Source organism: Anabaena sphaerica FACHB-251 (assembly GCF_014696825.1).
Lineage (GTDB): Bacteria > Cyanobacteriota > Cyanobacteriia > Cyanobacteriales > Nostocaceae > RDYJ01.
The window spans coordinates 57,672-105,157 of record NZ_JACJQU010000020.1; the positions used below are offsets into that span (position 1 = coordinate 57,672).

A 47,486-nucleotide genomic window follows, 5' to 3' on the forward strand; every position below is an offset into this window, starting at 1 on the left:
CTGGCTCAAAGATGTTGAAAAGACAATTTTGGGCGACTACATCTACAGAGGCATCGGCAACGGGTAAGTTAAAGGCATCCCCTGAACGAATTTCCACAAAACTAGTATCAAACCAAGGATTTTCTTGAGCAGCAATTTCTAAGTTACGTCTAGCGGCTTCGCGCATGGCTTCCACTGGTTCAACAGCAATTACCGCACCGGGACGACGGGAAAAATAAGCAAATTGTAGTGCTTCTAAACCACCGCCAACACCAACATACAGGACTGTGGGTTGATTTGCTAGTTCAGTGGTGTGAACAGTAGTACCACAACCATAATTCATTTCCTGCATGACTAAAGGTATTTTTAATCCTGGTAGTTGCAGGGGTGTACTTTGGACACAACACAGTCCTACTTCTGGTGTTTGGGCAACTTCGCTGTAAAATTGTGCTGCGGTTTCTAAATAAGTCATTGGTGTTGTCTGAAGTTAACTTTGTATATATTTAGGACTTACGCAAGATTGAACTCAAAACCTGATTCTTGCGTAGGGGTAATTCATGAATTACCCCTACTTCCGTTCTGTTTTGCGTAAGTCCTGATATTAATTCTGAATGTTAATATATCAGAGATTGAATTTAATGAGTTTTTGCTGAGATTTCATTAATTCAATCGCGTAATACGTAGCCGACACCACGCACAGTTTGCAGCAGTCGCTTTTCGTTGTTGGCTTCGAGTTTGAGGCGTAAGTAGCGAATGTAAACTTCAATGATGTTAGAATCACCCATGAAGTCATAACCCCAGACTTCTTCTAAAATGCGATCGCGTGTAATTACCTGTCGCGGATGGGTGAGTAAATAATCTAGTAAATCAAATTCTTTAGCAGTTAACTCTATTAATCGCTGGCCTCGGTAAACTTCCCTGGTAAGGCGATTTAAACTCAGGTCTTCAAATGTTAAGATATCTGCGCTGTCTGTTTCTTTACTTCTACGGAGATGGGCGCGGACTCTGGCTAATAATTCTTCGACACTGAATGGTTTGACTACGTAATCATCAGCACCAGCATCTAAACCAGCCACGCGATCGCTGACTTCATCTTTAGCGGTTAATAAAATTATCGGCACTTTATCACCGGTACTCCGCAAGCGACGGCAAATTTCTAACCCTGACACACCAGGTAGCATCCAATCTAAAATGATTAAATCTAGATTTAACTCCCGTGCTGCTGTCAGTGCTGTTAATCCATCATAGGCCACGCTGACTTGATAGCCTTCATAATTCAATTCTAATTCTATAAATCGAGCCAGTTTGACCTCATCTTCTACCAGTAAGATGTGCGTCATAAGAATATTTGGGATTTTCGCAGAGGACAGTTAATATTATTACGTAGTATACCAAGTAATAGACATCTAAAATTAGATGTACGTTAGCTTAGTATAAAGCCAAATAAATAACAAGCGTAAACCCAAATTTGCTTTTAATTCCTTAATTATGGAGTCAGCTGTTAATCTGTAAGCACAGAGAAACTTAATTTACACCTTGATAGGTAATGGTGCGGCAGGTAAACTAATTGTAAAGATACTTCCTTCACCCAAACGTGAGCGCACACTCACCTTACCACCCATACTTTCTACAAAAGTCTTAACAATCGACAATCCCAAACCAGAACCCCCGGTAGTAGAAGTACGCGCTTCATCTACACGGTAAAATCGTTCAAAAATCCGTGATTGATGTTGTAAAGGAATACCAAAACCGTGATCACAAACTTGAATAATTACCTCTTCACTTTGTAAATTGAGCTTAATAATTACAGGTGTATCTGCTGCCGAATACTTAACAGCATTGTCAATCAAATTGATTAAGACTTGTTTTAAGCGATTATAGTCTATAATTGCCTCAATTTCCCGATTAATTGACTCAATTTTGATAACCCTGCCGCTATACTTCTCTGCCATACTCACAACTTCTGCAACTAAATCATTGAGTAAACAGAGTTCCTTTCTTAAATGCAAATAACCACTATCAGCCCTAGCTAAATCCAGTAAATCTTGTAAAAGTCTAATAGTGCGTTCCGTTTCTAGGGATGCGGTTTCTAAAGCTTCTAGTTGGTGAGGATTTAAATTATTTTGTCGTCTTAAAACACTTTGTAAATAACCATTAACAATAGTTAATGGCGTGCGTAACTCATGGGAAACATTACTTACAAATTGTCGTTCTTGCTCCCAAGATTGGGCAAGACGAGATAACATCATGTTAAAAGTATTTGCTAATTCTTTAACTTCAGTGGGGGCATTTTTTAGATATAATTGTGCTTGCCCTAAATCTGATAGAGAAATCACAGCAGTCATTTGATTTAACTGCCGTAAAGGTTGGAGAGAATGCTGAATATAAAAGGCGATCACCACACAAATTACTATAATCACTAAAATACTAGCAATAGCCAAACTTCTCACCATTGCCATAAACATAATCTGTTCGCTAGTCACATCCTGCACCACAAATAACTTACCTAAAACCTTACCGTTTCCTGGCAAAGTACCACTACACAAAATAAAATAACGTTGACTAACTTTTCCTAATTCTGGTTTAACCAACATCTCAGTTAAAGACATTAGCTGAGAGGCTGTTTCATCTGATAACAGATGCCAATTATTAGATTTAGCAATAATTTTATGATCAGCACCTTTCACCCATAAAAACGTATCTTTAGATGTCAAATTATTAATTGCCTTTTGTAAACTAGTTTCTATAGGCATCATTTCATTATAAAGCAGCACATCACGCGGTAAGCGATCGGCAATTTTGGCAATATTATATTTATGACTATTAATTAAAATTTGCTGCATTTTCCAACTTGTCCAACTAGCAAGTCCACCTAATCCCAAAGCAGAAACTAAAGCAATCCCTAAAATTAGGCGTAACCGTAGCGAAAAAATATCAAACTTCTGCCAAATTTTACTATTTTGTTTCACTTTAATATTAATTGAAAAATCAAAATTCAAAATATCCTCTTAGCCCCCCCTTGTTAAGGGGGGTTGGGGGGATATAATATGTTTCTTACGTTAAAATTAATTGGTTTTAGGCAAACTAGCATAACCAAAAGTAACATTAAACTTGCGACACCAGATAGCCACAGAGTTAAAATCAGCTAAATTCACATTTTTAGGTAAAGCATAACGTTGAGAACCTTTGATGTTTTGTAACTTTGCAACACTCACATATTCTTGTTCTTTGAGAGATTTAGAAGGTACATTACCACGATGGAGAATTACAACTAAATCTGGACCACTATCAGTTTTAAAACTTTGATTAAATTGTAAATAGCTAATTCCATTGTCACTAATAACGCTCACTTTTCCCTGAGTGCTATGTTCCAGAGTCTTAAAGTTTCCAGACTCTACTACTGAAGTAGTGACATTTCTCACAGACTCAGGCTTATTATCTATGGGAGTTGAAGTTACTTCCTTCCCACAGCTTACAGTGAGAAGGGTAAAGAGGGTAAAAATCGCTAAGTGTGGAAACTTCATAGTTTAACATCCTCAAATTTGTCTGTAAGGACAATTTAAAGCCTAATTTCTAGATTTAAATGAATTTAAGCTGAGAATTTATTTAATTTTTATTGAGAAAAAGCCAAGAAAATCACAAGTTATATCATGTCAGGTTGTGAGCAGAATCATTGATAATTTCCTTAAGGTATTTTCAGGAATTTCACGTATTATGTGAGTGATAATATCGTAATTTACCTGATTTTGGTTAGATAATTTTACAATTGTTAATTTAGGCATATTTTTTTGATATTTTTATTTATCAGAATCAGGATATCCAGGATTTGAGGATGTACAGAATGGGTTGATTTTTTGGGATTTGATGATTTTGTGGATTGGGGTTAGTGTTTGATATTTTTATTTGTCAGAATCAGGATATCCAGGATTTGAGGATGTACAGGATGGTTTATTTGTGAGTATCAGGATTTTTGGAATTTGAGGATGTACAAGATAATTTTTTCAACATTAGCAATCTATCAGATTTAGGAATAATTGATAACCTATTAAAAACAATCCAGAAAATCCTTAAATCCTGTACATCCTGATTCTGACAATTACCGCAAACCCTGACACACAAACCCACCCCAAAAATAAGGGGATGCAAAAAATATCAATAATCTGAGTCACATCTGCCGAATGTGGGTTATATATTTGTTTTATGAAATTTTGTATAATCTAATAATCAAACTCCACCCAATCCCCACTCCCCACTCCCCAATCCCCAATATTAGAGATAATTAAAAAATCAATAGTTTGAAAATGTCTATCAATAGCTGGCAGACTACAAATTTTAGCCCCAATACTCAAATAAGCTTGTAAAATTTTGGGAATTTCCACATCATATATATCTGGGCAATTTTGATGAATTTCTAGAGAATATTCAACATTAGGAGTTACTAAAATATTCGGATGTAGCCAATGATTACACAGAAAATAATTATAGGCACAAACTGCTTGCTGAGTACATTGTGTTAACAAAGATGCACAACCGAAAAAATATTGATTACCAGTAGAAATCAGATAATTAGCTAATCCTTGCCAAAGTAATAAAAGAGTATAACTATTGCGATATTCTTTAGCTATACAAGCACGTCCAATTTCTACAGATGACTGAAGTACAAAATCGGGAATTTGAGACAGATTAAATATATCAGCAGCATCAAACCCTAAACCTTTAGCAGCCATTGTATAGGTTTGCATTCGATATGTACCAATTGTTGCACCCGTATCTTTAGCAATGAGAAGTAAATGATGGCAAACATCATCAAATTTATCTCGATCCATCCCGGCAAAATTAGAACTCGAAAATCCCAAACCCAGTTCTAGATTAAAAACCTGAAAACGTAAGCGGAAAACAGATTCTAACTCTTCCTCAGTTGTAGCAAGTCGCAGGATATACTTTTCACTTTGCAAGACCGGAAATTCAGAAAGATATAATGGGGAATTGATGCGATTGTGATACATTTACATCAGGTTTCCTACCTAAATTTGGGAAAAATCTTACTCAGATTTAGAGCAGACAAAATAGATAGATAATACAGCAGATTGCAGATCAATGAGGCTTCCGTGAGCGTCAGCGGATAGCTTGCGTGGCGTAGCCCTACGGTACAGAATCTAAATTGAAACCTATACACAAAGCCACTTTTACTCCTGACTCCTGACTTCTGCTGTATGTCTTTGCTCAATAATTGGGGGGCGGACTACCATATCGCTAACGATTTTACGCCATTTGAGGGTCGGCACTAACCTAGTTACCCCAGATTATTTAGCCATTACGATCATATATATAGGGCTTGCTGAATAAATTGGAAAACTTTACAGGTAAAAGGTTTGAGGCATTTTGACTTTCAAAAAGTGCAAGATTTTATGGCGTGGGAACTTGAAAACCTTGCATTTCAGTTTGATTCCCAGTAAAAATTGCTCCCATCCAACTCTTGAAACTGTTCCCTGTTCCCTGTTAAGAGTTCCCTGTCTCCACGACAAGACTTTTTCAGCAAACCCTATATACATGAATGATTATTAGGCTTAGATTGCTTTTATTATGAACATTAGTAGAAATAAAATCTGGCAATAAGATACAAATTTATCTAATTCACAATTTAAATTTTCTGTCAATAGAAATTAGTTGATAAAGTCAAGATAATTTCAGAAAACCTCTTGCAAAAGGTTAAAGGTTCCAGGGTAAGAGTGTTCCAAGAAATAAAATGCCCCGTCATGCTGTAGCTTGCTTCCCGCAGAGTACCGAGTGAAGTATATTGGAGATTTTCCACTACACTACGTTTCGCTCAAAAGGACAATTCTGGCTCATTTTTTATTTGGAATACTCCAAAGGAAAATTCTCCTCCTTACCCCTGACCCTTTCCCTGAGTTCTGCAAGAAGTTTAATTACGGTGATTATTGGTGTAGCGAACCCTTGTACCAGCCCAAAGTAACTTCTCTCGCAGCGTCTGATAATATGAATTATTTGCCCGCAGAATAATGAATTTAGCGCGACAATCAGCCATCCGCACATCAACACGGTGTCCAGGCCAAATTGAGGTAGATAATACCCCATCCATCCATAATTTAGTGCTTAAATCGTAATCCCCCAAAGGCCAAATACTGACCACCGAACCAGGGGGTAAAACCAGGGGACGACTAGAAAGACTCATCGGACAAATAGGAGTGATAGTAATAGCCTCCATGCCATCGTGCATGATAGGACCATTAGCCGAAACAGTATAACCAGTAGAACCTGTAGGCGTGGAAACAATCAACCCATCCCCCACATACTGATCAACTACCTCACCGTCGATTTCCATTTCTAGAATAGAGGTAATCATGCGGTCAGCAGAAGCGGGTTTAACACAAAACTCGTTTAAAGCGAGGTAATGTTCAGTCACAGGTTCTAAATTTGTCCGATGACCTTCATATACAGCCGCTTGCAACATCATCCGTCGTTGGAGAGCATAGCGATCTTCAAATAGCCTATCCCAAACTCGTTCTGGCTCTTGAAACTCATCCATTGACTCAGTTAAAAACCCCAAATGACCTCCCACATTCACCCCCAGAATGGGGATGCCAGATGAAGCTAAATGTCTGGCACCGGTTAAAACAGTACCATCACCACCAAGTACCAAAGCTAGATCAATAGGTTGGCTTGCGGATGCCAAAAACACTGGATAGGGGTTGTCTTTAGGTCCGCTAGGTCCAACCAAAACTTGGCACTGACGGTCTTCTAGTTGTTTAGCACAGAGTTCAGCCCAGCGTTTACTCTGGGAGTCTCGCGCTTTATAAGCAATGATTACCTGCTTGAGTTGCACGCACTGTTACCACTTCAGGAGATTAAACTGCTCCATATCGACGGTATCACGGTTGCGATAAATAGCAAGTACAATCGCTAAACCCACCGCCGCTTCAGCAGCTGCCACGGTAATCACAAAAACAGTGAAAACCTGACCTTTAATTAATGTTGAGTCAAGAAAGTTGGAAAATGCCATTAAATTCAGATTAACAGCATTCAGCAATAACTCAATTGACATTAGCACCCGCACCGCGTTACGGCTGGTAATTAGGCCATAGATGCCGATGCAAAACAAAGCTGCTGCTAGTAATAAAAAGTATTGAAGTTGCATAATTTGGTAGTTGGTAATTGGTGATTGGTGATTGGTGATTAGTGATTGGCTTATTTACCTCCCCATCTCCTCTGCTCCCCATCTCCCCTGCTCCCCTGCCTCTACCTATTCCTCAGTTTCAGTACCGCTACCAGTTGATACCAGTTCTCTGGGGCGTTCTGGCAAGGTTAAGATCGTTTGTTGCAAGTCAGAAGGGGTGAGTTGGTCTGGTAAATATTCCCGACGTGCCAAAATAATTGCTCCTACCATTGCCATCAGCAACAACACGGAAGCTAATTCAAAGGGCAGTAAAAAGTCAGTGAAGAAATGTTCACCAATTAAAACTATAGAATTTTGACCAGCTACAGGTGCAGAAGAATAAGCCCAAGGTGTTGCCAGTACCATCGTACTTAAGAGGGCAAACAGTCCTATGCTCACCACACCTGTAATTATTTTCCGCACCCCAGCACTAGGTAAAGGTGAAAAATCCTGACGTTTGTTTACCAACATAATGGCGAACAGAATCAAGACGTTAATTGCACCCACATAAATCAGAATTTGTGCTGATGCTACAAAATCACCATTTAGCAATAGGTACAGTCCGGCCATGCTGATGAATACACCACCGAGCAAAAAGGCAGAATAGACAATGTTAGAAAACAGCACTACACCGAGTGCTGCCCCAATCATCATCACACCCAATATGCCAAATGAAACAACTTGTACTCCTTCCGCTAGATTCACTTTATTTTGTCCTTTGTCAGTTGTTAGTTGTCAGTGGAAGAAGGCAAAAGGCAAAAGGCAAAAGGCAAGAGTGTTTTAATTGATATTTCCTCTGTTCCCTGTTTCCTGTTCCCTGTTCCCCGTTCCTAATGACTAATTTACTTTTCTGTTTCTACAAGGTCTTCGGGACGGGAACCAGCACGAGGCGCATCTGCGGGGACTCCGTGGGGTTCCATAACGCCTTTGGGTAGGTAAACCAGTTCTCGCAGTGGTGTCACCATTGGATCGTCTGTAACTTTGTAAGGCAGTCGTCCTAATGCTACGCTGTCGTAGTTCAATTCATGGCGATCGTAAGTAGAAAGTTCGTATTCTTCTGTCATGGATAAACAGTTAGTTGGGCAGTATTCCACACAGTTACCGCAGAAGATACAAACTCCAAAGTCAATACTGTAGTGTTTGAGTTTTTTCTTCTTGGTGGCTTTGTCCATTTCCCAATCAACTACAGGGAGGTTGATGGGACAAACACGAACGCAAACTTCACAAGCAATACACTTGTCAAATTCGTAGTGAATCCTACCGCGAAACCGTTCACCAGGAATTAATTTCTCGTAAGGGTATTGTACGGTAATGGGGCGGCGCTGCATATGGTCAAAGGTGACAGACAGCCCCTGTCCAATGTAACGCGCTGATTGTACTGCTTCTTTGGCGTAATCACCAACTTGTTTGAGGAACTTTAGCATTGTTTGTGTTTCTACTCTTTTCAGGTGATAGCTAACAGGTGATTGGTGATTAGTCATTAGTCATTAGTCATTAGTTTTTTAAGTTTGACTTTTGACTTTTGACTTTTGACTTGAATATCCCCAGTCCCCTATTAGCCACCGAAGGCGACGGGAAAAGCTAATTTCAGGGCTGCGGTTAATAGGAGATTAACCAAGCCAACGGGTAGTAAGAATTTCCATCCTAAATCTAACAGTTGGTCAATCCGTACTCGTGGCAATGTCCAACGGATAAGGATGGCAAGAAATACTAGAAAATAGGCTTTAAGTACAGTCATGGTGATACCTAAAGCGGCTGTCACCACTTGAAGTATAGGGTTGGTATCACTTACTCCCACCCACTCACCTATCAGGCTGACGGGGATGGGAAAATGCCAACCACCCAAGTATAAAATTGCTACAAGCAGGGAAGAAAGGATCAGGTTAATGTAAGAACCTAAGTAAAACAAACCAAATTTCATCCCTGAGTATTCGGTCTGATACCCTGCTACTAGTTCTTCTTCCGCTTCTGGTAAGTCAAAGGGTAAGCGTTCGCATTCTGCTAAAGCAGCAATCCAAAAGATGATGAAACCCAGTGGTTGTCTCCAAATATTCCAACCCAAGATCCCAAAGTGAGATTGTTGGTTCACAATATCAACGGTGCTGAGGCTATTAGATATCATGGCGATCGCTAACACACTCAGCGCCAAAGGTATTTCATAACTAATTGACTGAGCTGCTGCCCGTAAACCCCCTAACAAGGAGTATTTATTGTTAGATGCGTAGCCTGCCATCAATAAGCCTATGGGCTGAATGCTGGACAAAGCAATCCACAAGAAGACCCCCATTCCTACGTTGGTAATGACGATATTCTCCCCAAAGGGAACAATCAGAAATGATAAAAATACCGGAATTACCACAATGACTGGTCCGAGGGTAAACAGCCAGCGGTCTGCTTTGGCTGGGACTATATCTTCCTTAAAGATTAGCTTTAGACCATCCGCTACAGGCACTAGCAACCCAAATGGACCTTGGTATTCTGGACCAATCCGTTGCTGTGCGGCAGCGGAAATTTTCCGTTCTAGCCAGGTAGCAACCAGTACACCTACTGTTGCCCCAATCAGCATCAGGATCATTGGCAATGGCATCCAAATCGCTTTGGCTGCCCCTGCTGGTATTCCTAAATCCTTGACGGATTCAATAAAAGTTCCTTGGAGGTCAATTCCTGCATTCATGTTTGCTACTCTTTAAGTCGTCGAGTCACGGTGAATTACAAATATTACTGGTTTATCTGTAATTTCACAGGTTGAGAATCTCTGTTGAGATGTTGCCTGATTGTAGATTTGTTGCCAATCCATGAGTTTAGTATATCCTTGGATGGTTTTAGCCTCCTGAACCAAGATGACAACTTCTACTTATGGTTAGGATTAGGGATTGGTGATTGGTGATTGGGGACTGGGGACTGGGGATTGGGGATTGGGGATTGGGAAAAAACCTCTTTCCCCCTCCTCTTCCTGTTCTCTTCTTACTGTCACCTGTCACCTATCACCTATCACCTCTTCTTCAGACAAGACAAAGTAGCCGTTTCCAGATTGGTAACGGTTTTCTATTGTATGCAAATTGTCTGATTTTCCAGCACTGGGGGCTGTGATGACAATGCCAATTTTAAGATTATAGATTTGAGACATTTGCCTGCACGCCTAATTAAGCTGACAGATGACAGTTATCAATCTGTCTACTTGAGAGCATGAGTCCAAAATCTAAAATCTAAAATTGGTTCCTTGTCAGCTAATTACGGAAAAATTCCTCTTAACTTCCACCTGTCACCTATCTAGCTAGTTAACGTTGGTCGATGGGAATGTAAGGAACTTCGTGACGACCGTTGTAAATTTGGGTAGGACGGAAAATTCTGTTTTCTGCGAGTTGTTCTTTCCAGTGTGCCAACCAACCAGCCACACGAGCGATCGCAAAAACAGGTGTAAACAAGTCTGTAGGAATTCCCATTTTCCTATACACCAAACCAGAGTAAAAGTCAACATTGGGATAAATTCCTTTGCTGCCAACTTTTTCGGCCATTACCCGTTCCACTTCTTGGGCAACTTCATAATACTTGTCGTAGCCGAATTTCTCGAACAATTGCTCTGCCAAGCGTTGTAAGATTGTGGCTCGTGGATCTTTTACTTTGTATACACGGTGTCCAAAACCCATAATTTTCGCCTTTTTTTGCAGACGATCTTCTATGTAAGGGCGAACATTATCCACAGAGCCAATTTCTTCTAACATCTGAATCACTTCTTCGTTAGCACCACCATGTAAGGGACCGCCTAAAGTACCTACCGCACTGGCAACTACAGCATAGGGGTCTGTTAAGGTGGAAGCTGTCACTCTGGCACTAAAGGTAGAAGCATTCATTGTATGCTCAACGTGCAGGATCAAGCAGATGTCAAAAATTCGCGCTGCCAACGGATCGGGTTCTTTCTCGTTGAGCATATACAAGAAGTTGGCAGAGTAATCTAAATCATCTCTGGGCTTCACAGGGTCATTACCTTGCCGCATCAACTGAAACGCTGCTACCATCGTGGGAATAGTTGCCATGAGGCGTACTACTGCATCCCGAATATAGACAGGGTTATGTAAGTCACGGCGTGAGTAAAACAAACCCAATGCAGCAGCCGAAGCTTGGAGCGCATCCATTGGATGACCGCTTTCGGGAAAACACTTCATCATGTCCCGAATGCGATATTTTATCCGTCTGTGGTAGCGAATTTCATGCTCAAACGCTGCCAATTCTTCCTCACTAGGCAATTCTCCCCAGATTAAGAGATAAGCAGTTTCTAGAAATGTGCTTTTTTCTGCTAATTCCTCAATCTGGATGCCACGATATTCTAGTATTCCCTTTTGCCCGTCTACATGACTAATACTCGACTGGGCTGCGGGAATGCCTTCTAAACCAGGCTTGTATTCGCACACCGTCATGGCTACACCACTTGCTTTGTGAAATATCTGAACACGCTAACTTACCAGAGATCATTTTCACCATAACAGTTGTCGATTTAACAACTAATTTATGCGAAAGCTCGAAAAACTGTTATAGCAGGTACTTGGGTGGTGTCAACCAGAACATTTGACTACGACCCAAAGGAGAAGCATCATCTGGTAGTTTTATTCCAATCATACCTGCTTTTTTGAGGAGAAGGCGGTCTTTTGCTTCCCCCCAGAGGAGAATTTCTGCCCAACTGCTTAAACAGGGTTCATGTCCTACCAATGCTATTTGGTTTTTTTGAGTATATTTTCTCGGTTCTAACCAGTCTTTTAGCCAGCTGTTAATATCACCTTCAAAGCTGAGATGATCTGAGGTTTCTAATTGAGAACTGAGTCCGGCTGCAATGAGTATTTCTGCTGTTTGCTGGGCGCGGACTAGTGGACTGGTGAGAATTAAATCAAATTTTAAACCTAGTTTTACTAATCTTTGGGCTACTTTCTCGGTTTTTTGTCTTCCTTCTGTGGTGAGCGATCGCTCTTCATCTTTTAGCCCTGGTTGATGTTCTTCGGCAATGCCATGACGAATTAAGTATAGTTCCATGTATATAGCAGATTGCAGATCAATGAGGCTTCGCCGTGAGCGTCAGCCGATAGCGTAGCTCGACGTTAGCCATACGGTACAAAATCTAAATTGAAACCTATACACCAAGCCAGTTTTACACCTGACACCTGACACCTGACTCCTGAATTCTGCTGTAGTTTTTTTATCTTAACTTGCATCAGGTTCGTTCACTTGCAAATCTCGACAAATTTTACGAGCTAAAAAATCGTTAATTTCTCGATGACGCGGAATGGCAGATGATTTTCCTGCAGATCTGTTGACGTAAATAGTATGTTTTCCCCCCTCACGCAGTAATTCACAACCGCAAGCCTCTAAATGGCGAATTAGGTCTATGCGCTTCATGCAGCCGACAAAAAAATATGTTCACGAATAACATCTTGCCCTTGAAGTTGCTCTTCTGCAAGCAAGCGATTAGATTCTAAAATTAATTCAATAGCTTCTTCTAAGTTTTCCCGTGCTTCTTCAAGTGTCTGTGCTTGAGTATTTGCTCCGGGTAGTTCTTCCACAAATCCTATATATCCTTCTGGTACTTTTTTAAATACTTTAGTTAGTTGAAGACGCATAATATCCTCATATTAATAATATTATTATAGTCTAGCATAATAAAAAGAGATAATGGGAATTTTACCACTCATTAACCAACCTACGGCAATGAGTGAGACATACAGCAGTTTCCGCTGTTATGAGGTACACACATAGCGGGCAAGATGCGCGCACCACAAGGGTTTTATTATTCCAATTTGTACCTCATTTGAACGAAATATGCTGTATCTCTATAAAGATTCAAAAATCAGCTTGATCTGGTTCAACGGAGTTTTGTTGGAGAAGGTATGTAAAATATCGCCACGTATGGAAGCCCGACGCAATTCAATTTCACCACTGTTGTGGTTATAAGAAAAAGCGTAGCGAGTATTATTAATTTTGACCCAAAGTACATTCTTAGTTTCACCGTCACGAACCATAACCTCTATTGGGTCCACGTCTTTTTTCCAGACAATAGCACCCGCAAGAGCTAGAGAAATTTCGTTTACGTCTCCAGCATGATGGTCAGCTCGTGACATCACTCCATTGATATAGCTCTTTAAAGTCTCAATATCTGTTACTTGTTGTGGCATTATTAACTCCTGCTTAACCAAGATATAGATAATTATTATACAAGAAGTAATTAAGTAAAGCAATAATACTTAAATAATTGTTAAAATGTATAATTATGGCTGGCAAGATGCCCAAAATACAACAATTTCATCAATTCAGAATAAAGCAAATTAAATAGTTTTCCAATTTTCTTTAATCTATACCACTAAAATATCATAATATCTATTATTAGCAATCACCCATCACTAATCATTAATTCATGTCTTTCATTATTGCTGGAGAACGTAGCGGAGTGGGCAAAACTACGGTAACGCTCACACTTTTAGCCTCTTTGTGCCGTCGTGGTGCAAAAGTACAATCTTTTAAAGTGGGTCCAGATTATATTGATCCGATGTTTCATCAATATGTGACTGGCCGCCCTTGTCGAAATTTAGATGCGGTTCTGACTTCAGAAAGTTATGTTCAGCAATGTTTTAACCGTCATTCCCAAGGATGTGAATATGCGCTAGTTGAGGGAGTGATGGGTTTATTTGATGGTGTTGGTAATTCTTTCAATACTACTGAAAATATCACGGCTCAAATGGACTTTGCCAGTACAGCCCATGTTGCGAGATTATTAGATATACCTGTAGTATTGGTGATTGATTGTGGTCGTTTATCTGGTTCAGTGGCGGCGATCGCTCACGGTTATTGTAGTTTTGATAGTAGAATAAAAATTGCTGGATTAGTATTGAATCGGGTGGGGAGCGATCGCCATTTATCATTATTAAAAAATTCCCTAAAACGCTTAAAATTACCTATTCTGGGTGTACTCAGAAGACAAGATAATATTACCATTCCTGACCGTCATCTTGGTTTAGTACCCACAGGAGAATTACCAGAATTAGACAATGTAATTAATCGTCTTGCAGATTTAGGCGATACTTGTTTTGATTGGGATCAAATACTACCTCTTCTTAAATCTCCCCATCTCCCCACCGCCCCATCTCCCCATCTCCCCATCTCCCCATCTTCCCCAAAGATTGCCGTTGCAAGGGATAAAGCTTTTAATTTCTATTATCAGGACAACTTAGATGTATTAGAAGAATTAGGAGCAGAGTTAATATTTTGGAGTCCTTTAGAAGATATTGAATTGCCAAAAGATATTCAAGGAATGTATTTTTGTGGTGGTTTTCCTGAAGTATTTGCACAAGAATTAGCCGCCAATATTCGTATTATTAAAGAAGTAAAATCAGCTATTGCAGCCGGAATACCAACAATTGCTGAATGTGGGGGATTAATGTATTTATGTGAAAATATAATTGACTTTGAAGGTAAATCTTGGCCAATGGTGGGAATATTACCTACATCTGCACAAATGGATAAAAGGTTAACTTTAGGATATCGTCGTGCAGTAGCTTTACACAATAGTTTCTTATTCGATGCAGGAACAAATATTTATGGACATGAGTTTCATCGTTCTCATTTAATTACTAATCCGAAACAACCATTATTTGATACTCATCGTTATGATTGTGAGGAAAATACAGGATTTGAAGGTTGGCATTTACCTAATGTTCATGCTTCATACATTCATCAACACTGGGGAGAAAGTGTTGAAATTCCCCAAAAATTTTTGCAACAATGTCTAAAATTTGGGGAAAAATTTTTCTTTCGGGAGAATTTAAAAATTACTTGTAATTAGCTAAAATTTCTATATGACTTAATGCTGCTGATATCGTTACAGGTGTCTGATATCCACCACCATGTGTAGAAATAACAGGACAGGGTATTTTTTTAGCTAAATCTAAAACATATTTAGTTAATTCTTGAAAGTCTCTATTTGTCCAATTTGTAATTCCTTTACCACAATCATCTCGATGGGAGTCATACCCGGAAAAGATGAAAATTAAGTCAGGATGCCAGGGTAAATTTTCTAAAGCGTTGCGAAATTTTGATAAACTTTCATGACCTCGGTAAAATTTACCATCTAATCCTATTTGTGTAATAATATCTGGTGTAATTGACTCAGAAATAAGAGGAATATTGCAATGTCCAACTTTTTCTGCCATTGTTGTTGTACCATAGTTTAAATCAGAAGCTTTAGCCATATATATATCAACGGCACTATGGATACTTATACAATAAACACTATGATCATAACTAAAAATTGATTGTGTACCATCTCCATGATGAATATCCCAATCTATAATTAGTATTTTATGAAAACCTTGAGACTGAGCATATTTTGTTGCTGCTGCTAAAGGGTTAAGTAAACAATATCCATGTCCCCAGTCTTTATGTGCATGATGTCCTACTAAAGAAAAACAGTAGGCACGTTCTAAACTTACTTTTTTCATTTCATCTATAGCTGCAAATATTCCTCCCAAACCATATACATAACCGGGTAGGCAATATTCTAAACCTTCACATTCAATACTCAAAGGTGGTAAGGAACGCATTGATTCATTTAGTTCTTTTCCTAATGCTTTAAAAACTAACTTTTGTAGATATTCATGACTATGAACTCGGAGATATTCACTATATTTGACTTTCTTAACAGGTAAAGATGGATAAATAGTGATTTTTTTAGCAATTTCTTGTCTGATGTGATTGTAATGAGGAAATGAATAACCTACAAAAGAAATCAAATTAATTGCCTTGGAAGTTTGGCAAGTATGTGGGTGAAAATAGGTTGCAAACATCTAGATTAAAGCATTTACTAATGACTAACATTTTCATTGAGTGTGCGAATGATGCGAGATAGTTCACCAATAATATTCACCGCTATTTCTGGAGTTTCTTCAATAGCATCATAGAGTTGCTCTTGGGTGAGTTCTAAACATTCACAAGGTTCTAAAGTGGTGACAGAAGCGGAACGAGGCTGAGTATCAAATACTGCCATTTCCCCGAAGTATTTTCCTGTATCTACTTCAGCTAATTTTGTATCTCCAATATGGACTTTCACCCTACCTGATACAATAATGTAAAGCGATCGCCCTTCTTCTCCTTGTTTAAAAATACTGTGATTAGCAGGATATGATAGCTCATTCATCACTGAAGCGAGTCGGACTACAAAATCATCTCGCAACTCTTTAAAAATGGGTACGCGGCGGACAAATAACAAACGATCAACACTATTAAGCATAATTACTAGCTATAAATAGAACATTACACAAGTATCAAACCTGAATAAACAAGGTTCTGGCAGAGTGGAATTATAACCCCTAGAAGCCAATAATACCTTACCCTTAGTTACCCTGTGAAGGTAAGGTGTATTGATGCTGATTATTAACGTGCAGTACAGATCATCTTTTCATTTATTTAATAGCTGTAAATGATACATAATGTGGTAGAGTGTGATGCTCATAAACGATTCCGTCTTTGCCTTCAAGATGTTGATTTTTAAGTCTTAACCATAAAATTAAAACAGTCACTCAGAACATCACAGATAAGTAAAATTATTTTGACCCAAGTTCAAAAATTACTACGACTATTGATATAATAACTACCACTGTGAGGTATAAATAATTTTTCATCTTGGCGTACAGACTATTGATATCGCCGCTTAACAGTTCTTGATTTACAGCATCTTCACTCAAGGGTATAATTATGTACTTTATAGGAAGTAATTCTCCCGTAGAAATTTACAATCATATACACAGCAAAATTAGTTATGACAATCAATTTACGCCTAGTCAGTTCTCAAAGCCAAACCCTGATTATGACTCTTTCCCTATTGAACTGAGCCAAGAACATGGAAATCAAATCACACCAACAGCAATAGAGGCCCCTGGGAATTTTTTAAGTCAAGTACCTGAAACAGATACAGATCATATTACTTTAGGTCGTAAAAATACCTTACAAACAGAGCCGACATATCCGGAACAAAAGCCGTTTAAACCACAAAAATTGCCCTTGATTTTAGAAAATAAAAAAGCGCGGCCGCCTTCATCTCCTGGTATTACTATGCTCACGCCATCAGCTTATGGTAAATCCTGGGGGAGAGCTTCTTTTGGTGCGGGATTACAATCTCGCGCTCGCTTTACTGACACAGCAGATGGAGCTTTAGGGGTTGGTATTGGTTTTGGTGATGCCAAAAAATCAGTTGGTTTAGATGTCAATATAGGTGTTGTTGACATAAGTTCTTTTGAAGACGGCAACATAAGTTTTAAATTACATCGTCAACTTCCAGCGGATTTTGCTGTGGCTGTTGGTGTGAAAAATTTCGTGACTTTTGGGGACACTGATGGCGGTACATCTGGTTACGGTGTAATTACTAAAATGTTTCGGCTGCAAGATAGTAACAGCAAACCTTTTAGTAGGCTTTATGTCTCTGCTGGCGTTGGTGGGGGACAGTTTCGTTCAGAATCAGATATTAGCAACAAAATTGATTCTGTTGGGATTTTTGGTAGTGTAGCTTTGAAAATTGCTCAACCTGTAAATGCAATTGTCGAATGGTCTGGACAAGATTTAGCTTTGGGTTTATCTGTAGCTCCATTTAAGAAAATTCCTCTAGTCATCACCCCAGGCATTAGTGACATTACTGGTAATGCAGGTGATGGTACACGCTTTATATTAGGAATTGGTTATAGCATTTCTTTTTAAGTTCTTTTGAACCGAATTAAACATCAAGATTTAGGATGAAATAATGAAGTTTACTCGTTCCTTTTTTGCCATTTTCTTATCAGTTATTTTAATTCTATTTTTCTTTAAATCTGTTCAAGCTCAAGTAGGAAATCAGTCAGATATTACTAATAGTGATCCTCAAGAAATTGTCAATGCTAATGATCTGACTGCTACCCCTATCATTGATCGTGAAGTCTTTGATAATAATTTTGGAACAGCACCAACCGACGAAGCCGTAGAAGAGGCTGAAGAATTTCAAGCAGTTGAATATGGAACATATCTTGGGACTAACTTATTTGGCGAGATTAGTTCAGCAGAAGAGATTGCTGATGATCTCAGTCAGTTGGCGAAATTGACTGGTAAAAATTCCGCAGTTCTTTATGTAACTTCCTTAAAAGATCAACTCAGCTTAATTCTCATCCCACCAAAGCCACAAGAAAAAGATTTGTTAAATAATACCAAAGGCTTGAAAGATAAGTCTTTGCTTCTATCACAAGAAACTCCAGTAAAAGTTGGTGAAATTGTTCGTAAATTTGTCGTAGATGCTAATAATAGCAATATCCAAAAAATTGCTCAAGAGTTTCGCTCTAAAGTTACTAATGTACGAGACAAAAATTACTTTAGTTCTGCCCAAAAACTCTATGAATGGATAATTAAACCCATAGAGCCAGCCCTACAAGCTAATAAAATTGATTCTGTCATATTTTCGCTGGATAGCGGTTTACGAGCTATTCCCGTAGCCGCTTTATATGATGGAAATCAGTTTTTGATTGAAAAATATAGTGTTGGGATTATCCCCAGTTTTAGTCTTACAGATACCCGTTATATTCCTATAGTTAAATCTGATATCTTGGCAATGGGGATATCAAAAAGCACAGAAGGACAAGACCCTTTACCATCTGTACCTCTAGAAATAAACACGGTGAGTAAAGAACTTTGGCGCAGTCAAGGTCAGACATTATTAGACCAAGAATCTACACTAGAGAATCTTAAATCTCTCAGTCGCAAAAAGCACTTTGGAATTCTGCACTTAGCCACTCATGGGGATTTTAGATCTGGAAAAATTAGTAACTCTTACATTCAATTTTGGAATAGAAAAATTCACATAGATCAGTTGAGAAATTTATCTCAGGAATTAGGTTGGAGTAAAGAACCTAAAGTAGAAATGTTAGTTTTGAGTGCTTGTAAAACTGCTGTGGGCAGCCAGGAGGCAGAATTAGGATTTTCTGGTTTAGCAGTGCAAGCAGGGGTGAAATCAGTTTTAGGTAGTCTGTGGTATGTGAGTGATCAAGGTACTCTGGCACTGATGACAAAATTTTACGATCAATTAAAAATTAACTCCTTGCGATCTGAATCTCTCAGACAGGCTCAGTTAGCAATGCTGAAAGGACAAGTACGTGTAACAGATAAAGAATTATATCTATCGCCAGAAAAGTCTATTGCTCTACCTCCAGAACTGGTTAATTTAGGTAAGATCAACTTAACCCATCCATACTATTGGTCTGCTTTTACAATGATTGGTAACTGGAATTAACAGTTGTGAGTTGAAGAAGGCAAAAGGCAAAAGATTAATTTCCCTATTCCCTGTAAAATGAATGTCTTGGAAATGGTGCTTGAGAATTATTATCGTGTTCCTGGGGCTGTTGCTAATCTTCGATCTAGCTTCCCATCTAGGGGCAGAGATTTTTTGGTTTCAGGAAGTTGGCTACTTACAACCATTTTTGCTACGGTTAATCACTCAAGGTTTTTTATGGGTGGGTGTTGTCAGCGTCAGTCTTACCTATTTCCTGGTAAATATAGGTTTAGCAAAACGTTGGAAATATCCTCAGTCTCTGATCAGTGAACTAGCAAGAACTGAAAAAACAACCCTGAGTAGGGAACTAACAAGTTTTCTTAATCCCCAGTATGGCCACGTCTATAAACCTCCTCTAATTGAGACAGAAAACAGACAAATTAAATTATTCTGGTTGTTACCGCTAACATTAGGCTTAAGTTTGTTGGTGGGATTAATATTAACGCATTATGGACAAGTTGCTGTAAGTTACTGGAATGGAGAAGTTAATCAGGTTAGTTCACCCTTTAGCATCTTATTTAGACCACAGATAGTTTGGAACTTGAGTATCAGGATGATTTCTCAAGTATGGGATTTTGGCGTGGCTATTGTAGTGGCGATACCTTTGGTCAGCTTCGCTATCGCTCTTCTAATATATTCTCAATTTTTCCTAAGAGCGATCGCACTTGTTTTTAGTCTCGGTTTTGGGTGGATACTATCTCAACAATGGCAGAAGATATTGTTATATTTGCACTCCACCCCCTTCAACACTACAGAACCTTTATTTGGCAAAGATATCAGTTTTTATATTTTTTCCCTCCCTGTTTGGGAACTGTTGGCTTTTTGGCTGGTTGGATTATGTTTATATGGCTTTATTGCCGTCACTCTCACCTATCTTTTATCAGGAGATAGCCTGAGTCAAGGCATTTTTCCGGGTTTTTCTCCAGCACAGAAACGTCATTTATTCGGCTTAGGTGGCTGTTTGATGTTGGTCGTAGCCTTCAGTTTTTGGTTAAGTCGTTATGAACTTGTTTATTCTGCTCGTGGCGTAAGTTTTGGCGCTAGTTTCACTGATGTCAAGGTACAGATGCCAGCTGATACCATGTTATGTGTTTTAGGTGTAGCGATCGCATTTTACTTATTATGGCAAACTTTATTTTGGAAACCTAAATCTCAACATCATCGCTGGGCAATCTATAGTTTATATATTTATATAAGTTTAATAATTGCAGGCGATTTTCTTGTACCTGCTGTTGTCCAATCTTTAATAGTTCAACCCAATGAATTGCAGCGAGAGCAACCTTACATCCAGCGTACTATTGCCTTAACTCGGCAAGCATTTGATTTAGAAGCAATTGATTCTCAAACCTTTAATCCCCAGGGAAAATTAACCCAAGCTGATCTTAAAGCCAATGATCTGACAATTAGAAATATTCGTCTTTGGGATCAAGAACCACTATTAAAAACTAACCGCCAATTACAACAAATTCGTCCTTATTATCAGTTTCCTGATGCCGATATTGATCGCTACACAATCAAAACTGAACCAAACCAACAAACAACTGCATCAACCGAAAAACGTCAGGTACTAATTGCAGCCAGGGAATTAGACTACAATTCTGTTCCCCAACAAGCTAAAACATGGGTAAACCGCAATTTAGTTTACACCCACGGTTATGGCTTTACCATGAGTCCTGTAAATACTGTTGCTCCTGGTGGTTTACCAGAATATTTTGTTAAAGATATTAGTGGTAATGATAGTGCGCTAACTACCTCTAGTGAAGCTATTCGTGAAAGTATTCCTATTGGTAAACCGCGAATTTATTATGGAGAAATTAGCAATACTCATGTCATGACTGGCACGAAAGTTAGAGAATTAGATTATCCCAGTGGTAGCGATAATGTTTACACCAGTTATGAAGGCGTGGGTGGAATTAGAATTGGTTCTCTGGGAAAAAGATGGCTATTTGCTACATATTTAAAAGACTGGCAAATGATATTTACAAGAAATTTTAAGCCAGAGACAAAAGTATTATTCCGGCGAAATATCAACCAACGGATTCGTGCGATCGCACCTTTTTTGAAATTTGATAGCGAGCCTTATTTAGTAGCCGCTGATGCCAATCCTGACAACAAAAATCAACAATTCCCAGGAACAAAGAATTATCTTTACTGGATTATAGATGCTTATACAACAAGCGATCGCTATCCCTATTCTGATCAAAATGGCGATGGTATCAACTATATCCGTAATTCCGTTAAAGTCGTCATTGATGCTTACAACGGCACAGTCAGATTTTACATTTCTGAACCCAAAGATCCTCTAATTATTGCCTGGTCAAAAATCTTCCCGCAAATGTTCCAACCGTTGGCAAATATGCCTGTTAATCTCCGCAGTCATATCCGCTATCCGGTGGACTTTTTCAAAATTCAATCAGAACGGTTAATGATTTATCATATCACTAACCCCCAAGTATTTTACAACCGGGAAGACCAATGGCAAATTCCCAATGAAATCTATGGAACTCAAACCCGTCCTATTGAACCTTACTATTTAACTACTAGTCTTCCTAATGTAGATTTTGAAGAATTTATTTTACTGCTTCCCTACACACCAAAAGAAAGAACAAATTTAATTGCTTGGTTAGCAGCACGTTCAGATGGGGAAAACTACGGTAAATTGCTACTTTATAATTTTCCTAAAGAACGGTTGATTTATGGACCAGAACAAATCGAAGCGAGAATTAACCAAGATCCGGTAATTTCTCAACAAATTTCTTTATGGAATCGTCAAGGTTCGAGAGCAATTCAAGGTAATCTTTTAATTGTTCCTATTGAACAATCTTTGTTATATGTTGAGCCAATTTATTTAGAAGCAACTCAGAATAGTTTACCAACTTTGGTCAGGGTGGTTGTTGCTTATGAAAATCGCATTGTGATGGCGCAGACTTTAGAACAAGCCTTGCAGGCAATTTTTCAACCAGAAGAAACACCAGCACCGCCAATTATTCGTCCTGTGGAAGAAGAAGGAATACCACCGGGTTAAAATTACTCCCTTCTCACTAGAATAATACCGATTGAATGAACCACGAAGACACGAAGGACACGAAGGAAGGAAGAAGAGGAGAAGATAGGTAATCTTAGACCGGGAAGGGAGTAGTCGTAATTTGTAATTCATTCTGTCCTGGAAATAAGTTAGTATATAACGTATATGAGAAATAGTCTCTCAATTACAGCTATAAACAAAATCAGTAAATATGTTGTTAAGTGAACACCTTAATTCTAGTAATTTAAAGTCGTTTTCTATCAACGGCTTATTCGGCTATAAGAATCTGAAAATACCTTTTGATAAAGAAGCTGTTATTCTCATTGCTGAGAATGGCTCTGGTAAAACCACTATTTTGAATGCTCTTTACTATGCAATTTCTTGTAAATTTAGCAGATTAATAACTATAGATTTTGAATCAATAGTTCTTGAATTTGTATCTGGAGTCAGTGTTGAAATTAAAAAAAGTGATTTAATTTCTGAAAGAAGTAACAAAGCTTCAAGTAAAAAGCTTAAATATCAACCAGCAAAGGGGACAATAAATATCATAAATAATATTACTGAGCATACTCTGGATATTTATGTTAATAAACAACTAGAATCATATAGTATTATCAAAGGTCTAATTGATTTAGACGCAGAAATAATTAAACAAGAAATCATAACCCCTATTCATAAAAACTTGACTGAATCAATATTGTATTTTCCTACTTACAGAAGGATTGAAGAAGAACTAAAAAATTTAGGTCATGAAGAATTAGATTTTGGTAAAGAGGATGATCGATTAATTCAATTTGGAATGAATGATGTCATTACCAAATTTGATGAGATTGAAAAAAATATCAAAGATGCAACTTTAGAGTTATTACCAAAAGTAAATGGTGAAATGTTAACTCAGTTTGTTGAAGTTACTACACCAACTCAAGAAATGAGGGATAGTATCCAACCTGAAACTTTAAATATAGTATTAAGTAGAATAGGAGATAACATACCTGAAAATGATAAAAACAAAATAGAAGAACTGGTTAATTCAGGAAAAATAAAATCTCCTCAATATGATCAACTCGTTTATTATCTATCTAAACTGCTTGGCTTATATGAACCACAAAAAGAAAAAGATAATTCTATCAAAAAGTTTGCTGAAGTCTGTAATAAATATTTACACAAAAAGCGAATTATCTATGATGAAACAAGTGTAAAAATTTCTATAGTGCAAGAAAGAAATAATCAACCAATAGATATTAGGAATTTATCTTCTGGCGAAAAACAGATTATCTCCTTGTTTTCTAAAATTTATCTTGACTCAGATGATGAATACATAATTTTGTTTGATGAACCTGAGCTTTCTCTTTCTCTAGAATGGCAAAGATTCTTACTTCCTGATATTTTGAAATCTGGTAAATGTAAACTGCTTTTAGCGGTTACACATTCACCATTTATTTTTGATAATGAGTTAGATGTAAATGCAATAGATTTAGATAATTTTGTAATAGAAAAATAGATGTCAGTAGATAAACTTAGAGAGGCTCGGCGTACTCCAGCATCAGTATTTATGCAATTTACCCGACAATACAAAGAATATGAATCTGCTTTGTATTGCTTTTTTGAAGGTGAAGACGATAAGTATTATGGAATTAGAATAGATAATATAGCTAGACCTACAAAAGATATTTATGCTAATTGTGGTGGGAAAGAAGGAGTTTTAGGTGTTTATAAGTTAATCAATAATAATGAAAGTTATTCTAAGGTTAGAGCAGCATATTTTATAGATAGAGATTTTGATGAATCAATAAAAAATACACAAATAACGGGAGTCTATGAAACTTCATGTTACTCAATAGAAAATTTCTATACATCCATTAATAGTTTTTGCAAAATTCTCAGAACTGAATTTAAGCTTGCTGAATCGGAAGATGATTTTAATAACTGTAAAAACCTTTATACACAACTCCAAAAAGAATTTCATGATGCAGTTGAACTATTAAATATTTGGATAGCTTGTCAACGAGAAAAACAAGCAAAGCTGAATTTAGCAGGATTTAATATCTCAGATTTCGTAGTAATAGATTTAGATAATATAAAAATAAATTACACAATTGATACATTGTATACTAGATTTCCCAAAGCAATTGCTGTTACTCAAGAAGAAATAGACTTAAAGAAAAGTGACCTATGTTCACAAGAACGTCAAAAAAGTTTTCGAGGTAAATTTGAGATTGGTTTTTTGTGTAAATTTATTCAAAAACTAATTGAAGAAGCAAATAAAGGGAATCCCAAGTATTTTACTAAAAGAATAAGTATTACCTTAAATGTGAATCCAAAAACCATAATTTCTGATTTGTCCCAATATGCTGATACACCAGATTGTCTAGTAGATTATTTAGAATCTTTTAGAACTTCTGTGAATTAAAATTATCATCATACTTTGCGCGAAACCTTCATCTGTAGTATTTTATTATTTGTAATTAACAAAACACTCTTAGGAAAATTAACCATGCTATATCACCTAGATTTTCACGTCGAATACCCCGACAACATGACCCAGCAAGAACTATTTACAATTTGGAATGAAGAAGCAGATGCAGCACTACAAGCAAAGCAAGCAGGAATTGTTGTAGATTTGTGGAAATGTGTGGGAACTCGTCGAGTAATTGCAATTGTGGATGTTCCCACACCTGATACCCTTGACCAAATTCTCTTGGATTTACCCATTATGAAAAAAATGGGTCAAAATGTGCAAGTAGAAGTAACTCCCCTGAGAAGATATGAAGACTTTGCAGCGGATGTGAAATCTCGGTTAGAGAAAAAAGAAAAATAAACAAAAATTAGGAAATGATTGGTGAGATGATAACAGCAACTTCATTATTTAATACTGGCTGGGAAAAATGAGGATATCTATCATCTCACCAACAGCCAAACCTGAAACAGCAACTAATGTTAAAATCCAAAAAGAATCTGTTTTGCTGAAGCCAGAAAACCGCATTTCTAAATCAGCTAACAGCGTAGTTGTTAACGGGATCAGAAATATGGTGAATAAGATTGACCAAATTGCTAGTAAAGCGATTGATGCACTTAAAACTAAGACCACAACTAAGGTTTTAGAACCAAAAACTAAAAAACTTTCTAGCCAACTGTTACTTTTTCTGACTATAGCTATAGCGATCGCCGCCACAAAAGCCCCCACTAACCAAGCAATCTCATGAGCAGCAAGATACCATCCTAGAAGATTGTAAGCCAGCCAAAGTAATGCTAATGCACTTACAGGAATCCTGTCGAAAAATAGCAAGTTCATATTTCCCGATCCTATAATTATTTTATCATCAATTTAATTGATAAAAAGATTATTTGTATACTTCAAATAGACAATTCTTGACATTATTCCTCTATCTTTAGAACTATTTTAACACTATGTCACCACGGCTTCATTAATTTGTATTCTTTCTATTTCTTCCTTTAGATATACATTCAGAGATTAGCAAGCAAACCTATCGACAGAGATAGCTAAACTTTTATTTTGTTAAACCTATAATTAAAAGCTGTAAGTAATCAAATTTTCACAAATTGCTGAGATAAGCATATTATATAGAGAAGGTAAATAATATGTATGTTGCCAAAATATTACCGAATAAGCTAGATAAGGTAGCGAGCAATAAGACCTTGAATCGTTTAACGCAAATTGAAAGTAAACAAGAATACGCGCAACAGGAAGGATTAAATATTTCCGATTTAGCCATAGCTTTAAGTCCACTCAGCTTTGTCTTTATTTGGGCGATTTTTTTGTTTATTGTGCAAAAAATTCGTTCTCGTGCAGACAATAAAATAGCTTTTAGTATCAATAGTTTACATCAAGTCCCCTGTAAAAACTGTAAATTTTTCTCCAATAACCATTATCTCAAGTGTGCTGTAAAGCCCGATACAGTTCTCACGGAAGAATCAATAAATTGTTCTGAATACTGCCCCAAGAAAGGTAGATTTCCATTAAATAAATTCTTTAGCTAACAAGTTGGAACTATTTCTTAGTACAGCACGGCGTAAATAAACCAACCATTCAAAATCTCTGAAAAGCTGAAGCTGCATTAGTTCTGACTTTTGACTTTTGACTTCCGCGAAGCGGTACTAGTCCCTTTTAGCCATTCATCTGCTTGCCATCTACTAAAACATTTTGCAACATAGGCGCAATTTCTTTATTTAAACGACCAGACCGCACAAATTCAGCATAAGTATCTGCTTCAATTGCCAGTAATTCTCCGCGAAATTGTTCAGCAGAAAAGTCGCGGAGATTGGGATATTCAGCTTGTAATTTATCAATTTCCCCTTGTAAATCATCAATTTCACCTTTAATCAATGTCTCTTGATAACGGTAAAATTCTGTATCAATTCCCGGTCTTTGATCTGCTTGGAGATGTTGCAGAACGCGATTTAAAGCCACATTACGAGCAACAAATTCTAAATATTGCTCACGTAAGCCAGCATCACCCAACAAATTCAACTTTTGTAATAAAGGTTTGATAGTTAATCCTTGTGCCAGTAAAGTAAACAAAACTACGCCAAATACAGTAGCAATGATTTTGTCTCGTTCTGGCAGAATTGTCGGTACACTTAAAGCCAAGGCAATAGAGACAGAACCGCGCAAACCACCCCACCAAAGTATACTTTGTTCAGGTGCAGAGATTTCTGATTTAGTGATGGCAGTGCTAACTTGACTGAGAATGTAAATAGCCAATGCCCGCATCACAATCATAGCTATAATTGTGACCAAAATGATTTGCAGATTTTCGCCCAAACTAGCAAAGCGAATTTGATCACCAATCAACAGAAAGACAATTGAGTTAACAAAGAAAGCCAGAAATTCCCAAAACTCGGAAACAATAATCCGAGTCCGGGGATTCATACCGATACGAGAGCCAAAGTTACCTAAAATCAAGCCTGTGGTGACAACTCCAATCACCCCAGAACCGCCCAAGTCTTCAATAATTAAGTAAGTACCATAAGCGGAAACTAAAGTTAAAGACTGTTCAACCATTGGTAAATCGAAGCGTTGGGTAAGGTAGGAAATACCAAAACCTATTAAACTACCGACTGCTAAACCAATACCGACTACTGTACAAAATTCAATTAAAATTGGTTGAAATCCTAATTCCGCATTTCCCAGAGGCAGGGCTACCAAAAAACCAAAAGCCACCACCGCCATGCCATCATTAAATAAGCTTTCCCCTTCCATGAGGGTAACAAGACGCTTACCTACTCCTAGTTCTCGAAATAATGCAGTCACAGAAACAGGATCAGTAGCAGATAGACTAGCACCAATTAGTAAAGCAGTAGTGAGAGAAAGTCCAGCCAGTTGGTTAAGTCCAATAGCTACACCAAGAATAGAAATTACTACCCCGAATACTGCATATAAACAAATTGGTAGAAAATCCTTTTTTAATTCTTTCCAATGCAAATTCCAAGCGGCTTCAAATAACAGTGGTGGTAGGAAAATTAACAAAATTAAGCCAGGGGAAAGAGTCACCAGACGGACATCAGCGATCGCTAACCCTAACCCAACAATTACTAATAGTAAGGTATAAGGTATTTGACGAAACCAACTAAATATTTGCGGTAGGGTAGCCACAGCCAATGATACTGAAAGCACCAACAGAAACTGCTTGAGATTGGTTGCAATCAAATGCTCACCCATTTGTGATTCAATCATCATAGAAAATACGGTAAAAGTTTGAACTCAGTTTAATTTAACAAAATCTATAGCATTCATTGTGACTCCAGATGCTTAACAATACGCTCGCTTTTTTTGTTTTTTCTTTTCAATCTATAGTTTCATTTCTCCGTTGTCACACAAATGAGTAGATTTGACTATATATGACTATATTTTTGTTATTTAAACTAAATACTCTATTAATTGGGCGATTGATGATATTTTTCCATCAACTCCTTCACTTGAGCCGCTACAAGTGGATGCGGATCTGTTTGCAAATCTGGGAGAATTTCTTGCAGCACTCGCTGGGAAACTGCACTCAAGTATGAAATTACTGCTTCTCTGACAAAGCCTGTAGGATGGCGCAAATTCGTCAGAATCTCCGTAGTTGTCAGTCGAACATAAGCAGCTTGAGCAAAATGCAAACAGCAAGCTAAACACCAGTCAGAGAGCAAATATCCCTGGTCTATGAGCTTACGGAGACGCTCATTGATGGAAATATTTTCATATTCCCAAAATCCAGCATCGACAAGATACTTGAGCTTTTCTTCTTCTGGTCGTCGATCTAAAATGTTCAGCAATAGAGACTTACAGGGTAAATTTACAGTGTGGTCTAAGATTTCTAACCCCCGTGCTAAATTGACTAAAGACTGAGATTGGAGATTGAAAGCTGCGGCTTGCATCTTTTCTGCTGGGTAAAGCAGTTTCAATAACAGCAATAACCTATCTCTAACATCCAAAGCTAATTCTAGAAGTGAGCGTTGTAGCAACTGAGCAATAGTTACAAGCCTTTCGTTTCCTTGATAATTTTCTAAAGACTCCAGATTTTGGAAGTCTATGTAGGCTGCATAAATCTCTCCCAGAAATCGTAATTCTTGCTCAATTAAAGCTTCTACCCGACTTTCATATAGCCGATCCACGACACTGATTTTTCCTGGTTGTTGTTGAATTTTCAGCAAGCTGCGGAGGATATAGTCTCTGGTATTACCCCTGGATGTTTCCAAATTTAGCCATAAAGTTTCTCTCGCTTCTATGGTGCTGATTTGAGCAATAGTACGCCAAGCATACATTCGCACTACGTCTGGTTTATAAACATTCGTAGCCAGCTTCAACAACATGGGGATGGCTTCATTTTCCAGACTCACTAAGCACTGCATGGCTGTATTCCGAGTAGATTTATAGTAGAGTGCTGCCAGCAGTGTCGGATAGTATTCTTCTAACCGGGTAGCAGTAATCATTTCTAAGACAGCACAGCGTACTCGCAATGAGTCATCCTGTAATAAGTTGGGGATGTGAACTCGCAAAGCCTGTAAATAAACCACTTCTCTAAGCGCCCTGACTCCGTTTACCCGTTCTCGTTCTTGTTTATGGGTGAGCATCCGCCGCATAGTTTTGGTAGCTGCTGCCTGTTGTATAGGTGTACCTTGACGCAACAGCAAGGCGGCTGCGGTGGCGCGGATCAGTGAATGGTGTGCTGGTTCTAGGTATTCTTCTAAGAGGCTTAAATTGAGATTTTCCTCCGCCAGCCATACGTAACGCATAGCTAGAGCAAATACTTCTGGGTCAAGGGTGGCTTGCGGTTGGTCTAGCAAGCGCCGAACTTCAGGCACATAGAGAGGATTTACACCTGCCATGAGCATTAATTCTAGGCTGGACTTTTGCAAATCTGAAGGTAACTTAATTAGCAAGGGTGCTAAAACTTCTCCTGCTCCGGGAAGATCGATTTGGGCTAAAAGTTCCAAGCAAGAGCGTTTATCAGTGGTACTGCCTGTTTCTACTAAAGCTTTGACTATTCCCTGTTTGAAGGCGCGTAGACCGACAGTAGTTGTACTCAATCCCCCCCGTTCCGCACTTAAAACTAATACATCAACATAGCGCGATCGCAATTCCCAGACGACTTTTAAACACGTGGCCGCGACAATTACTGTTTCGCCGATTAATACCCACTTTTGTAGTGCTATCGGGACAAATCTGTTGCTGATAAATATAGTGCCAAAAATTACAAATCCCGTAAAACCAGAGGCGATCGCTTCCGCTGTACCACTGGATAAAGCCTGCATCCGGCTGCGAATACGCTCAGGAATCGGTTGGTAAAGTGCAGGACCACTACTAATGACAAAGGTATAGCGTAGCAGTTCATCGCAGAATTTGAGACTAATTAAACCCCAGAAAAATCCCGGTTCTTCAATAGCCGGAAATAAGTTCAGAAGCGAGATCATCCCAGGTAATAAAAAACCGACGGTAATTGGTAAAAGTGCTGCTGCGAAAAACACCCCCACCCTTTCAATCAGTCGGCTGGAAATAAACCACTGGGTAGTTAATTCACACAAGCCCACAATGCCACCAAATACACCTAAAAAGCTGGCCAGTTGTTGTTCGCCTAAACTGGAATTGAGTTCGCGCAAATACTGGAAATCTATTAACAAGCCTATGACTTGCAACAGGGCAAAAAAAGCAAATAACTGCCAAACATAGCGTTTTAGCGGAGTTTCTAGGCGGCGATGTCGGGAAGCCTGTTCTTCGGTAATTTCCCTCTGTGGGGTATGGGGGAAAGCCGTGGGATATTTATAAGTTAAATAAAATAAAATTCCTGAGCCTAATAAAATGACAATACAAGCGATGAGAATGACTTGATTGAGATTAGCGAATTTAAGTAAAAGCGGTAAACTAAAGCCACTAATTACATCGGCTACTAATATGCCACTACTAACCAATGGGTAAGTGCGTTTAATCTCACGAATGTTAAATAGTTGATTAGCAACAATAGATGTGTTGAGGTCATTGACTACATAACAGGCATCTACCCATAACCTGAGCAGAAAAATGATAATTACTGCCAGGTAGGGAATATTTATACCCCCATACAAAAATACTAAGAGAAATAATGGCATCACCATGCCCGGTGCGATCGCTACTATCACCGCACGCAAGGGAAAAACCTTTTGTAACCAAGAATATAAAACCACCAGCCCAGCACCTGTGACTGCACTGGCAATATAAATCCAGGGTAGTTGTCCGGCACCATATTTATCCAAAAACAGTGCTACAGTGCTATCCTCTGCCCACCGCAATCCTACAGATACAATTGTGTAGAAGGCAAACATCATCCAAGTGCGTTCAAACTCCTCTGGCCGGAGATTTACCCACTTAAGCAGTCGTGCCAGAGCGCCTCTATCACTAGTCAACCATTGATTTTTCAATTCCATGCAGTTTTTTCTGGGGTGTGAAACAGGTAATCACAACGCAACAGCTAAGTAATTAGGATAACAGTTACTGAATGGCAAAAGTCCTGAGCATCTGAGTATTATCTTTCCCACTCAGAAGTCAGGACTATCATTTTGAAATAAATTTACACTCAGAGGACTGGGGATTGGGGATTGGGGATTGGGGACTGGTTTAACTTACCTGATTTTCCTCATGTTTCCCATGTTTCCCATCTTAGTATCTTTTAGAACTATTAATCCCCTCTATCCCCTCTCTAGCTTACTTCTTAGGTGAGATTAACATCATCATATTTCGCCCTTCTTTCTTGGGTGCTTGCTGTACCTCACCAAACGGTTCTAAGTCTGTAGCCATACGCTTTAGTAAAGTCTCTGCTAAGTCACTATGCTGGATTTCTCGACCCCGGAACATCACAGTAGCTTTGACTTTATCACCATCTTTGAGGAAGCGTTCTGCTTGCTTGACGCGTACATTATAGTCGTGTTCTTCTATCTTGTAGCGCATCTTCACTTCCTTCACGTCAGCCGTGTGCTGCTTCTTACGGGCTTCCCGCGCCTTTTTTTCCTGCTCAAACTTATATTTCCCGTAGTCCATGATTCGACATACCGGCGGGTCAGCTTTGTCACTGAGTAGCACCAGGTCTAGCTCTTTTTCTTCTGCTAGTTGTAGTGCTTCATGCGGTGGCATAATTCCCAGTTGGGCACCATCATTGTCAATGACCCGAATTTTCGGGAAGCGAATCCGTTCGTTAATTTGGGGCAGATCGCGGGTTCTTTTTTTCTCAATCACAGGCATTATGATTTTTGGGAGCTCTTTAGTTAAGGATTTGGCTTGGTCTTAGTTTACTTAGTTTTGTTTGGTATGCCCACAGAAGGCAAAATACGGAAATGACTCAAAACTCAGAAATGAGTCCATATATTTAGGGTAACTAATCTATGCAATAGTTGGTTACTCTGTTGTATTTGTCAATTCTACTCACTTTGTTCTGATTTCCCTACAATAGTTAATGTAAATTACACAAATTTGGCTAAAGTTAATTATTATTACAATTATAACTTAGTTAACTCTCTATTCCCATTACCAATCACCAATTACCAGCCTAAACTAGATAAGTGGCAAGTAGATTAGTGTTTCCAATGGATTCAAGTGGAGGCAGATGTGGTAACTGGGTTATCTTGGCAGCAGCGAGTAGGTAATCAAAGAGATTGGCTTTGGAGAGGTTGGCAAATCCGCTATACCTACATCCGTCCTAGTCACAATTACCAAAATACAACACCTTTAATCTTGCTACATGGCTTTGGTGCTTCCATTGGTCATTGGCGACACAACTTAGAGGTTTTGGGCAAATATCATACAGTTTACGCCTTAGATATGCTAGGTTTTGGCGCTTCCGAAAAAGCCACAGCTAACTATAGCGTCGAACTCTGGGTAGAACAGGTTTATAAATTTTGGCAGGAATTTATCCGTCAACCAGTCATATTAGTAGGTAATTCCATCGGTTCTTTAATCACCTTAGTAGCTGCTGCTGCCCATCCTGATATGGTGCAGGGTATAGTGATGATGAGTTTGCCTGATCCAACCTTGGAGCTAGAAGCCCTCCCTACTTTTTTACATCCAGTAGTCAGAGGGATTAAAAATATTGTTGCTTCGCCTTTACTCCTCAAACCTCTTTTTAAGCTAGTACGGAAACCAAGTTTACTACGAAGCTGGGCTAGTCTTGCTTATGCTAACCCCGAAGCTATCACAGACGAACTCATCGACATTTTAGCAGGACCTCCTCAAGACAGAGGCTCTACCCGTGCTTTTATTGCCCTCTGCAAAGCTGCAATCGATGCAAATTTTAGTCCTAGTGTCAAGAAAATATTGCCAAGCTTAACAATTCCCATGCTGTTAATTTGGGGACAAAAAGATCGATTTGTTCCCCCACTCTTAGCTGGTCAATTTGCTCGGTGTAACGAAAAATTAGAAATCCTCTATCTCGAAGACGTGGGTCACTGTCCCCATGATGAATGCCCAGAACTCTTGAACCAGGTAATTTTGGATTGGATTAAGCAAAATAGGTAACTGGGGACTGGGGACTGGGAACTTGTGACTGGGAAGAATACCCAATTACCCATTACCCATTACCCATTACCCAACCGTAACTTGATTGGTGTCAACAGATGTAGCTCCATGTACAGAACCTGCCACAGAAATCATCTTGTTGAGAATATTCTGACTGGGAACTTTGCCTTTTAGTACCACAGTGCTACCTGTCTGAGCAACCCAGAGGGTATCAACATCATCAAGCTGGGCATCTTCATCAAACGCCAATGTCACCCGTTTGGCTAAACCGCTTTGGTCATATTCTCCGTTTAATCCCAGACGTTCGGGAGGGATTGTTTGAGTAGCAGTAGCTGCTGCTTGTTGTACTACTTGAGGAGTTGGATTTACTTGTGCATTTTCCGGTTTTTCCATTCCAAACAGTCTTTTTAACCAACCCATAAACAATTTCCTCCTAGTTAAAGGTTTCTAAAGTATCAGTATTTTAATATTAGACGCTGGAAGGAAAAGTAACATCTATCGCTGAAAGGATATTTACCATAAGCCACCTTTCGTCCCCTCCCTCAAAGAGTGTTTAAATGTGTTCGCGCAGCATGGCGTAAGCCATTAGCTGTGGTTTTGAGTGTGACAGAGATTTAAACGCTGCGATTAACTTAAAAAAAGAAGCGGTCAGATTGATCGTGTTAGCCTGTGGACTAGATAGTGCCGACACTTCTAGGGTGAAGCAGGAAGAAAAAGCTGGCTCTTGTTAGCATTAGTTAGCTTTTTTGGATCGGATGGTGTGATTTATGCCAAACTTCTATCCCAGGATGTAATGAGTGCATTAGAATAGAAGATTAGATCGAAAATTCAATCTAGAACCTGTGCATAGAAAGGGTGGTTATGCTGATGGTTTTTTGTGAATTTTCCAAATTTAACTAAATATTGATGCTGCTATCATCAACTGTTTTGGCGAAGATGAAACATACTCTTTCCGTTCTTGTAGAAGATGAAGCGGGGGTTCTGTCCCGCATTTCCAGTTTATTTGCTCGTCGTGGCTTTAATATTGAAAGCCTTGCTGTTGGTCCTGCTGAACAGGGAGGAGTTTCCCGAATTACGATGGTTGTACCTGGTGACGATCGCGTGATTGAACAACTCACCAAGCAATTATATAAATTAGTTAATGTCCTCAAAGTACAGGATATTACGGAAATTCCTTGTGTAGAGAGGGAATTGATGCTTTTGAAAGTCAATGCTACTAGCAGCAATCGTTCAGAAGTGATCGAAATATCTCAAATTTTCCGGGCGCGGGTTGTAGATGTGGCGGAAGATTCCCTGACGTTAGAAGTTGTTGGAGATCCGGGTAAGATGGTAGCGATCGTCCAAGTGCTACAAAAATTTGGCTTGAGGGAAATCGCCCGCACTGGTAAAATTTCTCTCACTCGTGAATCTGGTGTCAATACTGAGTTACTCAAGTCTTTGGAAGCAAAAGTTTAGTTTGGCAGGTTTTAAGGGTTTAGCATTGCTAAACCCCTACGAAAAACGTAATACCCACATCCCCAATTTCTCTAAGCAGTCGGGGATATGGTTATTTATACAACAGGGTATCAAATTCTTCCGATGTCATATAGTAGGACTCCTATTTGATTATTGAACAAGACTCAGTACACACGGAAAATCTTCTTACCTGTTCCCTGTTCCCTGTTCCCTGCCTCTACGAAAAATATGGCTAACGCCACGCTACGCGGACATAAATCAAATCGGATCACTATATTTACTTACTTTGTTACCAATAGTGAAAAATCTGGGTGATAATGGGAGCAAGGCGCTACTAATAAGGTGGAAAAAATCAGGATTAATGAACATTAATACACATTTTAGAATATTAGTTGTCGCATAAAGCAGAAATAAGTTATAAGAAAATAGGCTGAAAACCCCAGAGTTGAAACCTAAAAATCCAAGCTAATAGCAAAATATATGTGCGGCAGATGCGATGTGGCATTCTACTCCATATCAGCATCCTCATAATGGATGCTACTAAAAAGACGATAGCTCTGGATCAACCGATGCACAGCACCTTGATTCGGCGGCTGTAACTGTTACCCATGAGATGAAGCATACTAATATCTCTGAAAATATCTTTATCGGCGACAGTGAGATGGCGGCACTCATGCGATCGCAAGACTGGTCGCAAACGTCACTCGGTGCGGTTGAAACCTGGTCACAGAGCTTGAAAACAGCCGTGCGAATTATGTTAACCTCTCGCCAACCCATGTTTGTTTGGTGGGGTAACAACCTGATCAACCTCTACAACGATGCTTACAGAGCCATTCTCGGTGGCAAACATCCAGAGGCACTCGGTCAAACTGCTGCCGTTATCTGGCAAGAAATTTGGGATCAAGTGGGTCCTCGCGCAGAAACGGCACTACTCGAAAATCAGGGTACTTACGATGAAGCCTTGCTGCTGATTATGGAGCGCAATGGCTACCCAGAGGAAACCTACTATACCTTTTCCTATAGCCCTGTTCCCAATGATGACGGCAGCACCGGCGGGATTATCTGTGCTAATACCGAGGATACGTCTCGCATCATTGGGGAGCGGCAGTTGGCATTGTTAAAGGAACTGGCAGCGAAAACAGCAGACGCTCGAACATTTGATCAAGCCTGCACTCTTAGCACCAGCTGTCTAGCAAGCAACCCCTACGATCTGCCCTTTGCGATGATTTATTTGGTTGATCCTGAGCAACAGTGCATGGTTTTAGCGGGAACCTGCGGAATTGAGCGAGGCCATTTGGCTGTTCCTGAAACTGTGGCGCTCGAAGATGATTCGCTCTGGCACTTTGCAGACGTGTTGACAACCCATCAAACCTATCTGATTTATGATTTAGAATTGCAATTTCCGGATCTGCCAACCGGCGCTTGGAATCGCTCACCCTATCAAGCTGCTGTTGTGCCGATCCCGCCATCGGGTCCAACGGGTAAAGCGGGTGTATTAGTGGCGGCTTTAAATCCATTCCGGCTGTTCGATGATAACTACCAAGGATTCCTGAACCTCGTTTCGGCTCAAATTGCTGCCAGCATTGCCAATGCTCAGGCGTATGAGGAAGAACGCAAACGCGCCGAAGCTTTAGCCGAACTCGATCACGCCAAAACTACCTTCTTTAGCAATGTCTCCCACGAATTTCGGACTCCGTTAACTCTAATGTTGAGTCCCTTAGAGGAGCTATTAGCAGGGGACGAACTGCCAGAAGTGCAACGGCAGCAGCTTGTTTTAATGCATCGCAATAGCTTACGCCTATTAAAGTTAGTAAATACGCTATTAGATTTTTCTCGTCTAGAAGCAGGACGGGTACAGGCGGTTTATGCACCCACGGACTTAGCCACCTTCACCGCCGAATTAGCCAGCGTTTTTCGTTCGGCAATTGAGCAGGCAGGCTTACAGTTGAATGTCATCTGTGAGCAACTCGCAGAACCCGTCTATGTTGATCGCCAGATGTGGGAAAAGATTATCTTCAACCTGCTCTCGAATGCGTTTAAGTTTACTTTTTCGGGAGCGATCGCACTCACCCTACGGCAAGTACAGCACCAGGTTGAATTGACAGTCCAGGATACAGGAATTGGCATTCCTCAAGCAGAATTGCCCCAATTGTTTGAGCGGTTTCACCAAGTCGAGGGAGCGCGGGGAAGAACCCAAGAAGGCTCTGGCATTGGACTAGCGTTAGTGCAGGAGTTGGTGCGGCTGCATGGCGGTCAGGTACAGGTTGAAAGTATTGAAGGCAAAGGCACGACTTTCACCATCACCATTCCCACCGGAACGGCTCATTTACCCTCCAATCGAATTCAGGCCACACGAACCCAAGTTTCCACTGCATTGGGCGCGGCTCCTTATGTCGAGGAAGCCTTACGCTGGCTACCGGAAGAGGTAGGGGAGCAAGGGAGCAGGGGAGCAGAGGGGAAGTCCTATCCTCTGCCCCTCAGCCTCTCTACCCCTCTGCCCAGTTCTACACGCCTTCTCCTAGTTGATGACAACGCCGATATGCGGGAGTATGTAAAGCGATTGCTGAGTAGCCATTATGTGGTAGAAACTGCCACTGATGGCATAGCGGCATTAGAGGCTATCGCTGATCATCTGCCGGATCTAGTGCTAACGGATGTGATGATGCCGCGTCTGGATGGCTTTGGTCTGCTCAATGCGTTGCGGAGTGACGATCGCACTCGCGAAATTCCCATCATTTTGCTTTCTGCCAGAGCCGGAGAAGAAGCAAAAGTTGAAGGATTAGAAGCTGGAGCCGACGATTATCTGATCAAGCCGTTTTCTGCCCGTGAATTGTTAGCGCGAGTCGAAGCAACTTTGAAGCTGACGCAACTGCGACAAGATGCTATGCAACGAGAGCAAATCTTGCGCCTAGAAGCAGAAACAGCAAAGCAGAAAATCGAAACTATCTTGTCGAGCATTAATGATGGGTTTTATGTCCTTGATCGCAACTGGTGTTTCACCTATGCCAATGATCGCCTGTGCCAGATCATGAAAATGGAGCGCGAGCAGATTCTTCATCACAGCATTTGGGACTTATTTCCAGATACCGTTGGCACTGAGATTTATATTCAATTCCAACGCGCCTTTAATGAACAAACGCTCGTCCAGTTTGAGTATTTTTACACCACCTGGAACGGTTGGTATGAACACCGAGTTTATCCTTCCCCCGATGGACTGACGGTTATTGGTGTTGATATTACTGAGCGCAAGCATATAGAAGCTGAACTACGCGAAAGTGAAGCCCGCTTCCGCCAGATGGCAGATACCGCTCCTGTTCTGATCTGGATGTCTGGAACCGATAAACTCTGTCATTACTTTAATCAGCCCTGGTTAAATTTTACTGGACGGACGATGGAGCAAGAAATGGGCAATGGTTGGCTAGAAGGAGTCCATGCCAATGATCTCCAACATTGTTTAGATACTTATGCCACTGCCTTTGATGCTCGACAACCATTCCAGATGGAATATCGCTTGAGACGCTTTGATGGGGCTTACCATTGGATTGTAGATACAGGAGTCCCCCGGTTTACATTAGAAGGTGATTTCCTCGGCTACATCGGTTCATGTATCGACATTGAAGATCGCAAACAAACGGAACTGGAAATTCAAAAGTTTGTTTCCCTTGCCGATAACAGCACGGAATTTATCAGTATGTGCGATCTGAATTTTGTGCCGTTTTATATCAATGAAGCCGGCAGGCAAATAGTCGGATTAGATGACGTGCGGCAATACCGCGACACTCCGGTCAGGGAATTTTTCTTTCCTGAAGATCAAGATTTTATCGTCAATGAATTTTTCCCGCGCGTTTTGCGCCAGGGACGGGCGGAAGTAGAAATTCGTTTCCGTAATTTCCAGATTGGCACAGCGGTGTGGATGATTTACAACGTTTTTTTTATCAGAGACGAGAACGACCAGCCGATTGGTCTGGCAACCGTTAGCCGTAATATTACGGAGCGCAAACAAGCCGAACTCGAACGTGAACTTGTGCTTGTCCGCGAACGCCATTACATCAAGCAATTGCAAGGATTGACCACAGCAGCACTAGCAATCAATAATTCTGCCCTTTCTGTTGAACAAGTATTGCAGGTGATTACGGATCAGGCAGCATCAATCATTGATGCTCATCAGTCTGTCACCAGCATGACAATTAACCAGAATTGGGGACAGGCAATTACCGCCTTCCACTTGTCGGATAAGTATGCTCAGTGGCGGGATTACAATCAAAAGCCAGAGGGGTCTGGCATCTATGCCTTTGTGTGTCAACTGAATCACCCAATGCGGATGACTCAAGCCGAACTGGAAGCACATCCCCGTTGGCGAGGCTTTGGTAAAGAGGCAGAAAACCATCCTCCCATGCGAGGCTGGCTGGCGGCTCCTCTTTTAGGTAGAGAAGGACAAAACATGGGGTTGATTCAGCTTTCAGACAAATATGAGGGTGATTTTACTGAAGCAGATGAAGCCATCTTGGTGCAGTTAGCGCAAATGGCTTCAGTCGCCATGGAAAATGCCCGGTTGTATGCAGCAGAACAGCAAGCAAGGTCGGCAGCAGAGGCATCACGGGAAGAAGCCCAAGCTGCAAACCGGATTAAGGATGAATTTTTAGCGGTGCTGTCTCACGAGTTGCGATCGCCCCTCAATCCCATCCTTGGCTGGTCACAACTGCTGCAAAACACCAAGCTAGATGAGGCAAGGACAAAGCAAGCTCTCGCAACCATTGAGCGCAATGCAAAGCTGCAATCTGAACTGATCGAAGATTTGCTGGATGTTTCCCGGATTCTACAAGGTAAGCTCAGTCTTACAGTCAGCCCGATTAATTTAGCATTAACGATTAAAGCGGCAATTGAAACTGTGCGCCTGGCGGCAGAAGCCAAGTCCATTCAGATAGAGGTATCCCTTGATTCTAGAACAGGAAAGGTTTTGGGTGACTCAACCCGCTTGCAGCAAGTCGTATGGAATCTCCTTTCCAATGCTGTTAAATTTACACCCGCAGGTGGTCGGGTTGAGGTGCGATTAGAACAGGTTGACAATCAAGCTCAAATCACCATTACCGACACCGGAAAAGGCATTTCTCCCGATTTCCTTCCCTACGTGTTTGATTACTTCCGTCAAGCGGATAGTGCAACTACCCGCAAGTTTGGTGGACTAGGATTAGGATTAGCGATCGTGCGTCACTTGGTTGAATTGCATGGTGGAACAGTTCAAGCAGAAAGCAAGGGTGAAGGCTTGGGAGCCACATTCATACTTAGGCTTCCAGTCATGCCTACTCAGCCAATGGTAAATCAAGATCCTCAATCATTGGCACAATCTCTTGATTTAAATAGTGTCCAAGTTTTAGTAGTAGATGATGATACTGATACACGAGACTTTATAGAGTTTCTATTGCAACGATCAGGGGCAAAGGTGATTACAGCTGCTTCCGCTCTTGAAGCACTTACAGCTTTAATGCGTTCCCAACCTGATGTGCTACTGAGTGACATTGGAATGCCGGAAATGGATGGCTATATGCTGATGCGACAGGTCAGAGCTTTGCCACCAGAGCAGGGTGGACAGATTCCGGCGATCGCCCTCACTGCCTACGCCGGAGAGTTAAACCAGCAACAAGCCCTAGAAGCAGGCTTTCAACAGCATATTGCAAAACCTATCGAACCAGAGAAATTGATACAGGCAATCTCTACGCTTTTAGCTTGAACTGACACAAGCCTCACGTCTGCCAACAGCAACGATCTAGAGAGCAGAAAGCCTCTAATAATAGAGGACGCAAGAAATCTACTACTGTGCTTTCTGTTGAGCAGGAAGCCTACAGTGACGAGAAGCTTACACTGTAGGTAGTTCACGAATGAGTTATCAATTACCCATTTCCCAACTTAATAGTTTTAGTAATTACTGCCAAACTTTCCTCAAATAAAGCTTCACGTCCCCAACGTTGTACCTGCTGACTTAACAACACCTCCGGTTTTTGTTCAGCCAGAGAACTTACTTGTTGGAACAAACCAGCAGATTGAGCGCCACCTTGAGTTTCCATCCGCATACAACCGCCAGTTTCAGTACAAATCAGAGTACCGCAATTAGCTTGAGGATTAGTAGAATTGAGACGCAAAGCAATCAAATCACCGACAATTTCACCCACATCGGCAACGGGAACACCTGCTAACTCTGCTTCTATTTGTCTTTGGTCTTTAGATACAAAAGTAATGCTGGTAATATCATAATCACCGCATTCTTTTTTATAAGCAACAGGTTGCCATTCTAACCGACTCGCGAACCAACCTAAATACAATAAAGCTTGGGACGGGTTGCCTTTTTCGTAATCAATAGTTACACGGTCAATTTCTGTTAACGCTGCCCGACGTTGGGGTGCGTCATAAGCCTCAGCAGTCAACTCTTGCCATGCAGACAAACGCCGCCAATTTAAATCAGCCAAAGGTACACCTGTTTCTGCCAAATCTTGCAAAGTCAATAAATCACTTTCGGGAGAATTAAAATTACAAGAATCAACAATCACATTATTACAAACTGCGGCCAATCGCTTGAACAAAGGATTATTAGAATCTGGTGTAGCTTTCCACCACAGGAACTTAGGCAAACCACCAATTAACAAAGCCGGAATCATGCCGCCAATGCGTTCCAAAGCCGCAGCAGTACCAGTTAGAGTGATGTATTCACAACAAATCAAAGTGCTGGAAGATTGCTTTTGAATCGGGCAGTATGCCGAAACTTGCGCCTTGACACCTTCATCTTCACCGGCAATGGGGCATAAAGCGATGATGCGGCAAGGGTTACGTAGGGCAATTTCATCAGCAATGGTGGGACTGGTAGGACTGAAAGTATAGCCCATCGCTGCACCGTGACTATCTCCAGCCGCTCCACTATGCTGAAGTTTGAAGTATTCTTCCCGCAGGATAGTGATAGTTTCTGGTGTGGGAATACCGCTTTCTGGCAGTCCGTGTTGTTTTTGTAGTTCCCGTAGAGAGGCTTGGGTTTGGGGTCCCAAAATACCATCAATCGGACCGTTATAAAAACCAGTAGCTGCTAACAAATACTGGGTTTCTTCTGGTTCGTAAACAACTAAAGTAAATGTAGTCGCACGGGTAGCAGCAGGTAAACCGCCGTCTTCCCCTTGGATGCCGTAACTTTGCCAGATTTGATTGAGTTCGTTCTCAATATCAGTTAGGGAAACATCCTTGGGGGCTTGTAGGGAATAAATTGTAGAAGCTTGGGGAGCCATAGTGAATTTTGGATTTTGGATTTTGGATTTTGGATTTTGGAGTTTAGATTTTGAGATTTCAGATTAATGATTGAATAGTGAGTCTTAGTTAGTAGGTAATATTTCTTTTTCAACTACCAATTCCTAATCATCAATTACCAATCACCAATCCAAAATCTCAAATCTCAAATCTCAAATTCTAGAGTCTGCGCCAACGGCGGCCGTCTTGGTTGATTAATAATTCTGCTTCTGCAGGTTCCCATGTACCAGCTTCGTATTCGGGAACAGTGGCAGGGTCTGCGGGTAAATCCCAAACGGAAAGGGCGGGTGTGACTACGCGCCAAGCTGCTTCCACTTCGTCCGACCGTGTGAATAATGTTTGGTCGCCCATCATACAATCTAGGAACAGGCGGTCATAAGCATCGGATGTGGCTTCGATGCCAAAGGAACCATAAGTAAAATCCATATCAACGGAACGAGTGCGGAAGTTACCACCAGGCATTTTCACGTCAAAGCGGAGGGAAATACCTTCATTTGGTTGTATCCGCAATGTCAAGATATTGGCGTTTGCTTGTAGGGCGGCGGAGGGGAACATTCTGGAAGGTACTTCCCGGAAGTGGATGGAAATTTCACTCACTTTTTTCGGCATCCGCTTGCCTGTTCGCAGATAGAAAGGTACACCTTGCCAACGCCAGTTATCAACGATAAATTTCATTGCCACGTAGGTGGGTGTGGTGGAATTGGGATTGACTCCGGGTTCTTCTCGATACCCTGGAACTTGTTGTCCTTTCATCCACCCGGCGCTATATTGCCCGCGAATTGCAGAACGGGAGAGATTATTCACATCTGCTAATCGAGTGGCTTGTAATACTTTTACTTTTTCTGTACGGATACTGTCAGCATCCATTGAGTTGGGTGCTTCCATTGCGGTTAAGCAATATAGCTGCATGAGGTGGTTTTGCAGCATATCCCGCAATGCACCGGCACTTTCATAATATCCAGCCCGGTCTTCTACGCCTACGGTTTCGGCTACGGTGATTTGTACGTGATCCACAAATTGCCGATTCCACAATGGTTCAAAAATGGCATTGGCAAAACGGAAGACTAGTAAGTTTTGTACTGTTTCTTTACCTAAATAGTGGTCAATGCGGTAGACTTGGTTTTCTTTACAAACCTTCTGTACTACTTGGTTGAGGCTTTGGGCTGTGGCTAGGTCGCGGCCAAAGGGTTTTTCAATGACTAGACGGTGTTTGTCAGGGTCGTCTAACATTCCCGCTGACCCTAGCTGTTTAATAGCTTCGGGGAAAAAGTTGGGTGCAACGGAAAGATAGAACATCCGGTTTCCCCGTGTTCCCCGTTGCGGGTCGAGTTCGGCTAGGAGGTTTTTCAGTTTTTGGTAGCTTTCGGGGTTGTCGATGTCGCCGGAACAGTAGAACAAACCTTTAGAAAAGTCTTGCCAGAGTTCCCCGAGTTCGACCTTACTATGAGCTTCTTGCATTCCTTTTTGCATTTGCTCACGGAAGTAATCATGAGTCCAATCACGACGGGCTACACCGACAATGGTGGTTTCTGGGGGAATGCGTCTTTCTCGACGTAATTTGAACAGTGCAGGCACGAGTTTACGCCAGGTTAAATCTCCTGACGCACCAAAGATAACAATAATTTGGGGTTCGGCCATCCCCTGTTGTTGTAACCCAACCCGCAAGGGATTTTCTAGCAAACTGACCATAACGATTTTAGATTTTAGATTTTGGATTTTAGATTGGTAATTGGGGATTGGTGATTGGGGATTGGTGATTGGCAAAAGGCAAAAGGCAAAAGGCAAAAGGTAATTAGGTTATTCTTCCTCCCCTGCTTCCCCTGCTTCCCTTGCTTCCCAGTCCCCAGTCCCTAGTCCCCAGTCCCCAATCCCCTATACTGGTGACAATAGCTTGACTTTCCCTTCTAAAGAGTTCATTAGGGACTGGAAGGGTTGGACAAACTTGTCAATACCTTCTACCAGTAGTTCTGACATTACTGCATCAATATTGATGTTGATGTCAGAATCTTTTAAGCTTTCCATGAGGTTAGAAGCTTCTGCAACTCCTGTTTCTAGGCTATCGCTCACATCACAATGATCAGCGCAAGCTTTGATGGTCGCTGGTGGTAGAGTGTTTACTGTGTCAGCACCAATCAATTCGTTGACATACATGACATCGCTGTAGCTGGGGTCTTTGGTGCTGGTACTTGCCCAAAGCAGACGTTGTACTTTTGCCCCTTTTGCGGCTAAAGCTTGCCACCTATCACTGGCAATGATATTTTTATATTCTTGATAGGCGATTTTGGCATTAGCGATCGCAATTTTTCCTCTTACAGCCCTAAGTCTCGCTTCATGGTTAATATCATCAACGCCTAGCTGCAACTTGGCATCAATCTTTCCATCCACATTGCTATCAATCCGGCTCAAGAAAAAGCTGGCTACAGAAGCAATTTTGCTGATGTCTTTACCTTCATTCACCCGTTTCTCTAACCCGCGAATGTATGCCCAAGCTGCATTAATGTAACTTTGGACTGCAAACAACAGGGTAATGTTGACGTTAATTCCTTCAGCTATTACCGCCTCTACAGCTGGTAAACAAGCTTCAGTTCCCGGAATTTTAATCATCACATTTTCCCGCCCAATTTCTTGAAAATAGCGACGGGCTTCAGCTATTGTGGCTTGGGTATCATGGGCAATGGTTGGTGGGACTTCAATACTCACATAACCATCGAGTCCATTGGTGGCATCATAAACAGGTCGCAAAATATCACAAGCATTGCGGATATCTGCAAAAACGAGTGATTCATAAATTTTGTATGTGGGTAAACCCGCACGAATTCCTGCTTCAATGTCAGCATCATAAATGGCATTACCAGTAATTGCTTTTTCAAAAATGGCAGGATTTGAGGTAATACCAGAGATTCCTTGATTTTCGACCAAGTTTTGCAGTTCCCCTGATTGAATAATGTCACGACTCAAATTATCCATCCAGATGCTTTGACCATGGTTTTTAATCTCTAATAAATGATTGGTTGCCATAGCTATTTTTTAACTCCTATTAACGATGTTTTTGAGGGCAGTGAAGGCAGTTACTCAGTGGATGGTGACCAATTCAACCAACTGAAATACTTCTCCCACTACTATCGAAACAACGCTAGTCCTGCATTCCAATCCCAATGTGCCAATTTTTAGCTTTGATTACTGGCCATACTAGATGCTTTTGCTCTATTTCGGCTATTGCCCTTTTTGAATAAAAGACTCCACTTTAGCTACATCCTCTTTACTGCCAATAATTAAAGGTGTGCGTTGGTGCAGTTGTTTCGGCACTACATCTAAAATATCTACTGTTCCTGTGGTAGCGCGACCTCCCGCTTGTTCCATCAAAAATGCCAAAGGTGCAGATTCATAGAGTAGGCGTAATTTACCTTCTGGTTTTTGCAATGTACCTGGATAGAGAAACACACCACCTTGGACTAAAGTTCTGTGAATATCACTGACCATCGCCCCACTATAACGGGCAGTGTAACCTTCTGTACGATGAACATAACGAATATATTCTCTATATTGTTCATCCCACTGCCAGAAATTTCCTTCGTTGACGCTGTAAACTGCGCCGTGATCAGGAATTTTCACATTTTCTTCTGTGAGAATAAATTCGCCTAAACTGGGGTCAAGGGTAAAGAAATGCACGCCCTTACCTATACTGTAAACCAGCATTGTACTCGGTCCGTACAGTATGTATCCTGCTGCCAGTTGTTTACGTCCGTTGCTTAGTAGGTCACTAGCTTGACCATCTAAGTCTTCACCTTCCTGTTGGCGAATGGAAAAAATTGAACCTAAGCTGAGGTTAATATCTGTGTTAGATGAGCCATCAATGGGGTCATATAACAAAGTGTAGCGTCCAATCGGGCAGTTTTCGGGGATGTAGTAGGGTTTTTCCATTTCCTCGGATGCTAGGCGACAAACTAAGCCGCTTTGCTTAAATACGGAAATAAATACTTCATTGGCGTAAATATCCATTTTTTTCACGGACTCACCCTGGACGTTCACTTCTCCAGTGAATCCAAGCACGTCCTCCATTAACCCAGCACGGCTAAAGCGGCGAGCAATGAGTTTACCAGCTAAAGCTATGCGATTCATTAACGCACTTAAGTCTTGGGCATCGGGTCCAAAACTCTGAAGTTGTTGGAGGACGTGACGGGACAATGTTGTACAATCACGATCTAGAGCTTTATCTGTGGACAAATCTAACGGTGCTGATACTTGAGCCATTTTGGTTACTTCCTGGCAATTTGCTGTGAGGCTATGTCTATCTATGGCGGTTTTTAGTCGCTACCTCTATCTTAGAAAGGTATTTTGACCTCTTCAAAATGATTTTAGATAAACTAAAGAATTGATATTCTCTTTCCCATACTCTGTATGGGAATCAATTATGGAAGGCTCTGCGTTCAATGAAGATAGAGGTAGAAGCTCTATAATGGCATTCCCAGTCTCAAACTGGGAACAAGACAAACACAGTACCGGAGGGTTAATTAACAGTAGCTCAAAAGCTAACAATTACTACCAATTACGCACTTATGCTCCCAGCCAAAGTCATCAGCGATTGTCACTGGATCGGGATTTGGCTGTAAAATACAATCATGCTACTAGGATTCAAGACCGAACTCAAGGTAAACAAGCAACAACGTCTACTACTGGCACAACACGCAGGAGTAGCCAGACACGCTTGGAATCAAGGGTTAGCATTATGTCAACAGGTTCTCATACATAACCAACTTAATCCTGAAGACAAAATTAAATTTCCCACAGCCATAGATTTACATAAATGGTTAGTAGCAGCAGTTAAATCTACCCATCCTTGGTATTATGAAGTATCCAAATGCGCTCCTCAGTACGCATTAAGATATTTGTCAGATGCCTTTAAATCTTTTTTCAAAAAAGTTAAAGGGTTTCCTAAATTCAAGAAAAAAGGTAGACATGATTCTTTTACTTTAGATGGTGCAATTCATATTGACCATAAAAAGGTAAGAGTTCCTATAATTGGATGGATCAGAACTTATGAGATTTTACCTTTTGGATATAAACCCAAATCAATCACAATTAGTAAACAAGCTGATCAGTGGTTTATCTCCTGGAAAATAGAAGTAGAAACAAGTCAAACCCTTAAAAAACAAGAGTTTGTCGGAGTTGACTTAGGAATAAATCATTTAGCCACATTATCAACAACAGAAATATTTGATGGAGCAAAAAGTTATAAAAAGTATGAACACAAATTAGCCAGAATGCAATA

The 47,486-nt window shown here is 40.3% G+C and carries 39 protein-coding genes (1 of these 39 only partly in view); 12 read left to right on the forward strand and 27 right to left on the reverse strand.

Annotated elements, in window-relative coordinates; genetic code table 11:
* The 16 genes from arsM to H6G06_RS23005 all read right to left on the reverse strand — a co-directional run.
* A protein-coding gene (arsM, locus tag H6G06_RS22930; protein WP_190564374.1) for an arsenosugar biosynthesis arsenite methyltransferase ArsM crosses the window boundary here: on the reverse strand, positions 1-451 show its beginning. It extends 518 nt beyond the left edge of the window; only the first 451 of its 969 coding nucleotides appear in the window; the start codon lies at positions 449-451; its stop codon lies beyond the left edge, outside the window.
* A 193-nt stretch (positions 452-644) separates the two neighbouring features.
* Entirely contained in the window at positions 645-1,319 is a 675-nt protein-coding gene (locus tag H6G06_RS22935) for a response regulator transcription factor (protein WP_190564375.1), read from the reverse strand.
* 189 nt (positions 1,320-1,508) lie between these two features.
* Positions 1,509-2,948: an ATP-binding protein gene (locus H6G06_RS22940; RefSeq protein WP_190564376.1), complete on the reverse strand. Its 1,440-nt coding sequence runs from the start codon at positions 2,946-2,948 to the stop codon at positions 1,509-1,511.
* Positions 2,949-3,044: 96 nt separating this feature from the next.
* Positions 3,045-3,503, reverse strand: a complete 459-nt coding sequence (locus H6G06_RS22945; protein WP_190564377.1) for a DM13 domain-containing protein — start codon at positions 3,501-3,503, stop codon at positions 3,045-3,047.
* 693 nt (positions 3,504-4,196) lie between these two features.
* Positions 4,197-4,985: a GNAT family N-acetyltransferase gene (locus H6G06_RS22950; protein WP_190564378.1), complete on the reverse strand. Its 789-nt coding sequence runs from the start codon at positions 4,983-4,985 to the stop codon at positions 4,197-4,199.
* Between the two features lie 917 nt (positions 4,986-5,902).
* Positions 5,903-6,823, reverse strand: coding sequence for an NAD(+) kinase (locus H6G06_RS22955; RefSeq protein WP_190564379.1), 921 nt, complete (start codon positions 6,821-6,823; stop codon positions 5,903-5,905).
* A gap of 6 nt (positions 6,824-6,829) precedes the next feature.
* Complete coding sequence (nuoK, locus tag H6G06_RS22960; protein WP_006199065.1) at positions 6,830-7,135, reverse strand: NADH-quinone oxidoreductase subunit NuoK; 306 nt, start codon at positions 7,133-7,135, stop codon at positions 6,830-6,832.
* 105 nt (positions 7,136-7,240) lie between these two features.
* A complete protein-coding gene (locus tag H6G06_RS22965) occupies positions 7,241-7,858 on the reverse strand; it encodes an NADH-quinone oxidoreductase subunit J (RefSeq protein WP_190564380.1) in 618 nt (205 codons plus the stop codon).
* 137 nt (positions 7,859-7,995) lie between these two features.
* Positions 7,996-8,577, reverse strand: coding sequence for an NAD(P)H-quinone oxidoreductase subunit I (gene ndhI / locus H6G06_RS22970; RefSeq protein WP_190564411.1), 582 nt, complete (start codon positions 8,575-8,577; stop codon positions 7,996-7,998).
* A gap of 131 nt (positions 8,578-8,708) precedes the next feature.
* Positions 8,709-9,827 (reverse strand): NADH-quinone oxidoreductase subunit NuoH, encoded by a 1,119-nt coding sequence (gene nuoH, locus H6G06_RS22975; RefSeq protein WP_190564381.1) that lies wholly within the window; start codon positions 9,825-9,827, stop codon positions 8,709-8,711.
* A 303-nt stretch (positions 9,828-10,130) separates the two neighbouring features.
* Entirely contained in the window at positions 10,131-10,280 is a 150-nt protein-coding gene (locus tag H6G06_RS22980) for a hypothetical protein (protein ID WP_190564382.1), read from the reverse strand.
* Between the two features lie 151 nt (positions 10,281-10,431).
* On the reverse strand, positions 10,432-11,568 hold the full coding sequence (locus tag H6G06_RS22985) for a citrate synthase (protein WP_190564383.1): 1,137 nt from the start codon (positions 11,566-11,568) through the stop codon (positions 10,432-10,434).
* Positions 11,569-11,680: 112 nt separating this feature from the next.
* Positions 11,681-12,175, reverse strand: a complete 495-nt coding sequence (gene sixA, locus H6G06_RS22990; RefSeq protein ID WP_190564384.1) for a phosphohistidine phosphatase SixA — start codon at positions 12,173-12,175, stop codon at positions 11,681-11,683.
* Positions 12,176-12,343: 168 nt separating this feature from the next.
* Positions 12,344-12,538, reverse strand: coding sequence for a type II toxin-antitoxin system HicA family toxin (locus tag H6G06_RS22995; protein ID WP_190564385.1), 195 nt, complete (start codon positions 12,536-12,538; stop codon positions 12,344-12,346).
* Positions 12,535-12,759: a type II toxin-antitoxin system HicB family antitoxin gene (locus H6G06_RS23000; protein WP_190564386.1), complete on the reverse strand. Its 225-nt coding sequence runs from the start codon at positions 12,757-12,759 to the stop codon at positions 12,535-12,537. The genes H6G06_RS22995 and H6G06_RS23000 overlap by 4 nt, the downstream gene beginning before the upstream one ends.
* A 210-nt stretch (positions 12,760-12,969) precedes the next feature.
* On the reverse strand, positions 12,970-13,311 hold the full coding sequence (locus H6G06_RS23005) for a hypothetical protein (RefSeq protein ID WP_190564387.1): 342 nt from the start codon (positions 13,309-13,311) through the stop codon (positions 12,970-12,972).
* A gap of 239 nt (positions 13,312-13,550) precedes the next feature.
* Between H6G06_RS23005 and H6G06_RS23010 the strand changes: the two genes are divergently transcribed.
* The gene (locus tag H6G06_RS23010; protein ID WP_190564388.1) at positions 13,551-14,975 is read left to right on the forward strand and encodes a cobyrinic acid a,c-diamide synthase CobB; all 1,425 of its coding nucleotides are present in this window, start codon (positions 13,551-13,553) and stop codon (positions 14,973-14,975) included.
* On the opposite strand, the gene H6G06_RS23015 is transcribed toward H6G06_RS23010, so the two are convergent.
* Positions 14,962-15,975: an arginase family protein gene (locus H6G06_RS23015; RefSeq protein ID WP_190564389.1), complete on the reverse strand. Its 1,014-nt coding sequence runs from the start codon at positions 15,973-15,975 to the stop codon at positions 14,962-14,964. The genes H6G06_RS23010 and H6G06_RS23015 overlap by 14 nt on opposite strands.
* A 17-nt stretch (positions 15,976-15,992) precedes the next feature.
* Positions 15,993-16,418, reverse strand: coding sequence for a cyclic nucleotide-binding domain-containing protein (locus tag H6G06_RS23020; RefSeq protein ID WP_190564390.1), 426 nt, complete (start codon positions 16,416-16,418; stop codon positions 15,993-15,995).
* A gap of 464 nt (positions 16,419-16,882) precedes the next feature.
* Here H6G06_RS23020 and H6G06_RS23025 point away from each other — a divergent pair, with 464 nt between their 5' ends.
* From H6G06_RS23025 to H6G06_RS23050, 6 genes are all read left to right on the forward strand, one after another.
* Positions 16,883-17,878 carry a hypothetical protein gene (locus H6G06_RS23025; RefSeq protein WP_190564391.1) on the forward strand — a complete coding sequence of 332 codons (996 nt, stop codon included), beginning with the start codon at positions 16,883-16,885 and terminating at the stop codon, positions 17,876-17,878.
* A 43-nt stretch (positions 17,879-17,921) separates the two neighbouring features.
* Positions 17,922-19,433: a CHAT domain-containing protein gene (locus tag H6G06_RS23030; RefSeq protein ID WP_190564392.1), complete on the forward strand. Its 1,512-nt coding sequence runs from the start codon at positions 17,922-17,924 to the stop codon at positions 19,431-19,433.
* Positions 19,434-19,494: 61 nt separating this feature from the next.
* The gene (locus H6G06_RS23035; RefSeq protein WP_190564393.1) at positions 19,495-22,497 is read left to right on the forward strand and encodes a UPF0182 family protein; all 3,003 of its coding nucleotides are present in this window, start codon (positions 19,495-19,497) and stop codon (positions 22,495-22,497) included.
* Between the two features lie 211 nt (positions 22,498-22,708).
* The gene (locus H6G06_RS23040) at positions 22,709-23,998 is read left to right on the forward strand and encodes an AAA family ATPase (RefSeq protein ID WP_190564394.1); all 1,290 of its coding nucleotides are present in this window, start codon (positions 22,709-22,711) and stop codon (positions 23,996-23,998) included.
* The gene (locus H6G06_RS23045) at positions 23,999-24,907 is read left to right on the forward strand and encodes a DUF4435 domain-containing protein (protein WP_190564395.1); all 909 of its coding nucleotides are present in this window, start codon (positions 23,999-24,001) and stop codon (positions 24,905-24,907) included.
* An 84-nt stretch (positions 24,908-24,991) separates the two neighbouring features.
* Complete coding sequence (locus tag H6G06_RS23050) at positions 24,992-25,315, forward strand: muconolactone Delta-isomerase (protein WP_190564396.1); 324 nt, start codon at positions 24,992-24,994, stop codon at positions 25,313-25,315.
* A gap of 48 nt (positions 25,316-25,363) precedes the next feature.
* Here the strand turns inward: H6G06_RS23050 and H6G06_RS23055 are convergent, their stop codons facing one another.
* On the reverse strand, positions 25,364-25,789 hold the full coding sequence (locus H6G06_RS23055) for a hypothetical protein (RefSeq protein ID WP_190564397.1): 426 nt from the start codon (positions 25,787-25,789) through the stop codon (positions 25,364-25,366).
* 308 nt (positions 25,790-26,097) lie between these two features.
* Here H6G06_RS23055 and H6G06_RS23060 point away from each other — a divergent pair, with 308 nt between their 5' ends.
* The gene (locus tag H6G06_RS23060; RefSeq protein ID WP_190564398.1) at positions 26,098-26,496 is read left to right on the forward strand and encodes a hypothetical protein; all 399 of its coding nucleotides are present in this window, start codon (positions 26,098-26,100) and stop codon (positions 26,494-26,496) included.
* 127 nt (positions 26,497-26,623) lie between these two features.
* On the opposite strand, the gene H6G06_RS23065 is transcribed toward H6G06_RS23060, so the two are convergent.
* The 3 genes from H6G06_RS23065 to infC form a co-directional block, all read right to left on the reverse strand.
* Positions 26,624-28,195, reverse strand: coding sequence for a cation:proton antiporter (locus tag H6G06_RS23065; protein ID WP_190564399.1), 1,572 nt, complete (start codon positions 28,193-28,195; stop codon positions 26,624-26,626).
* A gap of 197 nt (positions 28,196-28,392) precedes the next feature.
* Positions 28,393-31,398, reverse strand: a complete 3,006-nt coding sequence (locus H6G06_RS23070) for an MFS transporter (protein ID WP_190564400.1) — start codon at positions 31,396-31,398, stop codon at positions 28,393-28,395.
* A gap of 277 nt (positions 31,399-31,675) precedes the next feature.
* Positions 31,676-32,209: a translation initiation factor IF-3 gene (gene infC / locus H6G06_RS23075; RefSeq protein ID WP_190564401.1), complete on the reverse strand. Its 534-nt coding sequence runs from the start codon at positions 32,207-32,209 to the stop codon at positions 31,676-31,678.
* A gap of 363 nt (positions 32,210-32,572) precedes the next feature.
* Between infC and H6G06_RS23080 the strand changes: the two genes are divergently transcribed.
* A complete protein-coding gene (locus tag H6G06_RS23080; protein ID WP_190564402.1) occupies positions 32,573-33,478 on the forward strand; it encodes an alpha/beta fold hydrolase in 906 nt (301 codons plus the stop codon).
* A 66-nt stretch (positions 33,479-33,544) separates the two neighbouring features.
* Here the strand turns inward: H6G06_RS23080 and H6G06_RS23085 are convergent, their stop codons facing one another.
* On the reverse strand, positions 33,545-33,898 hold the full coding sequence (locus H6G06_RS23085; protein ID WP_190564403.1) for a BON domain-containing protein: 354 nt from the start codon (positions 33,896-33,898) through the stop codon (positions 33,545-33,547).
* 516 nt (positions 33,899-34,414) lie between these two features.
* Between H6G06_RS23085 and ilvN the strand changes: the two genes are divergently transcribed.
* Both ilvN and H6G06_RS23095 read left to right on the forward strand, forming a co-directional pair.
* Positions 34,415-34,933, forward strand: a complete 519-nt coding sequence (gene ilvN, locus H6G06_RS23090) for an acetolactate synthase small subunit (RefSeq protein ID WP_190564412.1) — start codon at positions 34,415-34,417, stop codon at positions 34,931-34,933.
* Positions 34,934-35,546: 613 nt separating this feature from the next.
* Entirely contained in the window at positions 35,547-40,661 is a 5,115-nt protein-coding gene (locus H6G06_RS23095; protein WP_190564404.1) for an ATP-binding protein, read from the forward strand.
* Between the two features lie 160 nt (positions 40,662-40,821).
* Here H6G06_RS23095 and opcA read toward each other — a convergent pair whose 3' ends face one another.
* From opcA to fbp, 4 genes are all read right to left on the reverse strand, one after another.
* Complete coding sequence (gene opcA, locus H6G06_RS23100; RefSeq protein WP_190564405.1) at positions 40,822-42,198, reverse strand: glucose-6-phosphate dehydrogenase assembly protein OpcA; 1,377 nt, start codon at positions 42,196-42,198, stop codon at positions 40,822-40,824.
* Positions 42,199-42,376: 178 nt separating this feature from the next.
* Positions 42,377-43,906, reverse strand: a complete 1,530-nt coding sequence (gene zwf, locus H6G06_RS23105) for a glucose-6-phosphate dehydrogenase (RefSeq protein ID WP_190564406.1) — start codon at positions 43,904-43,906, stop codon at positions 42,377-42,379.
* A 183-nt stretch (positions 43,907-44,089) separates the two neighbouring features.
* On the reverse strand, positions 44,090-45,235 hold the full coding sequence (tal, locus tag H6G06_RS23110) for a transaldolase (protein ID WP_190564407.1): 1,146 nt from the start codon (positions 45,233-45,235) through the stop codon (positions 44,090-44,092).
* 195 nt (positions 45,236-45,430) lie between these two features.
* Positions 45,431-46,468 (reverse strand): class 1 fructose-bisphosphatase, encoded by a 1,038-nt coding sequence (gene fbp / locus H6G06_RS23115; RefSeq protein WP_190564408.1) that lies wholly within the window; start codon positions 46,466-46,468, stop codon positions 45,431-45,433.
* Positions 46,469-46,836: 368 nt separating this feature from the next.
* On the opposite strand from fbp, the gene H6G06_RS27630 reads away from it, so the two are divergent.
* A partial coding sequence (locus tag H6G06_RS27630; protein ID WP_190564409.1) for an RNA-guided endonuclease InsQ/TnpB family protein occupies positions 46,837-47,486 on the forward strand: 650 nt, incomplete at its 3' end.

What these genes read in the sequence shown, in the direction of transcription:
- H6G06_RS23015 (WP_190564389.1), bottom strand. Translation starts at nt 15,975, where the DNA reads ATGTTTGCAACCTATTTTCACCCACATACTTGCCAAACTTCCAAGGCA.
- H6G06_RS23030 (WP_190564392.1), top strand. Translation starts at nt 17,922, where the DNA reads ATGAAGTTTACTCGTTCCTTTTTTGCCATTTTCTTATCAGTTATTTTA.
- nuoH (WP_190564381.1), bottom strand. Translation starts at nt 9,827, where the DNA reads ATGAATGCAGGAATTGACCTCCAAGGAACTTTTATTGAATCCGTCAAG.
- H6G06_RS23050 (WP_190564396.1), top strand. Translation starts at nt 24,992, where the DNA reads ATGCTATATCACCTAGATTTTCACGTCGAATACCCCGACAACATGACC.
- H6G06_RS23000 (WP_190564386.1), bottom strand. Translation starts at nt 12,759, where the DNA reads ATGCGTCTTCAACTAACTAAAGTATTTAAAAAAGTACCAGAAGGATAT.
- tal (WP_190564407.1), bottom strand. Translation starts at nt 45,235, where the DNA reads ATGGCAACCAATCATTTATTAGAGATTAAAAACCATGGTCAAAGCATC.
- H6G06_RS22935 (WP_190564375.1), bottom strand. Translation starts at nt 1,319, where the DNA reads ATGACGCACATCTTACTGGTAGAAGATGAGGTCAAACTGGCTCGATTT.
- sixA (WP_190564384.1), bottom strand. Translation starts at nt 12,175, where the DNA reads ATGGAACTATACTTAATTCGTCATGGCATTGCCGAAGAACATCAACCA.
- H6G06_RS23020 (WP_190564390.1), bottom strand. Translation starts at nt 16,418, where the DNA reads ATGCTTAATAGTGTTGATCGTTTGTTATTTGTCCGCCGCGTACCCATT.
- ndhI (WP_190564411.1), bottom strand. Translation starts at nt 8,577, where the DNA reads ATGCTAAAGTTCCTCAAACAAGTTGGTGATTACGCCAAAGAAGCAGTA.
- fbp (WP_190564408.1), bottom strand. Translation starts at nt 46,468, where the DNA reads ATGGCTCAAGTATCAGCACCGTTAGATTTGTCCACAGATAAAGCTCTA.
- zwf (WP_190564406.1), bottom strand. Translation starts at nt 43,906, where the DNA reads ATGGTCAGTTTGCTAGAAAATCCCTTGCGGGTTGGGTTACAACAACAG.
- H6G06_RS23060 (WP_190564398.1), top strand. Translation starts at nt 26,098, where the DNA reads ATGTATGTTGCCAAAATATTACCGAATAAGCTAGATAAGGTAGCGAGC.
- nuoK (WP_006199065.1), bottom strand. Translation starts at nt 7,135, where the DNA reads ATGCAACTTCAATACTTTTTATTACTAGCAGCAGCTTTGTTTTGCATC.
- H6G06_RS22945 (WP_190564377.1), bottom strand. Translation starts at nt 3,503, where the DNA reads ATGAAGTTTCCACACTTAGCGATTTTTACCCTCTTTACCCTTCTCACT.
- H6G06_RS23010 (WP_190564388.1), top strand. Translation starts at nt 13,551, where the DNA reads ATGTCTTTCATTATTGCTGGAGAACGTAGCGGAGTGGGCAAAACTACG.
- H6G06_RS23040 (WP_190564394.1), top strand. Translation starts at nt 22,709, where the DNA reads ATGTTGTTAAGTGAACACCTTAATTCTAGTAATTTAAAGTCGTTTTCT.
- H6G06_RS23055 (WP_190564397.1), bottom strand. Translation starts at nt 25,789, where the DNA reads ATGAACTTGCTATTTTTCGACAGGATTCCTGTAAGTGCATTAGCATTA.
- H6G06_RS23065 (WP_190564399.1), bottom strand. Translation starts at nt 28,195, where the DNA reads ATGATGATTGAATCACAAATGGGTGAGCATTTGATTGCAACCAATCTC.
- opcA (WP_190564405.1), bottom strand. Translation starts at nt 42,198, where the DNA reads ATGGCTCCCCAAGCTTCTACAATTTATTCCCTACAAGCCCCCAAGGAT.
- H6G06_RS23070 (WP_190564400.1), bottom strand. Translation starts at nt 31,398, where the DNA reads ATGGAATTGAAAAATCAATGGTTGACTAGTGATAGAGGCGCTCTGGCA.
- H6G06_RS23005 (WP_190564387.1), bottom strand. Translation starts at nt 13,311, where the DNA reads ATGCCACAACAAGTAACAGATATTGAGACTTTAAAGAGCTATATCAAT.
- H6G06_RS22985 (WP_190564383.1), bottom strand. Translation starts at nt 11,568, where the DNA reads ATGACGGTGTGCGAATACAAGCCTGGTTTAGAAGGCATTCCCGCAGCC.
- H6G06_RS23025 (WP_190564391.1), top strand. Translation starts at nt 16,883, where the DNA reads ATGTACTTTATAGGAAGTAATTCTCCCGTAGAAATTTACAATCATATA.
- H6G06_RS23035 (WP_190564393.1), top strand. Translation starts at nt 19,495, where the DNA reads ATGTCTTGGAAATGGTGCTTGAGAATTATTATCGTGTTCCTGGGGCTG.
- H6G06_RS22995 (WP_190564385.1), bottom strand. Translation starts at nt 12,538, where the DNA reads ATGAAGCGCATAGACCTAATTCGCCATTTAGAGGCTTGCGGTTGTGAA.
- ilvN (WP_190564412.1), top strand. Translation starts at nt 34,415, where the DNA reads ATGAAACATACTCTTTCCGTTCTTGTAGAAGATGAAGCGGGGGTTCTG.
- H6G06_RS23095 (WP_190564404.1), top strand. Translation starts at nt 35,547, where the DNA reads ATGAAGCATACTAATATCTCTGAAAATATCTTTATCGGCGACAGTGAG.
- H6G06_RS23045 (WP_190564395.1), top strand. Translation starts at nt 23,999, where the DNA reads ATGTCAGTAGATAAACTTAGAGAGGCTCGGCGTACTCCAGCATCAGTA.
- H6G06_RS23085 (WP_190564403.1), bottom strand. Translation starts at nt 33,898, where the DNA reads ATGGGTTGGTTAAAAAGACTGTTTGGAATGGAAAAACCGGAAAATGCA.
- H6G06_RS22980 (WP_190564382.1), bottom strand. Translation starts at nt 10,280, where the DNA reads ATGTCTCAAATCTATAATCTTAAAATTGGCATTGTCATCACAGCCCCC.
- infC (WP_190564401.1), bottom strand. Translation starts at nt 32,209, where the DNA reads ATGCCTGTGATTGAGAAAAAAAGAACCCGCGATCTGCCCCAAATTAAC.
- H6G06_RS22950 (WP_190564378.1), bottom strand. Translation starts at nt 4,985, where the DNA reads ATGTATCACAATCGCATCAATTCCCCATTATATCTTTCTGAATTTCCG.